Source organism: Streptomyces sp. NPDC048484 (assembly GCF_040651415.1).
Classification (GTDB): Bacteria; Actinomycetota; Actinomycetes; order Streptomycetales; family Streptomycetaceae; genus Streptomyces.
This window is the reverse complement of record NZ_JBEZJY010000013.1, coordinates 1-56,960: the sequence shown is the minus strand read 5'-3', so window position 1 is coordinate 56,960 and position 56,960 is coordinate 1. Positions and strand designations below refer to the sequence as shown.

General features: G+C 69.1%; 51 protein-coding genes and 1 pseudogene (1 of these 52 running past the window's edge). 29 read left to right on the top strand and 23 right to left on the bottom strand.

The window, feature by feature from the left end; genetic code table 11:
- Both AB0D14_RS15215 and AB0D14_RS15210 read left to right on the top strand, forming a co-directional pair.
- Positions 1-410, top strand: partial view of a response regulator transcription factor gene (locus AB0D14_RS15215; protein WP_362778679.1) — the 3' portion only. 259 nt of this gene lie to the left of the window's left edge; the window shows 410 of its 669 coding nt (coding positions 260-669); the start codon falls outside the window, past its left edge; it ends in the stop codon at positions 408-410.
- Positions 407-1,843, top strand: coding sequence for a HAMP domain-containing sensor histidine kinase (locus AB0D14_RS15210; protein WP_362778676.1), 1,437 nt, complete (start codon positions 407-409; stop codon positions 1,841-1,843). The genes AB0D14_RS15215 and AB0D14_RS15210 overlap by 4 nt, the downstream gene beginning before the upstream one ends.
- Positions 1,844-1,871: 28 nt before the next feature.
- Here AB0D14_RS15210 and AB0D14_RS15205 read toward each other — a convergent pair whose 3' ends face one another.
- The 4 genes from AB0D14_RS15205 to AB0D14_RS15190 form a co-directional block, all read right to left on the bottom strand.
- The gene (locus AB0D14_RS15205) at positions 1,872-2,348 is read right to left on the bottom strand and encodes a MarR family transcriptional regulator (protein ID WP_362778674.1); all 477 of its coding nucleotides are present in this window, start codon (positions 2,346-2,348) and stop codon (positions 1,872-1,874) included.
- Positions 2,349-2,440: 92 nt separating this feature from the next.
- Positions 2,441-3,238 carry an AIM24 family protein gene (locus AB0D14_RS15200; RefSeq protein ID WP_362778671.1) on the bottom strand — a complete coding sequence of 266 codons (798 nt, stop codon included), beginning with the start codon at positions 3,236-3,238 and terminating at the stop codon, positions 2,441-2,443.
- Positions 3,235-3,885: an AIM24 family protein gene (locus tag AB0D14_RS15195; RefSeq protein ID WP_362778669.1), complete on the bottom strand. Its 651-nt coding sequence runs from the start codon at positions 3,883-3,885 to the stop codon at positions 3,235-3,237. The genes AB0D14_RS15200 and AB0D14_RS15195 overlap by 4 nt, the downstream gene beginning before the upstream one ends.
- 1 nt (position 3,886) lies before the next feature.
- A complete protein-coding gene (locus AB0D14_RS15190) occupies positions 3,887-4,519 on the bottom strand; it encodes an AIM24 family protein (protein WP_362778964.1) in 633 nt (210 codons plus the stop codon).
- A gap of 186 nt (positions 4,520-4,705) precedes the next feature.
- On the opposite strand from AB0D14_RS15190, the gene AB0D14_RS15185 reads away from it, so the two are divergent.
- The 4 genes from AB0D14_RS15185 (at position 4,706) to AB0D14_RS15170 (ending at position 9,565) form a co-directional block, all read left to right on the top strand.
- Positions 4,706-5,050 (top strand): DUF3817 domain-containing protein, encoded by a 345-nt coding sequence (locus AB0D14_RS15185; protein ID WP_362778668.1) that lies wholly within the window; start codon positions 4,706-4,708, stop codon positions 5,048-5,050.
- On the top strand, positions 5,047-5,340 hold the full coding sequence (locus AB0D14_RS15180; protein ID WP_362778666.1) for an MTH1187 family thiamine-binding protein: 294 nt from the start codon (positions 5,047-5,049) through the stop codon (positions 5,338-5,340). Before AB0D14_RS15185 ends, AB0D14_RS15180 begins: the two co-directional genes overlap by 4 nt.
- Positions 5,341-5,806: 466 nt before the next feature.
- The gene (locus AB0D14_RS15175) at positions 5,807-7,591 is read left to right on the top strand and encodes a glycosyltransferase family 2 protein (protein ID WP_362778665.1); all 1,785 of its coding nucleotides are present in this window, start codon (positions 5,807-5,809) and stop codon (positions 7,589-7,591) included.
- A 3-nt stretch (positions 7,592-7,594) separates the two neighbouring features.
- Positions 7,595-9,565: a kelch motif-containing protein gene (locus tag AB0D14_RS15170; protein ID WP_362778664.1), complete on the top strand. Its 1,971-nt coding sequence runs from the start codon at positions 7,595-7,597 to the stop codon at positions 9,563-9,565.
- Between the two features lie 40 nt (positions 9,566-9,605).
- On the opposite strand, the gene AB0D14_RS15165 is transcribed toward AB0D14_RS15170, so the two are convergent.
- Both AB0D14_RS15165 and AB0D14_RS15160 read right to left on the bottom strand, forming a co-directional pair.
- Positions 9,606-10,646: a glycoside hydrolase family 6 protein gene (locus AB0D14_RS15165; RefSeq protein WP_362778663.1), complete on the bottom strand. Its 1,041-nt coding sequence runs from the start codon at positions 10,644-10,646 to the stop codon at positions 9,606-9,608.
- Between the two features lie 205 nt (positions 10,647-10,851).
- The gene (locus tag AB0D14_RS15160; RefSeq protein WP_362778660.1) at positions 10,852-11,835 is read right to left on the bottom strand and encodes a DUF5937 family protein; all 984 of its coding nucleotides are present in this window, start codon (positions 11,833-11,835) and stop codon (positions 10,852-10,854) included.
- A 75-nt stretch (positions 11,836-11,910) separates the two neighbouring features.
- Here AB0D14_RS15160 and AB0D14_RS15155 point away from each other — a divergent pair, with 75 nt between their 5' ends.
- From AB0D14_RS15155 to AB0D14_RS15125, 7 genes are all read left to right on the top strand, one after another.
- Complete coding sequence (locus tag AB0D14_RS15155; protein WP_362778658.1) at positions 11,911-13,350, top strand: MFS transporter; 1,440 nt, start codon at positions 11,911-11,913, stop codon at positions 13,348-13,350.
- A gap of 10 nt (positions 13,351-13,360) precedes the next feature.
- Entirely contained in the window at positions 13,361-13,870 is a 510-nt protein-coding gene (locus AB0D14_RS15150; RefSeq protein ID WP_362778656.1) for a MarR family transcriptional regulator, read from the top strand.
- 65 nt (positions 13,871-13,935) lie between these two features.
- The gene (locus AB0D14_RS15145; RefSeq protein WP_362778653.1) at positions 13,936-14,274 is read left to right on the top strand and encodes a DUF3817 domain-containing protein; all 339 of its coding nucleotides are present in this window, start codon (positions 13,936-13,938) and stop codon (positions 14,272-14,274) included.
- Positions 14,275-14,434: 160 nt separating this feature from the next.
- Entirely contained in the window at positions 14,435-16,135 is a 1,701-nt protein-coding gene (locus tag AB0D14_RS15140) for a methylmalonyl-CoA mutase family protein (RefSeq protein ID WP_362778651.1), read from the top strand.
- A gap of 64 nt (positions 16,136-16,199) precedes the next feature.
- Complete coding sequence (locus AB0D14_RS15135; protein WP_362778650.1) at positions 16,200-16,988, top strand: site-specific integrase; 789 nt, start codon at positions 16,200-16,202, stop codon at positions 16,986-16,988.
- A 300-nt stretch (positions 16,989-17,288) separates the two neighbouring features.
- Positions 17,289-18,965, top strand: a complete 1,677-nt coding sequence (locus AB0D14_RS15130; protein ID WP_362778647.1) for an Imm52 family immunity protein — start codon at positions 17,289-17,291, stop codon at positions 18,963-18,965.
- Positions 18,966-19,164: 199 nt separating this feature from the next.
- Positions 19,165-19,926: a hypothetical protein gene (locus tag AB0D14_RS15125; RefSeq protein WP_362778644.1), complete on the top strand. Its 762-nt coding sequence runs from the start codon at positions 19,165-19,167 to the stop codon at positions 19,924-19,926.
- Positions 19,927-20,087: 161 nt separating this feature from the next.
- Here AB0D14_RS15125 and AB0D14_RS15120 read toward each other — a convergent pair whose 3' ends face one another.
- The 4 genes and pseudogenes from AB0D14_RS15120 to AB0D14_RS15105 form a co-directional block, all read right to left on the bottom strand.
- Positions 20,088-20,294 (bottom strand): DUF397 domain-containing protein, encoded by a 207-nt coding sequence (locus AB0D14_RS15120; RefSeq protein ID WP_362778641.1) that lies wholly within the window; start codon positions 20,292-20,294, stop codon positions 20,088-20,090.
- An 11-nt stretch (positions 20,295-20,305) separates the two neighbouring features.
- Entirely contained in the window at positions 20,306-20,536 is a 231-nt protein-coding gene (locus tag AB0D14_RS15115) for a DUF397 domain-containing protein (protein ID WP_362778638.1), read from the bottom strand.
- 11 nt (positions 20,537-20,547) lie between these two features.
- Entirely contained in the window at positions 20,548-21,195 is a 648-nt protein-coding gene (locus AB0D14_RS15110) for a DUF5753 domain-containing protein (RefSeq protein WP_362778961.1), read from the bottom strand.
- A gap of 39 nt (positions 21,196-21,234) precedes the next feature.
- A pseudogene (locus tag AB0D14_RS15105) lies at positions 21,235-21,465 on the bottom strand (helix-turn-helix transcriptional regulator); the annotation flags it as partial.
- Between the two features lie 107 nt (positions 21,466-21,572).
- Here AB0D14_RS15105 and AB0D14_RS15100 point away from each other — a divergent pair.
- Complete coding sequence (locus AB0D14_RS15100) at positions 21,573-21,824, top strand: hypothetical protein (protein ID WP_362778635.1); 252 nt, start codon at positions 21,573-21,575, stop codon at positions 21,822-21,824.
- Positions 21,805-21,972, top strand: coding sequence for a hypothetical protein (locus AB0D14_RS15095; protein WP_362778633.1), 168 nt, complete (start codon positions 21,805-21,807; stop codon positions 21,970-21,972). The genes AB0D14_RS15100 and AB0D14_RS15095 overlap by 20 nt, the downstream gene beginning before the upstream one ends.
- Before the next feature lie 27 nt (positions 21,973-21,999).
- Here AB0D14_RS15095 and AB0D14_RS15090 read toward each other — a convergent pair whose 3' ends face one another.
- Positions 22,000-22,623: a TetR/AcrR family transcriptional regulator gene (locus AB0D14_RS15090; protein ID WP_362778630.1), complete on the bottom strand. Its 624-nt coding sequence runs from the start codon at positions 22,621-22,623 to the stop codon at positions 22,000-22,002.
- 226 nt (positions 22,624-22,849) lie between these two features.
- Here AB0D14_RS15090 and AB0D14_RS15085 point away from each other — a divergent pair, with 226 nt between their 5' ends.
- The 7 genes from AB0D14_RS15085 to AB0D14_RS15055 all read left to right on the top strand — a co-directional run bounded on the left by AB0D14_RS15085 (position 22,850) and on the right by AB0D14_RS15055 (position 29,043).
- Positions 22,850-23,833: a tetratricopeptide repeat protein gene (locus tag AB0D14_RS15085; RefSeq protein ID WP_362778628.1), complete on the top strand. Its 984-nt coding sequence runs from the start codon at positions 22,850-22,852 to the stop codon at positions 23,831-23,833.
- Between the two features lie 620 nt (positions 23,834-24,453).
- Positions 24,454-25,089 carry a DUF6230 family protein gene (locus tag AB0D14_RS15080; protein ID WP_362778625.1) on the top strand — a complete coding sequence of 212 codons (636 nt, stop codon included), beginning with the start codon at positions 24,454-24,456 and terminating at the stop codon, positions 25,087-25,089.
- A gap of 107 nt (positions 25,090-25,196) precedes the next feature.
- The gene (locus tag AB0D14_RS15075) at positions 25,197-25,748 is read left to right on the top strand and encodes a DUF6114 domain-containing protein (RefSeq protein WP_362778623.1); all 552 of its coding nucleotides are present in this window, start codon (positions 25,197-25,199) and stop codon (positions 25,746-25,748) included.
- The gene (locus tag AB0D14_RS15070; RefSeq protein ID WP_362778621.1) at positions 25,738-27,096 is read left to right on the top strand and encodes a hypothetical protein; all 1,359 of its coding nucleotides are present in this window, start codon (positions 25,738-25,740) and stop codon (positions 27,094-27,096) included. The genes AB0D14_RS15075 and AB0D14_RS15070 overlap by 11 nt, the downstream gene beginning before the upstream one ends.
- Positions 27,097-27,290: 194 nt before the next feature.
- On the top strand, positions 27,291-27,707 hold the full coding sequence (locus tag AB0D14_RS15065; RefSeq protein ID WP_362778619.1) for a hypothetical protein: 417 nt from the start codon (positions 27,291-27,293) through the stop codon (positions 27,705-27,707).
- A 234-nt stretch (positions 27,708-27,941) separates the two neighbouring features.
- Positions 27,942-28,349, top strand: a complete 408-nt coding sequence (locus AB0D14_RS15060; protein WP_362778617.1) for a hypothetical protein — start codon at positions 27,942-27,944, stop codon at positions 28,347-28,349.
- A gap of 277 nt (positions 28,350-28,626) precedes the next feature.
- Entirely contained in the window at positions 28,627-29,043 is a 417-nt protein-coding gene (locus AB0D14_RS15055; protein WP_362778616.1) for a hypothetical protein, read from the top strand.
- Positions 29,044-29,123: 80 nt separating this feature from the next.
- Here AB0D14_RS15055 and pyk read toward each other — a convergent pair whose 3' ends face one another.
- The 3 genes from pyk to pta form a co-directional block, all read right to left on the bottom strand.
- On the bottom strand, positions 29,124-30,542 hold the full coding sequence (gene pyk / locus AB0D14_RS15050) for a pyruvate kinase (RefSeq protein WP_362778613.1): 1,419 nt from the start codon (positions 30,540-30,542) through the stop codon (positions 29,124-29,126).
- Between the two features lie 256 nt (positions 30,543-30,798).
- Complete coding sequence (locus AB0D14_RS15045) at positions 30,799-32,031, bottom strand: acetate kinase (RefSeq protein WP_362778612.1); 1,233 nt, start codon at positions 32,029-32,031, stop codon at positions 30,799-30,801.
- Entirely contained in the window at positions 32,028-34,172 is a 2,145-nt protein-coding gene (gene pta / locus AB0D14_RS15040; protein WP_362778611.1) for a phosphate acetyltransferase, read from the bottom strand. Before pta ends, AB0D14_RS15045 begins: the two co-directional genes overlap by 4 nt.
- 348 nt (positions 34,173-34,520) lie before the next feature.
- Here pta and AB0D14_RS15035 point away from each other — a divergent pair, with 348 nt between their 5' ends.
- Positions 34,521-35,546: an ATP-dependent 6-phosphofructokinase gene (locus AB0D14_RS15035; protein WP_362778609.1), complete on the top strand. Its 1,026-nt coding sequence runs from the start codon at positions 34,521-34,523 to the stop codon at positions 35,544-35,546.
- Between the two features lie 44 nt (positions 35,547-35,590).
- Here AB0D14_RS15035 and AB0D14_RS15030 read toward each other — a convergent pair whose 3' ends face one another.
- A complete protein-coding gene (locus AB0D14_RS15030; RefSeq protein ID WP_362778959.1) occupies positions 35,591-36,361 on the bottom strand; it encodes a helix-turn-helix transcriptional regulator in 771 nt (256 codons plus the stop codon).
- A 672-nt stretch (positions 36,362-37,033) separates the two neighbouring features.
- On the opposite strand from AB0D14_RS15030, the gene AB0D14_RS15025 reads away from it, so the two are divergent.
- Positions 37,034-38,425 (top strand): M1 family metallopeptidase, encoded by a 1,392-nt coding sequence (locus AB0D14_RS15025; RefSeq protein ID WP_362778607.1) that lies wholly within the window; start codon positions 37,034-37,036, stop codon positions 38,423-38,425.
- 280 nt (positions 38,426-38,705) lie between these two features.
- Positions 38,706-41,060 carry a M4 family metallopeptidase gene (locus AB0D14_RS15020; RefSeq protein WP_362778957.1) on the top strand — a complete coding sequence of 785 codons (2,355 nt, stop codon included), beginning with the start codon at positions 38,706-38,708 and terminating at the stop codon, positions 41,058-41,060.
- A gap of 45 nt (positions 41,061-41,105) precedes the next feature.
- On the opposite strand, the gene AB0D14_RS15015 is transcribed toward AB0D14_RS15020, so the two are convergent.
- From AB0D14_RS15015 to AB0D14_RS14995, 5 genes are all read right to left on the bottom strand, one after another.
- Positions 41,106-41,951: a carbohydrate ABC transporter permease gene (locus AB0D14_RS15015; RefSeq protein ID WP_362778605.1), complete on the bottom strand. Its 846-nt coding sequence runs from the start codon at positions 41,949-41,951 to the stop codon at positions 41,106-41,108.
- Between the two features lies 1 nt (position 41,952).
- Entirely contained in the window at positions 41,953-42,843 is an 891-nt protein-coding gene (locus AB0D14_RS15010; RefSeq protein ID WP_362778955.1) for a sugar ABC transporter permease, read from the bottom strand.
- Positions 42,844-42,956: 113 nt separating this feature from the next.
- A complete protein-coding gene (locus AB0D14_RS15005; RefSeq protein WP_362778604.1) occupies positions 42,957-44,324 on the bottom strand; it encodes an extracellular solute-binding protein in 1,368 nt (455 codons plus the stop codon).
- Between the two features lie 303 nt (positions 44,325-44,627).
- The gene (locus tag AB0D14_RS15000; protein ID WP_362778602.1) at positions 44,628-45,320 is read right to left on the bottom strand and encodes a response regulator; all 693 of its coding nucleotides are present in this window, start codon (positions 45,318-45,320) and stop codon (positions 44,628-44,630) included.
- Positions 45,317-47,185 carry a sensor histidine kinase gene (locus tag AB0D14_RS14995; RefSeq protein WP_362778601.1) on the bottom strand — a complete coding sequence of 623 codons (1,869 nt, stop codon included), beginning with the start codon at positions 47,183-47,185 and terminating at the stop codon, positions 45,317-45,319. Before AB0D14_RS14995 ends, AB0D14_RS15000 begins: the two co-directional genes overlap by 4 nt.
- A 144-nt stretch (positions 47,186-47,329) precedes the next feature.
- On the opposite strand from AB0D14_RS14995, the gene AB0D14_RS14990 reads away from it, so the two are divergent.
- The 4 genes from AB0D14_RS14990 (at position 47,330) to AB0D14_RS14975 (ending at position 52,239) form a co-directional block, all read left to right on the top strand.
- Positions 47,330-48,730, top strand: coding sequence for a cation:dicarboxylase symporter family transporter (locus AB0D14_RS14990; protein ID WP_362778599.1), 1,401 nt, complete (start codon positions 47,330-47,332; stop codon positions 48,728-48,730).
- A 263-nt stretch (positions 48,731-48,993) separates the two neighbouring features.
- Positions 48,994-49,422 (top strand): MerR family transcriptional regulator, encoded by a 429-nt coding sequence (locus AB0D14_RS14985; protein WP_362778597.1) that lies wholly within the window; start codon positions 48,994-48,996, stop codon positions 49,420-49,422.
- On the top strand, positions 49,419-49,751 hold the full coding sequence (gene trxA / locus AB0D14_RS14980; protein ID WP_362778595.1) for a thioredoxin: 333 nt from the start codon (positions 49,419-49,421) through the stop codon (positions 49,749-49,751). Before AB0D14_RS14985 ends, trxA begins: the two co-directional genes overlap by 4 nt.
- Positions 49,752-49,980: 229 nt before the next feature.
- Complete coding sequence (locus AB0D14_RS14975; RefSeq protein WP_362778593.1) at positions 49,981-52,239, top strand: UvrD-helicase domain-containing protein; 2,259 nt, start codon at positions 49,981-49,983, stop codon at positions 52,237-52,239.
- A gap of 157 nt (positions 52,240-52,396) precedes the next feature.
- On the opposite strand, the gene glgB is transcribed toward AB0D14_RS14975, so the two are convergent.
- From glgB to AB0D14_RS14960, 3 genes are all read right to left on the bottom strand, one after another.
- A complete protein-coding gene (gene glgB / locus AB0D14_RS14970; protein WP_362778591.1) occupies positions 52,397-54,892 on the bottom strand; it encodes a 1,4-alpha-glucan branching enzyme in 2,496 nt (831 codons plus the stop codon).
- A gap of 56 nt (positions 54,893-54,948) precedes the next feature.
- Positions 54,949-56,427 carry a maltokinase gene (locus AB0D14_RS14965; protein WP_362778590.1) on the bottom strand — a complete coding sequence of 493 codons (1,479 nt, stop codon included), beginning with the start codon at positions 56,425-56,427 and terminating at the stop codon, positions 54,949-54,951.
- 95 nt (positions 56,428-56,522) lie between these two features.
- On the bottom strand, positions 56,523-56,960 hold a 438-nt coding region (locus AB0D14_RS14960; RefSeq protein ID WP_362778589.1), incomplete at its 5' end, for an alpha-glucosidase C-terminal domain-containing protein.

The following is a 56,960-nucleotide window of genomic DNA, read 5'->3' as shown; positions in this document are numbered from 1 at the left end:
AGGCCGAGGGCCTCGACACGGGCGCCGACGACTATCTGACCAAGCCGTTCTCGTACGTCGTCCTCGTCGCCCGGGTGAAGGCGCTGCTGCGGCGGCGCGGCCCGTCGGGCGGAGCCTCACCCGTGTACGAGGTCGGGAACCTGAAGGTCGACACCGCGGCCCGGCGCGTGTTCCTCGCGGACGACGAGATCACCCTGACCACCAAAGAGTTCTCCGTCCTTGAGCAGCTCGCCGTGCGGACCGGGGAGGTCGTGTCGAAGGGCGACATCCTGGAGCACGTCTGGGACTTCGCGTACGAGGGAGACCCGAACATCGTCGAGGTCTACATCAGCACCCTGCGCCGCAAGCTCGGCCCGGAGCTCATCAGGACGGTACGCGGGGCCGGATACAGACTGGAGGTACGGGCATGAGGCGGCGCATGCGATCGGTACGGGCTCGCGCCACGCTCGCCGCGACCCTCGTCGTCGCCATAGCCCTGGTCGCAGCGGGCGCCGCCGTGCTGCTCGCGCTGCGGGCCAGCCTCATCGACCAGGCGGACACCGAGGCCGACTCGGTGGCCCGCAACGCCGCCTCGGCGCTGTCGAACGGGTTCGCGTACAACGATCTCGACCTGCCGGACGGCGACGAGAACCCCGTCGAGGTCCTGGACCGGAAGGGGAAGGCCGTCGCCTTCGGCGAGGACGTCGAGGGCATGAGCGTGGCCGCCAAAGCCTCGGACCGGCTGAACTCCATCGCCAATGACGACGCCGGCGACAAGGACGAGGGGATGGTGGACGAGGAGGACGCTCTCGGCGCCGGCGACATCGCCGACGAGACCTGGTACGGCCAGGGCACCGCGACCGTCGAAGGGGAGACGAGCGACTACCGGTTCGCCGGGGTCGACGTGGTCACGAAGGGGGGTGTCCCGCTCACCGTCTACGCGGGCGCTCCGCTCTCCGCCGAACAGGGCGCCGTCAGCACGGCGTTGACGGCCATGCTGATCGGCCTGCCCCTGCTGCTGGTGACGGTCAGCGGGGTGACGTACGTCGTCACCAGGCGGGCCCTGCGCCCCGTGGAGGGGATCCGTGCCGAGATGGCCGCCATCACGGCCGCCGAGGACCTCTCGCGGCGCGTTCCCGAGCCCGGCACCCACGACGAGGTCGCCCGCCTCGCCCGTACGACGAACGAGACGCTCGCCGCCCTGGAGGCCTCCGTGGAGCGGCAGCGCGCGTTCGTCGCCGACGCCTCGCACGAGCTGCGCAGCCCCATCGCCTCACTGCGAACCCAGCTCGAAGTGGGCGCCGCGCACCCGGAGCTGCTCGATGTGGAGGGCGCCGTCGAGGACACCGTACGACTGCAGCGGCTCGCCGCCGACCTGCTGCTGCTCGCCCGGCTGGACGCGGGGGAGCGGTCGACGGACGTGCGCGTCGATCTGGCCGCACTCGTCCGTACGGAGGCCGGACAGCGAGCCGGGGACCGGGTCGAGGTGTCCGTGGACGCGGATGTGGACGGTAACGTCGTGGAAGTGAGCGGATCGCGCGGGCAGCTGGCGCGGGTGCTCGGCAATCTGCTGGACAACGCGCAGCGGCACACGAGGTCGTCGGTCACCGTGACCGTCCGGCGCGCGGGGGAGTGGGTTCTCCTGGAGGTCGCGGACGACGGCGCGGGAGTGCCCGCCGCCGAGCGCGAGCGGGTCTTCGAGCGGTTCGTACGGCTCGACGAGGCCCGTACCCGCGACGACGGCGGAGCCGGTCTGGGCCTCGCCATCGCCCGCGATGTGGCCGTGCGACACGGCGGATCACTCACCGTCCGGGAGGCGCCGGCAGGCGGAGCCCTGTTCGAACTCCGCCTGCCCGCCGCCTAGTCGGCTCAGGGAAGCGGGTGGCGGTACGTCACGGACGCCCCCGCTGCCCCCGGAGGTGCTCCGCGATCGGGGTCAGGGATTTGTGGAGTTCCTCCAGTGCCTCCGGCGAGAGGAGGTCCATGAAGTGCCGCCGCACGGACCCCACATGGTGGGGCGCGACCTTCTGCATCGTCTCCATGCCGTGGTCCGTGAGCACGGCGAACAGCCCGCGGCGGTCGGACTCGCAGTTCTCGCGCCTGACCAGGTCCGCGCTCTCCATGCGGGTGATCTGGTGCGAGAGGCGGCTCTTGGACTGGAGGGTGGCGGACGCGAGATCGCTCATCCGCATGCGTACGCCCTCCGACTCGGAGAGGTTCACCAGGATCTCGTAGTCGTTCATCGTCAACCCGAACGGCTGGAGGTCCCTCTCAAGCTGATACGTCAACAGCCTGTTGACCTCCAGGTGGGTGCGCCAGGCGCACTGCTCCGCATCGGTCAGCCAGCGGGTGGCCGTCTCGGTCTCCATAAATCAAGTCTACCTAAAATGTTGAAAGGCGAACTAGTGAGGGTGGCGTGACGGCGCGCACACGTTCGACGTCACACTCCGCAGACTACCGCTCACAGCCCGAAGCGACGCTGGAGGTCCCCCAGCTGTCCGGGAAGACGCGGTGTACCGCCTTGCTGTCCCTGGTGGCCGGGTACCCCACCGCCGCCGGGTACCCCCGGTTCGTTCGGGACCGCGCCCGTGGCCTGCTCGGCCATCAGGGCCTCGCTGGACTGCAGCAGCACGGTGCCGGCCCCCACGAACTCGAACTGGTGCTCCTCGCCGGAGGCCCCGCCGAGGCCCGTCATCGCACGTAGACCGCCCATCAGGCCCGTCATGTAACCGTGGTCGTAGTGGTGGCACGGGGAGGGGCAGTCGGCCCAGCCCACCAGGGCCTGCGGGTCGACCCGGATCGGGGGTTCCATGAACACCACGGGGCCGTTCGAGGCGGCGACGAACTTGCCCGTTCCGATCAGCGTCAGAAAGCCCGGCACGATCGACTGCTTGAGCGCGAGAGTTGGCTGAAAAGCGAGGAGGTTGCCTGAGCGAATGGTCAGGTTGCCCTCCTCCAGGTCGAACGAGTTCACGTCGAAGGCCCGGTCGGCGAGGAGCATCTTGCCCGAGCCGGAGGCCACCACCCAGTCGCTCGCGTGCAACGGCGAATGGAACGACGTGCGCACGAGACGGTCCAGGCGGCCGTGTCCGATGCCGTTGAACTCCATCGAGCCGTAGTAGGCGATCATCTTGCCCTTCTGCAGGAACCACTCGCTCCCTTTGAGCTCCACGCAGAAGGTGTACGCGTTCACGTTGTCGTCGACCGGCAGGGTCGCCGGGTCGTGGATCGCGGGGCCGCCGCCCGGGTAGGTGGTCACAGCTTCTCCTCCGACGCCTGCACGTACACCGCGCCACTGCCGCTCAGCTCCAGCTGGAAGGCCTCGCCCGAGCCGCGGCCCACCAGATCGCGCAGACCGAGCGCGCTGGACAGCTTGTTGCGTACGTCCCCGTGATGGGCGACGTACGCCTGCGGGTCCACATGCACCGGGCGCTGCGGGCTGATCGGGACCTCGATGACTCCGCCGTGCGCCATGACGGCGACGGCCCCCTGACCCTTGAGGGTCGTGGTGAACAGCCCCTGCCCCGTCACCTGGCCGCGCACCATGCCCATGACCCCGCCCTGCGAACCCATGAACATCGTGCCCTGCTGCAGCGTGCCGTCGAAGGCCAGGAGCCGGTCCGCCTCCACATACAGGGTCTCGCCTGTGAGGTTGATCACCTGGATGTGGTGGCCGCCGTGCCCGAACAGGACCGTGCCCGAGCCCTCCACGGTCATCAGCGGAGTCGCCTCGCCGGCGGCCCGGCGGCCGATCATCGACATGACCCCGCCCTGGCCGCCCTGCGTGTTGGGGGTGAAGGACACCTCGCCCTTGTAGGCGAGCATCGCGCCGCGCTGGCTGAACAGCCGTTGTCCCGGCGCCACCGTGGCCTCGACCATCTTCGAGTTGATCTCGCGGAAGGGCATGTCACACGTCTCCCGCGATCGAGTTGCGCTCACTGGGCTGCACGTAGACGACTCCGTCACCCTCGAAGCGGATCTGGAAGGCCTCGCCGCCGCCCTCACCCATGAAGGTGCGGAACGTCACGCCGGACTGGAAGGACTGCCGCAGATCGCCCTGATGGGCGATGTACGCGCCCGGGTCGACGGTGAGCGGATACTGCGAGCTGACCCGCAGGATCACCGCCGGGCCGTCCGACATGATCGCCGCCTGGCCGCGCCCCTCGACGGTCGTCGTGAAGAGCCCGTTGCCCTGCGAGGCACCCCTGAGCCCCGTGAAGGACGTGCCCGTACGCAGCCCCGAGTCGGTCGCGAGCAGATTGCTCGACTCGACGAAGAGCTTGTCGCCCTGGAGGTTCACCAGGTTGATCTCACTGGCGCGGTCGGCGAACCAGCACGTCCCCTGCCCCTTCACCTCCATGAGGGTCATCTGCTCGCCGGTGATCCGGCGCGTCACCATGCCGCGGACGCCTTCGCCGCCGCCGCTGAGTTTCTTGAAGGCCATCTGCCCGTCGTACGCGACCATGGAGCCGTTCTTCGCCTTCACGGCGTCACCGGTCATGTCGACGGCCAGCACCTTGCTGCCTTGGAGTCGGAACATCGCCACGGAGTGACGGTAGCGGGCGGAAAGTCCCACCAACAGGTCTTACGGGTGGAGAGCGACCCGGACCGCTCCCTCAGGGGGCTCAATGCCACAATGGGCAAACGTTTGTGCCCCCATTCACAAAGCGTCTGGCCGCCAGGCGTCCGCATCCGGCGTCGACGCCTCTCCCACCGAAGGTGACCCGTGGACATCAAGACCGCCTCCGCCCTCCGCCGCCTCCGCCTGGTCTCCGCCCCGGAGGCCGTCTCGTTCCTGCTGCTGCTCGTCTGCTCGGTGCTGAAGCGGACCACGGACTTCAACGCGGTGCCGGTGATGGGCATGGTCCACGGCGTCCTCTTCATCCTGTACCTGATCTTCTGGGCGGACGCCTGGAACCGTGCCAAGTGGAGCCTGAAGACCGCGGCCCTCTACTTCGTCCTCTCCGTGCTGCCGACCGGCGGTTTCTTCGCCGAGCGCAAGCTCAAGCGTGAGGCCGAGAGCGCGGTCATCGCGTCCCGCGCCCGCAACGAGGGGATCGTCAACGCATGATCGTCGCCTTCTCCGTGACGCCGCTGGGGGTCGGTGAGGACGTGGGGGAGTACGTGGCCGATGCCGTGCGTGTCGTCCGTGAGTCCGGGCTGCCGAACCGCACGGACGCGATGTTCACGTCCGTGGAGGGGGAGTGGGACGAAGTGATGGACGTCGTCCGGCGGGCCGTGGCCGCGGTCGAGGCGCGGGCGCCGCGGGTCTCTCTCGTCCTGAAGGCGGACATCCGGCCGGGGGTCACCGACGGCCTGACGTCCAAGGTGTCGACGGTGGAGCGCCACCTGTCGGGCTGACGCCCGCTCTCCCGCTCCCGTCCGTCCGGGCCCCCGCCCGTCCCCGCTCTCACCGTCCCGGCTCCCAGTCGACCCGGCTCCCGCCGTCCGTGTTCGCAGTGCGGGCCCGTGGGGGCTGGTCGCGCAGTTCCCCGCGCCCCTAAAAGACTGCGCAGTTCCCCGCGCCCCTGAAGGGCCGCGCCCCCTCCAAGACGCGCCCCGTGCGGGCGCGCCCCGTAAGGGGCGCGGGGAACGGCGCGCTCAGCCACAGACTTCCCGCACCGGACCGCTCAGGGGCGCTGGAGCTTTTCAGGGGCGCGGGGAACTGCGCGGCCAGCCCCGATGTGCCCGCACCCGGCAGGCGGGCCGCCAGACGCACTCTTCGCCAACCGCCGGAGGCACACCCGCCTGGACCCTCTCCGTTCGACACGCCGAGTAAAAGACACTTTTGTGTTGATATCGGCTTGTTCGATCACTGGAGGGCGCTGTGCGTTCGGAGGGCTACGACTACGACACCCACAGCAGGTTGGCCGGACCGCTCGCGGAGCCGTCCGGCTCGGCCTACCGGGTGCAGTACACCAAACTCCTGTCGAGCGAACCGCACCGAATACGAGCTGTCCTGCTCATGACGCTCGCCCCGCTGCTCACGGGACTTCTCCTCGTCTACCTGGTGTGGCCCAGCCACTGGGTGTCCCGCGAGGGCGGCGCCCGCTGGCTGATCGGGCTCGACATCACGATGCTCGTGGCGATAGGCCTGATCGAGCTGTTCATGGTCGTCAACGTGGCGTCCATCGCCCACGCGACGATGGTCGCCAGGGACCCGGTCCCCGTCGCCCCCGAGAAGGGAACGCGGGTCGCCTTCCTGACCACGTACGTCCCCGGCAAGGAACCTCTCTCAATGGTCCGGGCCACCCTCGAAGGCGCCGTCCGCGTCACCCACACCGGCCTGCTCGACGTATGGCTCCTCGACGAGGGCGACGACGTACAGGCCAAGGCCCTCTGCGAAGAACTCGGCGTACGCCACTTCACCCGCCACGGAGTCCCCGAGTGGAACAGGGCCAAGGGCGTCCACCGGGCCCGTACGAAGCACGGAAACTACAACGCGTGGATCGCGATGCACGGCGGCGAGTACGACTACTTCGCCTCCGTCGACACGGACCACGTCCCGCTTCCGGAGTTCCTGGAACGGATGATGGGCTACTTCCGTGACCCGGACGTCGCCTTCGTCGTCGGCCCGCAGGTCTACGGCAACTACACCACTCCCGTCACCAAGGCGGCCGAGTCCCAGCAGTTCCTCTTCCACGCCCTGATCCAGCGCGCCGGCAACCGCTACCGCGCGCCCATGTTCGTCGGCACCAACAACGTCGTACGGGTCGCGGCCGTGAAGCAGATCGGCGGCCTGTACGACTCCATCACCGAGGACATGGCGACCGGCTTCGAACTGCACCGGCACAAGAACCCGAGGACGGGCCACCACTGGCAGTCCGTCTACACCCCGGACGTACTCGCCGTCGGCGAGGGCCCCGCCTCCTGGACGGACTTCTTCACCCAGCAGCTGCGGTGGTCGCGCGGCACGTACGAGACGCTGTTCAAGCAGTACTGGAAGGCACCTTTCACGATGCCGCCCGGACGGCTCTTCTCGTACACGCTGATGCTCGTCTACTACCCGATGACGGCCGTCAACTGGCTGCTGGGCATCCTGAGCTGCGTCCTGTTCCTGTGGTTCGGCGCGTCCGGCACACAGGTCTCCGCCTCCATGTGGCTGATGCTCTACAGCGACGCCGCCGCCCTCCAGGTCGGCCTCTACCTGTGGAACCGGCGCCACAACGTCTCCCCGCACGAGCCGGAGGGCTCCGGCGGCCTGGCCGGCATGGCGATGTCGGCCCTCTCCGCGCCGATCTATCTCAAATCCCTGGGCGCGGCGCTGCTGCGCCGTCCCAGCCGCTTCGTCGTCACCCCCAAGGGCGACGACACCAGCCCCGACCGCGTGCTGACCTTCCGTATCCACCTCTCCTGGGCAGCGGTCCTGGCGTCGTCACTGGTCGCGTCGTTCGTGCTCGGCCACACCCACGCGGCCATGCGCACCTGGGCGGTCCTCGCGCTGGGCATATCCCTCGCCCCGGTGGCGGTGTGGGCCGCCACCCGGGCCCGGGCGAGCGAGGTGGAGCGCCGCGCCGCGCCGACCGTCCCCGTCCGGATCACCGAAGCCGAGCCCGCCCCGGCGCTCGCGGGTAGCGGCACGGTCTCCAGCAGTACGACAGGAGGTAGCTAGGCCATGGCCCACCGGCCCTCGAAGAGGACGCTCTCGAAGAAGACCCAGAGGCGACTGCTCGGCGTCGGCGGCGTCGTGCTGCTCGCCGGGCTCAACGCCCCGGCCGTCATCGGCTTCGCCTCGGAGCAGTACTACGAGTACAAGATCGCCCAGCCCGGTTACCAGGCGAAGTACGGCTCCTGGAAGCAGCTGGACATCCCCGAGGAGTTCCGTACCAACGCCATCCACGCGGCACTCCTGCACACCGGCAAGGTGCTGATCGTCGCGGGCTCGGGCAACGAGCAGAAGAAGTTCGACAAGGGTTCCTTCGACACCGTCCTGTGGGACCCGAGGACCGACACCTTCAAGAAGATCCCCACACCGGTCGACTTCTTCTGCGCCGGACACGCCCAACTGCCCAGCGGCCGCATGCTCGTGGCCGGCGGTACGGCCCGCTACGAACGGCTCGACGGCGAGGTCGAGCGGGCCGGTGGTGGTATGCGCGTGAAGAACGAGAACCCGGGCAGGCCGATCGTCCTCAAGAAGGGCACCCGCTTCCGCTCGCCCTCCGGTGTCGAGTACGTCAGCAGGTTCGACGTCACCGTTCCCAAGGCCAAGCGCACCCACAAGATCACCTACAACAAGGCCGGCGTCATGCAGCCCTGGAGGACGAAGGTCGAGGCGAGCGAGGCCCGGGTCTTCGTCGAGGCCATCGAGGACGGCCCGGCCCCGGTCACGGACAAGCGGGGCCAGTACGAGATCCTCGGCCTGAAGGGCAAGGACGCGGACAACACGTACGGCCTCGCCGAGAAGATCACCATGGAGAAGCAGGACTTCCAGGGGATCAGGGCCGCCTACGAGTTCGACCCGACGGCGGAGAAGTACGTGCCCGTCGAGCCGATGGACAAGGCCCGCTGGTATCCGACGCTAGTCGGGCTCCAGGACGGGCGGGTGCTCGCGGTCTCCGGACTCGACGACGTCGGTGTGGTCGACCCCGGCGACAACGAGATCTACGATCCCGGGACCAGGAAGTGGACCCCGGGCCCCAAGCGCTACTTCCCCACCTACCCGGCCCTCTTCCTCACCCAGGGCGGCAAGCTGTTCTACCCGGCCTCGAACGCCGGTTACGGTCCCGCCGAACTCGGCCGCGAAGCGGGTCTGTGGGATCTGAAGACCAACAAGTTCGAGAAGGTGCCCGGCCTGAGCGACCAGGACGAGACGGAGACCTCGGCCTCGCTCCTGCTGCCCCCGGCCCAGGACCAGAAGGTGATGATCCTCGGTGGCGGAGGCGTCGGCGAGTCCGGGAGATCGACCTCGCGCACGGCCGTCGTCGACCTCAAGAAGGACAACCCCGTCTTCGAGGACGGCCCCGATCTGCCGCAGGGCACCCGCTACCTGAACAGCGTGATCATGCCGGACGACTCGGTGTTCACGTCCAACGGCGCGAAGGACTACCGGGGGCGCGGCGCCAGCAACGTCCACAAGGCGCAGTTCTACGACCCCAGGACCAACTCCTTCCGCACGGCCGCCTCGCCGAAGGTCGGCCGCAACTACCACTCCGAGGCGCTCCTGCTGCCCGACGGCCGGATCGCCACCTTCGGTTCCGACCCGCTCTACGACGACCAGCAGAACACCAAGCTCGGCCACTTCGAGCAGCGCATGGAGATCTACACGCCGCCCGCCCTGCACAGACACGGCAAGAATCGCCCCGTACTGGGGGACGGCCCGCAGGAGGTGGACGGCGCCGGCCGTGCGACGTTCGCGACCCGGCACCCGGAACAGGTCGTGAGCGCCCGTCTGATGCGGCCCAGCGCGGTCACCCACACGACGGACGTCGAGCAGCGGTCCATCGCGCTGGGGCTCACCAGGACCAGGAACTCGGTGACCGTGGACGTACCGAAGGACCGGACGCTGGTGCCGCCCGGCTGGTACATGCTGTTCGTGACGGACGGCGACGGGACACCGTCCGAGGCGAAGTGGGTCCAGGTCAGGTGACGTGCGGCCGGGCGCGGCCTGCTTCGCCTTCCGGATGCGGCTACTTCGCCTCGGAGTTGCGGGCAAGACCCAGGGCGTAGTCCGCCCACCACTGTCCGGCCGGAGGGCCTCCGCGGCACTGTCCGTCCGACTCCCCGGGCCGCTTGATCCACAGGTACGCGTCCACGAGCGGGTCGCCGGTGTCCGTGGTGGGCGGGGCGCCGAGGGCGCGGCCCGGCGGGTTGCACCAGGCCTGGGAACGGTCGCCGCCCAGCGGGCCGTTTCCGTTGCGGCTGGTGTCCATGACGAAGTGCTTGCCGCCGAGGGCCGCGGAGAGGCGGCGGCCGTACTGCTTGGTGGTGTCGTCCGTCTGGAAGTTGGAGACGTTCAGGGCGAAGCCGTCGGCGTTCGCGACGCCGGCGCGTCCGAGAGGCTCGACGAGCCTCGCCGGTTCCTGGATCCAGGCCGGGTTGCCCGCGTCCAGGTACACCTTCGTGTTCGGCTGCCGCTTCAGCCGCACGATCGCCTCGGAGAGCAGCTGCTCGCGCTCCGCGTGATACTCGCCCGGGGTGCAGCCGTCGACGATGTGGGCGACCGCGTCGGGCTCCAGGACGACCAGCGCGCCGCTGTCACCCAGCGTCCGCGCGAACCGCTCGACCCAGTCCCGGTAGGTGTTCGCGTCGTACGCCCCGCCCGCCGAGTGCTGACCGCAGTCGCGGTGCGGGATGTCGTACGCGACGAACACGGCCGTACGCCCTGCTTCGGCCGCCGCCCCGATGGCCTGTCTGATCATCGGCTCGGGGTCCTCGTCGTCCGGCCACAGCGCCGCGGGCCGGTCCGCGATGCGCTTGAGCAACCGGGCGTCGGTCCCGCGCCCCTCCCGCTCCCACGCCCGGACCTGCCGGGCGGCGGGACTCGCCGGGTCGACCCAGAACGGCGAACCGGCGCCGGGGCTCGCCTGCGCGCGGGCCTCACGGGCGAGGGCGGTCGCGTCCTCCCCGGACGGGGACGAGCAGCCCGTCGCGAGTCCGAGCCCGAGCGCGGCGGCCGCGACGGACGCGGCAAGCACGGCGAGGGTACGGGTCTGGGTCGGCCGGAACATCCTGCCCCCTTGGGCACTCGGGCGAAGGTGACGGTCAGTGACAGATTCCAGTCAGTGACGAATCCCGGGCAGTGAAGAATCCCGGGCAGCGACAGATTCCGGCCATCGTTACATAACGCACCTATCGGTCACGGGTGCGACACCAGGCGACACCGGGCGAGGCCTGACGGCTCGGCGGGGCTTCCCCCGCTGAGCCGCCGAGCTGTCAGGTTTCGCCCGCCGCCAGCGCGATGCCGAGCGGCGTCCGCTCGTACAGCACCTGGTGCCTGTAGCGGTGTGAGACGAGCAGGCCCGCGTCGCGCAGCGCCGACAGGTGTGCGGAGACGGACGAGGGAGCGAGGTCGAGGCGGTGCGCGAGAGCCGTGGTGGCGGCCGGTTCGTCGAGCGCGGCCAGCACGGTGGCCCGGCCGCGGCCGAGGATCCGCACGAGGGCTTCGGGCGTACGGCCCGACGGCTCGGCCCACAGGCCGCCGATGCCGCGCGCGGGGTAGACCAGCGTCGGCTGCCAGGGCGGGTCGAAGCCGCTCACCACGTCCGGCCAGGTGAAGACGCTGGGCATCAGCACCAGCCCCCGGCCGCCGAGGTCGCGTACATGATCCCCCTTCCAGTCGATCGTGAGCCCGCCCGGGTCCCAGGCGACCCGCCGGTCCAGCTCGGGCAGCAGTCCGGCGAGGCCCACCGCGGCGAGGCGCCGCGAGTGGAAGGCCACGTCGGCCTCCAGGAGGGCGCGGAGCCTCGGCCAGGCGGGTTCCACGAGGGTGTGCCAGGCCGCCTCCATCGTGTCCGCGAGCTCCCGTACCGCACGTGCCGGGTCGGCGAGCAGCGCCCGGCCGAGCGGGGACTCGGCGGCACCGGGGGTGTCCGCGAGCGAGAGCGCGATCTCGGCGCGCGCGACCTCGGGACCGGTGCCGCGTACGGCGGCGATCTCCTCCTCGAACGTGGCCGCGGGCCCGATCGGGGGCGGCATCAGACAGTCCGGGCTGTTCCCGTGCTGCGGCATGAGCAGCCACAGGGGCTCCAGGTCCAGTGCCGCCGCCGCGGTGTGGATGCGGCGCAGCCACGGGGCGTGATAACCCTGCCGTTCCGAGCGCTTGAGGGTGCGGATCGCCTCGTGGGTCTCCCACAGGGGGGACACCGCGAAACGGCAGTTGAGGAAGTCGTCCTCCCGGAAGAGGAGATGGAACGGCATCGTGCCTCCCGGTGGAAGATTCGGCCTGAGCCGAAACTCTATGGCGCCCGGCGCGCACGCGTGAGGCTGCTCCCCATGCTGGAAGAACCACACACGACAACACAGACCGTGCCGACAACACAGACCGTGTCGACGGCGTCGGATACGGCGGCGTCGGAGGCGCCGGAGTCCTCCGGCGACGCGGGGCGCGGCGGCTACCGCGCCGCCTTCGCCGTCAAGGAGTTCCGCGCCGTCTTCGCCGCGCACGCCCTGTCCCTGCTGGGCGTCGTCGTCAGCGAGATCGCGCTGACCGTGCTCGTGTACCAGCTGACGGGATCGCCGCTGCTCAGCGCGCTGGTCTTCGCGCTGGGCTTCCTCCCGTACCTCGTGGGCGGAACGCTGCTGTCCGGAGTGGCCGACCGGTTTCCGGCGCGGCGGGTGCTCGTCGTGTGCGACCTCGTGTGCGCCGGATGTGCGGCGCTGATGGCCCTGCCGGCCACCCCGGTCGCCGCGCTGCTCGGGCTGCGGTGCGTCATCGCGGCCGTCTCACCGGTGTTCAGCGGCACCCGGATGGCCACGCTGACCGAGATCCTCGGAGACGGCGACCTGTTCGTACTCGGCCGTTCCCTGCTGCGGATCGTGTCGCAGAGCGCCGTGCTGGTGGGCTTCGGTCTTGGCGGCATCCTGCTGACCTTCGTGCCGCCGCGCGGGGCGCTGGTCATCACACTGGGCACCTTCCTCGCCTCCGCGCTGCTCCTGCGCCTCGGCACCCGGCGCAGGCCCGCGCGCGGCGGCGGCGGATCGCTGATGCGGTACTCGCTCGCCGGCACCCGGCAGGTCCTCGGCGACCGCCGGATCCGGGCGCTGCTGCTGCTCCTGTGGGTGCCGCCGATGTTCGTCGTCGCGCCGGAGGCCCTCGCCGCCGCGTACGCGGACGAGATCGGGGTCGGCACCGCCTGGATCGGCCTGCTGATGTGCGTGATGCCCATCGGGACGATCGCGGGGGAGCTGTACGCCGGCGCCGCCCTGTCGCCGGCGGCCCGCTCCCGGATCGTGCTGCCCCTCGCGGGCTGCGGTCTGCTGCCGCTCCTCGCCTACCCGTTCCACCCGGACCCCGGCTGGATCCTGCTCGCGCTGCTGCTCGCCGGGTCGGCGGGCGCGTACACGCTGGGGCTCGACCGCTGGTTCGTGGACGCCGTGCCCGAGGAACTGCGCGGGCGGGCCATGACCGTGCACACGGCCGGGCTGATGACCATCCAGGGTGTGGGCATGGCGCTGGCCGGAGCGGCCGCCGAGTTCTGGGCCGTCAGCACGGTCGTGGGCGGGGTCGGCGTGCTCGGGACGCTGTGCTGCCTGCTCCTGGCGGCCGAGGTACGGCGTACCGGAAAGCCCGCGGGAGGGGCTGAGGGAGAGGCTGAGGGAGGGACCGCGGAAGGGCCTGCGGGCGGGCCTGCGGGAAGCGGCGCGGGCGTGGCGGAGAAAGGGGCTCATATCGATACGCGAGACGGGGCTGACCACGATGTGACCGGCCGGTAGGGTCTTTGCCGTGCCGAAGCCGCTCAGCCTTGCCTTCGATCCCATCGCCCGAGCCGACGAACTCTGGAAGCAGCGCTGGGGATCCGTGCCGTCCATGGGCGCGATCACCTCGATCATGCGCGCGCACCAGATCCTCCTGGCCGAGGTGGACGCGGTCGTCAAACCGTACGGGCTGACGTTCGCCCGGTACGAGGCCCTGGTGCTGCTCACCTTCTCCAAGGCCGGAGAGCTGACGATGTCCAAGATCGGCGAGCGGCTGATGGTGCACCCGACGTCCGTGACGAACACCGTGGACCGGCTCGTGCGGTCGGGGCTTGTCGACAAGCGGCCCAACCCCAACGACGGACGCGGCACCCTCGCCTCGATCACCGACAGGGGACGCGAGGTCTGCGACGCGGCCACCCGCGAGCTGATGGCGATGGACTTCGGCCTCGGGGTGTACGACGCCGAGGAGTGCGAGGAGATCTTCGCGATGCTGCGGCCGCTGAGAGTGGCCGCGCACGACTTCGACGAGGAGTAGGGCCCGACCGCGCGGGCCCGGGGGCGCCCGAAGATCGTGCGAATCCGGTGGTTAGGCTCGTAGCCATGAAAAAGAGCGTGCTGACCCGCTACCGCGTCATGGCCTACGTCACCGGTGTCCTGCTGGTCCTGCTGGTCCTCGGGATGATCGGCAAGTACGTGCTCGACCTGGACGGTGCCGCGGACTTCACGCGTGTCGTCAGCGTGGCGCACGGCTGGCTGTACGTCGTCTACCTGGTCTTCGCCTTCGACCTCGGCTCCAAGGCGAAGTGGCCGGTCCCCAAGCTCCTGTGGGTCCTGCTCGCCGGCACCGTCCCCACTGCCGCCTTCTTCGTGGAGCGCAAGGTCAGCCGCGAACTGGAGCCGAAGATCACCGAGGACTCGGGCGCGGTCGCCAAGGCGTAGGGCTGCCCCTGGAGCGCCTCCTGGAGCGCCCCTGAAGCCCGGCTGGAAGCCCCTCCAGCCCCTCCAGCCGCCCCGCCGAACGAGTGCCACCACCGCCACGGAGGGATCCGTGGCGGCCCCCCATCGACATTTACTAGGACGTCCTAGTAAATTCGAGAGTATGGACGCTGACGCCATTGAAGAAGGCCGCCGACGCTGGCAGGCCCGTTACGACGCCTCACGTAAGCGTGAGGCCGACTTCACCACGCTCTCCGGGGACCCCGTGGAACCGGTCTACGGACCGCGGCCCGGGGACACGTACGACGGGTTCGAGCGGATCGGCTGGCCCGGGGAGTACCCGTACACGCGGGGTCTCCACGCGACGGGCTACCGGGGGCGGACGTGGACCATCCGGCAGTTCGCCGGGTTCGGGAACGCCGAGCAGACCAACGAGCGCTACAAGAAGATCCTCGCCAACGGCGGGGGCGGGCTCTCCGTGGCCTTCGACATGCCCACGCTCATGGGGCGCGACTCCGACGACCCCCGCGCGCTCGGCGAGGTCGGCCACTGCGGGGTCGCGATCGACTCCGCGGCCGACATGGAGATCCTGTTCAAGGGCATTCCGCTGGGTGACGTCACGACGTCGATGACGATCAGCGGGCCCGCCGTGCCGGTCTTCTGCATGTACCTGGTGGCCGCCGAGCGCCAGGGCGTGGACCCGGCGCTGCTCAACGGCACGCTCCAGACCGACATCTTCAAGGAGTACATCGCGCAGAAGGAGTGGCTCTTCCAGCCCGAGCCGCATCTGCGGCTCATCGGGGACCTGATGGAGCACTGCGCGACGAAGATCCCCGCGTACAAGCCGCTGTCGGTCTCCGGCTACCACATCCGCGAGGCGGGCTCGACGGCCGCGCAGGAGCTGGCGTACACGCTGGCGGACGGCTTCGGATACGTGGAGCTGGGGCTCAGCCGTGGGATGGACGTGGACGTTTTCGCCCCCGGCCTCTCCTTCTTCTTCGACGCGCACCTCGACTTCTTCGAGGAGATCGCCAAGTTCCGGGCGGCGCGGCGGATCTGGGCGCGGTGGATGCGGGACGTGTACGGGGCGCGGTCGGAGAAGGCGCAGTGGCTGCGGTTCCACACGCAGACGGCCGGCGTCTCGCTCACGGCCCAGCAGCCGTACAACAACGTCGTCCGTACGGCGGTCGAGGCGCTGGCCGCAGTGCTGGGCGGCACCAACTCGCTCCACACGAACGCGCTGGACGAGACACTGGCTCTCCCCTCTGAGCAGGCGGCGGAGATCGCGCTGCGCACCCAGCAGGTGCTGATGGAGGAGACCGGCGTCGCCAACGTCGCGGATCCGCTGGGCGGTTCCTGGTACGTCGAGCAGCTGACGGACCGGATCGAGGCGGACGCGGAGCGGATCTTCGAGCAGATAAAGGAGCGGGGGCTGCGGGCCCACCCCGACGCGCGGCACCCCATCGGGCCGATCACCTCCGGGATCCTGCGCGGGATCGAGGACGGCTGGTTCACCGGGGAGATCGCCGAGTCCGCCTTCCAGTACCAGCGGGCCCTGGAGAAGGGCGACAAGCGGGTCGTGGGGGTGAACGTCCACCACGGGTCCGTCACCGGCGACCTGGAGATCCTGCGGGTCAGCCATGAGGTGGAGCGCGTGCAGGTGCAGGAGCTGGGCGGGCGCCGGGCCGCCCGGGACGAGGCAGCCGTGCGATCCTCCCTGGACGCCATGCTGGCTGCCGCGCGGGACGGGTCGAACATGATCGCCCCGATGCTCGACGCGGCGCGGGCCGAGGCCACACTCGGGGAGATCTGCGATGTCCTGCGCGACGAGTGGGGGGTGTATACGGAGCCGCCGGGGTTCTGAGGAGACACTCCGCTCCGGGGCCCGGCCTCACCGTGCCAGGATGGGCCGCTGAGAAAGGGGCCTCGTGAGCTGGGATCCGTACGAACTGCTGGAGCCGTGGCTGGCGGTGACCCTGTATCCCCCGCGTACTCGCGAGAACTACCAGGCGCACACCGGCGAGTGGCTCGATCACTGCCGCGAGTCGGGGCTGGAGTGGGACAAGGTCGCCGCCCAGCACATCGCTCTGTGGGCCCATCGGCCCGGGGCGTCCCACAGTGCCACGGCGCGGCGCGTTTCCGCGGTCCGTTCCTTCTACGCGTACGCGGTTCGCCGGGACGCCGCCGTGTACAACCCCGCGGCCCGTCGTCCCCGCCTTACGAATCCGGCCCAACTGACTCCGGCGGGCCTCGACCCATGGCAGATCGCGGTGCTGCTCACCGCGTTCGACGAGCGGCGTCCCCGCGCCTCGCCCCACCCTCATCAGGACCGTGCCTGCGGTTACCTGCAGCTCGGCTTCGGGCTGCGCGCCGGAGCCCTTCTCTCCGTCAACCTCGACGACCTCAGCACCGAGCGGGACATCGGCCGCGGCGCCGATACGCTGCGCCTGCCGTACGAAGGGGGCGGATACCGGCTGGTGACCCTTCCGTCACTCGTCGGCGAGGCCGTCAACGCCTACCTTCCGCGCCGCCGCCCGCCCCGTGACAGCACGCACGGCGGGCCGCTCTTCACCAACCGCACGGGCATCAAGATGCCGCACCGCTGGCCACATGACCTGCTGCGTGCGGTGGCCGTGGCGAGTGGCTTGCTTTCAGACTCAGGAGGCGCATCGCGCCCTGGTCGATCACGTACGGGGCCGGGTCCTGGCCGACGGTGAGCCCGCCCGGCTGGTCACCGACGTACGCCGACCGCGCTTTTGCGGTGCTGGAGGACGGGATGCGGGACTATCTGCGCCCTTATGTGATGTGCGTCATGCGGCGACCCCTTGGGGCAGGATTAGTTTTTGGTCAGTTTTGTTGAAGGGTGCTTACTCCGCCCTCCTGGTCTTCACGGGGGATTACACAAGGAAAGTGCAGTTTGGGCGCACCATGGTCGCAGTCCAGGTCGTCAGATGTTCTGCGAGCGCTTTCAGGCCACACTGCTCCTGACTCGGAAGTCGAGTCTTGTTCGGAGTTGTTTGCTATGCGTAGACGCGACCGAAGCCGAGAAGGACGCATCCAGCGCCCGCAAGGCCGCCTCTGACGCCACGGCCGAGGCGGACGCGGCGGACTTCTCCGCGGACCTGGCCGAAATCGACGCGGCTGTCGCGCAAACGGCTGCCGACAACGGGCAGCAGGCCGCGAAGGACGCTCAGGCGGCGGCCACCCGCGCCGAGGAGGAAGAGTGCAAGCGCCTGGTGGAGGAGCGCCGCAAGGCGTTCGAGTCCGGCGACGCCGGTGTCACCGGGATCGGCGGTCCGCTGAGCGCGGACGACCGGGCCGTCCTGCTCGCCGCGTGCGGGCAGAGCTGCGTCGACGACTGGGATGAGGCCACGGCCGCCGCCACCGCCTCGGTGATCGACTGGGTCAGGGCGAACGGCGCCGAGGTCCTGCTGGAAGTCATCGGCGTCAACGACCTCAAGCGCTGCCTGGGCCAGGGCGACGTGGAGAGCTGCCTATTGACCGCTGTCAACGTCGCCGCCCTCGTGGTGGTCGTCGGCAAGTTCCCGGTGGTCTCCAAGGCGATCACCACCGTCGCCACGAAGATCGGGCAGTTCTTCGACAGGGCGGAGTGGGGCAAGCGGACCCTCGACCATCTCCGCAAGGTCATCGAGGCCGCGAAGAAGGAGCCGGACCGGGGATCCACCTCCAGCATTCCGTGCACCCATCCCGGCGCGGCCGGATGCAAGAACATCACCTTCCCGTTCAAGGGCAAGGGCCCCGGCAAGGACAAGCTGGGCTCCGACAACAAGTACCACCTGAAGGAAGGCGACTTGGACGAAAACGTCTTCGACTACGTCAACGACAAGACCTTCAGCAACCGGATCACGAACATCGACCTGATCAAGGGCGGCGTTCTCTGGGAGAACAAGACGGTCACGGGCCGTGTCCTCAGCCAGGCCGAGATGGAGAGGTGGGTCAGCAAGCATGTCGGCAAGAAGGTAGCGTCGTACCAGAAGGCACAAGAGTTCGTGAAGGGATATGAGGATGCCCCGATCGGAATTCGCTTCGAGGACCCCAAGAATCAACACCGTCAACCCGGGCATGAAGGCTCTCGTGGAGAAGCGTCTGGCGAAGCTCCGCGAGGAGTACCCCGGTGTCAACATCAGGTTGTGGTGGCCGTGACGACCGACGATTTCTACCTGGGCGCCTACTGGGGCGACAGGGCGGAGTCGGCGGCCGGGTGCGCCCGCCGCCTGGCGTCCTTCCTTGACCGTCTCGCAGCGCTGCACCCCGGCCTGGAGGAGTGGTACGGGCCGTTCGAGGGCGATGACGAAGAGATACCGGAGGTCCGGCGGATCCCTTCCGGAGTGGATGCCCTGGAGGCGTACATCGAGGAGAACCGCCCCTGGAGTCCCGACGCGGCCGACGAGACACTCGGCTTCGACGTATCGCTGTGGACCGAGAACCATGCCGTGCCGCTCGGCGTCCACTGCGGGATACACGCGGACACGCCGACCCTGCTGAACTGCGTCGTGCTGGATTTTCCCGAACCATCCGAGTCCTGGGCCGGGTCGTACGACCCGAAGACCGTCCGGGCGGTGCTGATGTCAGTGGTCGAGGTCTGGGAACCCGACTGGGCCACGTTCATCAATGCGTCGATGCGTGAGGCCCAGGGGGGGTCAAGCGGCGAAGCCCTTTCGTCGGTTTGCTGACGTACTTGTCCGGTTCCCCGGCATCAACCGTCGCCGATTTTCCGGAACTTGTCGTGGAAGATCTGCCGAACGGGGTTCTTCTGACCCGTCCGGGACGAGTCCTCTGATCCTCCCCTGATCCCCCCATTGTCCGGTGAGGGGTGGGCGGAGCACGCACCTCCGCCCACCCCTCACGGCTTCACCACGTTCGAAAGAAGTCATGAGAGCTACCACGAAGACCACATCGCTGCTCGTCGGTGCCGCGCTCCTGGGCAGCGCGGCATGCGGCGCGGACTCCGACAGCGGACCGAGAGAGACGAAGAAGACTCCGTCGGCCGACGCGACCGGAACTGGAACCGGAACGGGATCGGAAACCGGTCAAGGCCGAAGCGGGGGCCAGGAGTCCGAGGCCGGCGGCACGGCGAAGACGCTGACGAAGAAGCAGCTCGACAAGGCCGTCCTGCAGGGCACGGTCAAGGGCTACAAGGCGGGCGAAGTCCCCGCGATGGATGTCCCGCCCCAAGGCGGAGTGTCCGTGGACCGCGCCGAGTGCGCACCCATCGCGTACCTGATCAGCGGTCAGTTGAGCGTGCGGCCGAAGAGCGTGACATACCGGTCACTGAAGCCGGCCGACCTGAAGAACGCGACGGTGGGCAACGTATGGCTGTCCTCCTACGACGGCGACGGCGTCGAGCGGGTGATCGCAGACCTGGACAAGGCCGTCGACCAGTGCGAGAAACCCTTCAAGGTCGCCGGGTTGACATATCGCTCGGTCGAACGCGTCGGATCGGCGCGGAACGCACGGGTGGACTTCCGGGTGACCGGCGACATCAGCAAGCAGAACATCACCATGAACTACGCAATTGTCCGCTCCGGGAACGTCGTCGCAAGTTTCTATGGCGTCAACATGCTGAAACCGGAGAAGGGGCTGATCCCGAACAGCGTGGTCGAGTCGCAGGTCGGTCGCCTCTCCCACGGATAGCGCGTGGCGGGGGGACCCTCCGGGCCTCCCCGACACGTCACGCCGGCAGCCGCGCGGTACTCGCCCGTTCCGTCAACCGCGGCGGTGGCAGCGTCGCCTCGGTACGGCCGCGCCGCCATCAGCCCAGTCAGGCGGAACGGATCCGGGCAAAACCCGTCAAGTCACGAACATGCCGGGGCCGTGGCGAGCCCTCCGGATTTGACTGTCCGTATGAGGTGATTGAGGGAGGCCGGGGTGGTGGCGATGATCTCGTCGGGGGTGTCGCTCTCTCGGAGGCGGAGGACTCCGTCCGGGGTGGCGGCCAAGTAGAGGCAGTCGTTGGACTCGTCGCTGCTGTACGAGGACTTCTGCCAGGTGAGGCGGGGCACCGCGGGCTTCCTCAATCGCGGACCGAGTTGTTGTGACCTGTTGCGTGCGGTGGTCGTGGCGAGCGGCCTGCTTTCAGCGAGCGTATGAGGTGGCCCAGGCGGGCGGGGGTGGTGGCGATGATCTCGTCGGGGGTGTCGTTCTCGCGGAGGCGGAGCGTGCCGTCGGGGGTGGCGGCGAGGTAGAGGCAGCTGTTGTTCTCGTCGCCGCTGAACGAGGACTTCTGCCAGCTGAGTTGGGGCACTGCGGGCCTTTCTACAGGTCGTACAGGAGATGGTGGATCAGCATCAGGGAGCCTGGCGCCGCCGACGCCTCGGGCGCGCGTGAGGGGGTGATCGGAGGAAGGGCGGATTCTTTCAACTGGTCGAAGAGCATCCGATATTGGGACAGGTGGTCCTGTGTGTCACGGTAGATCGGCTCGTTCGGATGTTCCAGTACGACGGTGGCCAGTTCCTCGACTCGCGGTTGTGCGTACAGGAACGGGCTGGTTACGCCTGGGAAGGTGCGAGTGCGGAACGGGAAGATCTGGATCGTCACGTTCGGCAGTTTCGCCAGTTCGACCAGGTGCAGCAGCTGACCGCGAGTGACGGTGGGGCTGCTGTAGTGCATGCGCAGGGCAGCCTCGTGAATCACCGCGTGCACGGCAGGGGCGTTCTCGCCTGTGAGGAGCCTCTGGCGTGCCAGCCTGAAGGCGATGGCATCTTCGGCGGTGGCGTGTTTGGGTCGTACGTCCCCGAACAGAGCACGGATGTACTCCTCGGTCTGGAATAGGCCGGGAACGAGCAGAGGGTCGTACAGGCAGAGGCCAACTGCGCCGGCCTCCAGTTCCGCGAGGTTGAGCGCGTACTGGTGGACCCGTCCCTGGTAGGAGCTCCACCAGCCCTTGCCGCTGGACTCGGACATGGCAATCAGGGCTTCAAGGTATGGGTCAGAAATGCCCCCATAGTATCTGCACAGCTTGCGGATTCGGTCGGTGGCAATAGCCGTTCGGCCAGCTTCGATCTTGCTCAGGAAAGGGGCCCCCATGTCTGCTGTGGCGGCAGCGTCGTTCGTAGTAATGCCGCTGGCCTCGCGCATCCTGCGCAGCTCGGCAGCCACGCGCCGTTGTCGCTCGCTGATCCTGGTTCGTAGCGCCAAGGCCGCGTCCCCTTCTGGTAGTTGCACGTCACTCATTCGAGGGAGCAGGTGGAAAACCTGGCCCGCTCCATCTACCGTCAGTATCGCAACCAGCACACACCGTGTGCACCCGAGTTGCGAAACTTGCCTGGGATGGAGACCTCATGAACAACAACGAGGACGACTGGGAGTACAGCATCAACCTCCCGCACAGCCCCCTCGCTGTCGGTGTCGTGCGCGGCGCCCTGCGGCTGATGCTCCGGGCGCACGGGCTCGGTGAACTCCTTGTCACGGCCGAGCTGTTGGCCTCCGAGCTGATCACCAACGCGCATGTGCACGCCCCCGGGCCCGTCCTGCCTGCGTGTGAAGCGCTCAGGGAAATGGCTGCGACTCTCGGTGTGGGACACCAGCGGTGAGCCACCTCGGATCCGCCTGTCGGGCGCGGGCGGTGAGAGCGGGCGTGGGCTGGGGATCGTCGAGGAGCTGGCCGATCGGTGGGGCCACTACTCCATGGGGCTGTCCCGCACCGGCGGAAAGCTCGTCTGGTGCGAGCTGGGCGGTTGATGACTCGGGGAGGGGAGGGGGAAGGGGTCAGGTCGGTGAGGCTGCGGACAGCCCGCTCAGCAGGAGCCGGGTGAAGTCGCGGGCCCAGTCCGTGTCGACGGGCTTTGAGCTCACCAGGCAGCGGTGCACGACCGCGCCGGCGATCACGTCGAAGATCAGGTCCGTGCCGCGGGCGGCTGTCTCCGGGTCGTTCTCCGTCGGTAGCTCCCCCCGGGCCTGGGCGCGGGCGCGCCCCTCCGTGACGAGGTGCTTCTGGCGGTCGACGATCGACGAGCGGATGCGGTCACGCAGAGCGGCATCGCTGGTCGACTCGGCGACCACGGCCATCAGCGCGGTCTTGGCCTCCGGGCGGCTCAGGATCGCCGCGAACTGGAGCACCACGACCTCGATGTCCGCGGAGAGGCTCCCCCGGTCGGGCAGTTCCAACTCGTCGAAGAGGGCCGCCACCGCGTCGACCACCAGCTCGTTCTTGCCCGCCCAGCGCCGGTAGAGCGTCGTTTTCGCGACACCCGCGCGGGTCGCCACGTCCCCCAGTGTCAGCCCGGACCAGCCCAGTTCGACGAGAACCGCACGCGTCGCCGCCAGGATCGCCTCGTCGGCCTCGATACTGCGCGGACGCCCCGTACGAGGGGTGGAAGTGCGACTCTGCATGGCGGCGACCATAGCCGGACGTTCCGCTGAGGGGGATCCTGTGGACGGGTGAGGGAGATCACCGGGACGGCCTTCCCCCGGCCGTCCCGGGACAGTTACGCTACGACCTGTAGCGAAAGCGCGACGACCACGCGGTGCCGGGTGGGGACCCGGTGTCAGGAGACGTATCAAGCCTGGCTTTCACAACGCTTTTCACGCAGGCGCGCGGAGGGGGGAGGATAGACGCATGCAGCCACGGAACATGTCCATGAGCGGAGTCGTCGACCTCGCCGCGGTGAAAGCGGCCCAGGAGGCCAAGGCGAAGGCGGAGCAGGCGCGCGCCGAAGCGGTACGGCAGGGCGGCGGGGCCGTTCCCGCGGTGTCCGCGTCGAGTCTCGTCAGTGATGTCGACGAGGCGGGTTTTGAGCGGGACGTCCTGCAGCGCTCCAACGAGGTGCCGGTCGTCATCGACTTCTGGGCCGAGTGGTGCGAGCCGTGCAAGCAGCTCAGCCCGCTCCTGGAGCGGCTCACCGCCGAGTACAACGGCCGGTTCGTCCTCGCCAAGATCGACGTCGACGCGAATCAGATGCTGATGCAGCAGTTCGGGATCCAGGGGATCCCGGCGGTCTTCGCGGTGGTGGCCGGCCAGGCCCTGCCGCTCTTCCAGGGCGCCGCTCCCGAAGCGCAGATCCGGGGCACCCTGGACCAGCTCGTGCAGGTCGCCGAGGAGCGTTTCGGACTCACGGGCCTGACGGTGGACCAGGACGGTGTGCCGCCGGAAGAACCCGCGACGGCCCCCGAGGCCCCGGCCGGACCCTATGACGCGTTGCTTGAGGCCGCCGTGCAGGCCCTGGATGCCGGTGACCTGGGCGGTGCGGTCCAGGCGTACAAGAACGTGCTGAGTGACGACCCGGGGAACACGGAGGCCAAGCTGGGCCTCGCCCAGGCCGAGTTGCTCCAGCGTGTGGAGGGCGCCGACCAGCAGCAGGTCCGCAAGGACGCCGCGGACCGGCCCGGTGACGTACCGGCGCAGATCGCCGCGGCCGACCTGGATCTGGTGGGCGGTCATGTGGAGGACGCCCTGGGGCGGCTCGTCGACGCCGTGGCGCGTACAGCGGGTGACGACCGGGAGGCGGCGCGCGTGCGGCTCCTGGAGCTCTTCGAGGTGGTCGGCGGTGACGATCCGCGTGTGATGGCGGCGCGCCGGGCGCTGGCTCGCGCTCTCTTCTGACCAGTCGCTAAACGCCGGGGCCCGTGATGCCGGCGTGAAGGATTTGCCGACAGAGCTACATTGCGGCCGCGTTTTACCAAAACTTGGTAAACGCGGCCGTTGTTACTGGGAGTAAGACAGAGGCGCTGATCTGTCGGATTCCGTCCAAACTTCTATCTTTTTGTCACCTCCCTGGGTGACACCCTCAGTTGTCGGTCGACATCGACGGGTTGTTGTTCGGTTATCCGGCCGTTACTAGCCAGTAACGAACCCCCTTGTGCGGGCGGCGAGAATGCACCACGATCGGCCACGCTCGGTCCATTACCCTCTCCCGACAACCACTCGGGTCAGCGGGTTTCTCTGGGTCCCCACCGAGTAGGGACGGCGGCAGTGGCGCCGTCCCTCGGACAGGGGGGTCTCTGCCGTTCGGCGGAGCCTGTCCGGCAGGTTGTGCGTGAAGGGTTCAGGCGCGACCAGTGGTTGTCGCTCGGGGGTGATCGCCGGTGATCCGGGTGCGGTTGCGCGCCTCCGGGCCGGGCGCTCTCCTTCCCGAGGACGTAGCACTTCTCCCATCCCTGCCCGGCTGAGCCGCCGTCTGGAGGCTGCCAGGGCCGGAGATGTACGTCCGAGAAGGAGGAAATATGGAGTCCCAGGTGCGTGGCGGGACCAGATGGAAGCGGTTCGCCGTCGTCATGGTGCCGAGTGTGGCCGCGACTGCGTGCATAGGCATCGCCCTTGCGCAGGGCGCTCTCGCCGCGTCGTTCAGTGTGTCGGGTCAGTCGTTCAAGGTGACGGCGGACAAGCTTGTCGGTACCGGCTTCTCGCAGTACGGAGCCATCGACCAGGGGTACACGCTCAAGGGCGCCAAGACGGCCCACCCGGTCGCGGTGTCGGCGTTCAAGACCGCCAAGATCACGAACATGTGCCAGTCCGTGGTCACCCCGGACATCCCGTTGATCGGTTCTGTCACCCTGACGCTGAATGCGGGCGGCAAGGGTCATGACCCGGTCAAGGCCAAGCAGCTCTACATCGACGTCGAGGAGCTTGAGGCCGACGCGACCTTCAGCAACATCGACATCGGTGTTGCGGCCAAGGACGCCAACAAGGGTCCGGGAATCGGCAAGGGTGACCAGGCGAACCCCTTCGGCTTCGCCCAGCAGGCCGACAAGGCCGTGCTGACGGGTGTGAAGCAGACGGCGTGGGCGACCACGGCCGGCACCTTCAAGCTCAGCGGCCTGAAGATGTCGTTTTCCAAGGGTGTCAACGAGTGCTACTAAGCACTCCCCGGGCGGGTGAGGGAGCCTGCGCTGCCTCGCCCGCCCGTCCCCCTACTTCGTAGTACGTGTATCTCTCACAGCAACGCCGTTCCAGGGAGCTGTTTTCCATGAGCGCCGAGACTCCTGCCGAGGCTTCAGCCGTGCGCGGTCAATTCACCGACTGGCGGCTGCGGTTCCGTGCCTGGCGGGGTGGCCGTCCGTTCTGGGCCGGCCTGTTCATCCTGCTCGCGGGAGGCCCGATCGCGTACTTCCCGTATGCGAACCTTCAGATCGGGCATCTCACGCTGGCCATGGCGACGACCGCGGGTGCCGGTTCGCTCATCATCGGGGTACTCCTGGGCGTTCTCGGAATCAGTCTCTGGTACCAGAAGCACGTGCGGGTCTTCGCCGGTGTGGCGGCGATCCTGCTCGGGCTGGTCTCCATCCCCGTGGCGAACATCGGCGGCTTCCTGGTCGGCTTCCTGCTCGCCCTGGTGGGCGGCGGGATGGCCGTCGCCTGGGTGCCGGGCGAGGAACCGACCGAACGCCGGACCGAGACGGACCGTACGGACAAGGGAGGCGCTCCCGAGGCCGCGCAGGCCGACGGGGCGAGCGAGCCGAACGATCTGTCAGGAACGATCCCGATCAACGGGGCGAACGGGAGGCACAGTGCCGGCTGACGAGGTCCAATACGCGGACTCCGCGGGCGAGTCCCGTGAGAGAACCGGGCCGCGGCACGCAGCCCCCAGGAAACCGCTGATCACCAGGCTGCATGTGCCCGCGGGCAAGGCGATAGCCATCGCTTCGATGCCGACCGCGCTCCTCATGGGCATGGGGTTCACGCCGACCCTCGCCCAGGCCGACGACAAGCCGTCGGCGAAGAACCTCACGATCGACGAGTACAAGGACTGCGTCGAGGCGCTGGACGAGAGCGGCAAGGCCGACAAGGACAAGGCCGACAAGGACAAGGCCGACAAGGCAGACGAGGCCGGTAAGGACGAGTCGGCGACCCCGTCGCCCTCCGCCTCGACGAGCGCTCCCGCCTCGGACGACGAGGATCAGGACTCGTCCGACGGCGACTCGGCGGGCAACGGCCCGGCGGGCGACGGCTCTTCCTCGGATTCAGGTTCCGAGGACAAGCCCGAGCCCACCCCGTCCCCCTCGACGAGCGCGCCGGCCAAGTCCGGGAGTGATGCGTCCACGCCGACGCCCACCCCCTCCCAGAGCAGCGGCAACGTCCTGGACGACATCGGCAACGCGCTTGAGGACGTCTTCACGCCCGGCGACAAGGAGTCCGTGTCCCCCAGCGCGGAGCCGTCCGCCACCCCCAGCGCCTCGGCCACGAAGAGCGCCTCCGAGGCGGCCGAGGACGCGAAGGACACGGTCAAGGACACGACCGAGAAGGCCAAGGACACGGTCAAGGACGTGACCGACGCGGCGTCCGAGGCGGCGAAGGACACCACGGAGAAGGCGAAGGAAGCGGCCGGCGAGGCCACTGCCTCCCCCTCTCCCAGCCCGTCCGAGAGCTCCACCACGGACCCGGACGACTGCCCGGCCGCGACGGACGACGAGGGCGGCGTCGAGCAGGGCATCCCGGCCCTGGCCGACGACCCCTGGAAGCTGGAGGCCAGCTCCCTGCTGCTCAAGGGCGCCGACTACCAGGGCGTCGTCAAGGTGAAGACCGCCAACGGCACGGTCAAGGAGGTCCTGAAGTACGTGATCTCCGACGGCACCGACATCGGTGACCTGCACCAGACCGTGGACGACAAGGACGCCGGGGTGAAGTACCACGTCCAGGCGGGCAAGGGCACGACGTCCACCATCACGGACGGCAAGACGGTCATGTACACGGAGAGTATTTCCGGCAACCTGCTCGGGCTGATCCCGATCACGTTCGACCCGAAGCACCCGCCGCCGCTCAACATCCCACTGATCTACTTCACAAAAGTGACGGTCGTGCAGGCCGCCCAGTTCGGCGGAACGCTGACGGTCCCCGGGATGCGGCAGTACAACACGCCGCTCGGATAGTCCCCCAAGGGCCCGGTTCGGGACCACACAGGGCCGTACCCCGGTTCTCCCACTGACGCGGGAGCCCGGGGCGCGGCCCTGCCCAGTACTCGCCCGAGTCCCCCCGGTCACTGCAGGCGCTTCCCCACGCGCCGTTGACGTCCTCCACGCAAGCTCACAAGATCGGTGCCGGAGTACGAGGAGGGACTGCAGGCATGGCAGATTTCATCCGCGGGGGACGGTTGTTCCGGGTCGTGGGATTCAACCCCTCGCACCGGCAGCTGTTCCTCACCAGCGAGTCGCTTGCCGTCAACCGGACCACGTCGCAGGTGGAGGTGTACATCGGGCATGTCCGTCTGATGCTCCTCAAGCCGTACTACCGGGAGGGCGTTCACATTCGGCGGGCCTCGCCCGACGAGTTCGCCGTCCTGCGGGATCGGCACAAGCTCGAACCGGGTGATGCCGAGTACACGTGGATGCTGGAGCCCGACGGCGGTGACAGCTTCGTCATCGGCGGTAAACCGAGCTGGCGTGAGGCCGAGTACGAGCTGATGGGCGACCGTGAGGCCCTGTATGACACCTCCAAGCCCTGGCCTCCGGACTTTCCCGTGGAGTCGGGTCAGGCCGACTGATGCCCTGACACACTGAGGGGTGATTTCCGGTTGAGAAGTCTCCCCGGCGATCTGGACCGGCTCGACCTGGACGGACATGTGCGGCGCTGGCCTGCACGGCCGACCGTTGGTCGCCGGTGCCTGGTAGGAGGCGGTCAAGTCGGCAATGGCACCGTGTGGGAGTCGCGACCCTACGACTCAAGATGTTCGTAGGGCGGCGGCTGCGGAGTGGGCGGGACGAGGAGAGCGCCAGCGATGTCAGAGTTCGTGCGTGAGGGGCGGCTGTTCCGGGTGGTGAGCTTCGCCCCGTCGCACCGTCAGCTCATCCTGCGCAGCGACGCCACGCTGATCGACGGGACGGACACCCGCGTCGAGGTGTTCTTCGGGCATGTGGACCTGATGTTCCTCAAGCCCATCTACCGGAAGGGACTGCGTGTACGCCGGGCCTCCGAAACGGAGTTCGCCACGCTGCGGGGATGTCACGGTCTCGCAGCGGACGACGCGTCATCGACCTGGATGATCGACCCGGACGGCGGCAGCTTCGTCCTCTCAGGTGATCCGGCGTGGCGGGAAGGCACCTGTCGCTTCGAGGACCCGTCCTTGTTCGACTTCTCCCGGCCCTGGCCCTCGGACTTCCCTGTGGAGTCGGGCACTGTCGGCTGAGGTCCCGACGCGCTGAGGGCGTCCTTTGTGGAGCAGGGGGCGCCCTCAGTGGCGTACGGGCCGGTGTGCGGGAGCGGTTCAGCCGCCCAAGCGGTGTACGCGGACCATGTCCGTCGTGCCGGGGACGTCGGGGGGGTGAGCCGGCGGTCGGCAACACCACCGTCGACGCCGTGCTCGGCACCCGCGTCGCGGTCGCCGCGCCCGCTGACACGGCGGGGAACGGCCGATCTGGACGGTCGGTGTCGAGCGGGCAGTGAAGAAGGGGTGGATTGCAGGCATGGCAGATTTTATCCGCGGGGGACGGTTGTTCCGGGTCGTGGGCTTCAACCCCTCGCACAGGCAGCTCTACCTGGGCAGTGACGCGTTGCCAGAGGAAAGGACGACGACGCGCATCGAGGTCTACATCGGCCACGTGGAGCTCATGCTCCTCAAGCCGTATTACCAGGAGGGCGTTCACATTCGGCGGGCCTCGCCCGACGAGTTCGCCGTCCTGCGGGATCGGCACAAGCTCGAACCGGGTGATGCCGAGTACACGTGGATGCTGGAGCCCGACGGCGGTGACAGCTTCGTCATCGGCGGTAAACCGAGCTGGCGTGAGGCCGAGTACGAGCTGATGGGCGACCGTGAGGCCCTGTACGACGCCTCCCAGCCCTGGCCTCCGGACTTCCCCGCAGAGTCGGGCCAGGTCGGCTGAGACCCCGACACGCGCTGAGGGCGCCCCCTGTGCGGCAGGGGGCGCCCTCAGTGGCGTACGGGCCGGTGTGCGGGAGCGGTTCAGCCGCCCAGGTGGTGTACGCGGACCATGTTGGTGGTGCCGGGGACGCCGGGGGGTGAGCCGGCGGTCATGACGACGATGTCGCCCTCGCTGAAGCGGTTGAGCTTGCGCAGCTCCTCGTCGACCAGTTCGATCATCTCGTCGGTGCTGTGCACGAACGGCACGACGTGGGACTCGACGCCCCAGCTCAGCGACAGCTGGTTGCGGGTGCCCTCGTCCGTGGTGAACGCCTGGATCGGCTGGGAGGCGCGGTAGCGGGACAGGCGGCGGGCCGTGTCACCGGACTTGGTGAAGGCCACCAGGCCCTTGCCGCCCAGGAAGTCCGCGATCTCGCACGCGGCACGGGCCACCGAACCACCCTGCGTGCGCGGCTTCTTGCCCGGCACGAGCGGCTGCAGGCCCTTGGAGAGCAGCTCCTCCTCGGCCGCGACGACGATCTTCGACATCGTCTTCACGGTCTCGATCGGGTACGCGCCCACGCTCGACTCGGCGGACAGCATGACCGCGTCCGCCCCGTCCAGGATCGCGTTGGCCACGTCGGACGCCTCGGCGCGCGTGGGGCGGGAGTTGGTGATCATCGACTCCATCATCTGGGTCGCGACGATCACCGGCTTGGCGTTGCGCCGGCACAGCTCCACGAGGCGCTTCTGCACCATCGGGACCCGCTCCAGGGGGTACTCGACGGCCAGGTCACCACGGGCGACCATGACGCCGTCGAAGGCCGCGATGATGGCCTCCATGTTGTCCACCGCCTGCGGCTTCTCCACCTTGGCGATGACGGGGACCCGGCGGCCCTCCTCGTCCATGATCTTGTGTACGTCGTTCACGTCGTGGGCGTCGCGCACGAAGGAGAGCGCCACCAGGTCGCAGCCCATCTGCAGGGCGAAGCGCAGGTCGTCGACGTCCTTCTCGGACAGCGCCGGCACGTTCACGGCCGTACCGGGCAGGTTGATGCCCTTGTGGTCCGAGATGACGCCGCCCTCGATGACGATCGTCTTGACGTTCGGGCCGTCGACCTCGACGACCCGCAGTTCGACGTTGCCGTCGTTGATCAGGACCTGGTCGCCCTTGGAGACGTCGCCCGGCAGGCCCTTGTACGTGGTGCCGCAGATCGACTTGTCGCCCGGGACGTCCTCGGTCGTGATCGTGAACTCGTCACCGCGCTCCAGCTCCACGGGGCCCTCGGCGAAGGTCTCCAGCCGGATCTTCGGGCCTTGCAGGTCGGCCAGGACGCCGATGGCGCGGCCCGTCTCCCTGGCGGCGGAGCGGACCCGCTCGTAACGGCCCTGGTGCTCGGCGTGGGAGCCGTGGCTGAAGTTGAAACGGGCCACGTTCATGCCGGCCTCGATCAGCGAGACGAGCTGCTCGTGGGAGTCGACGGCGGGGCCAAGTGTGCAGACGATTTTGGAACGGCGCATGGGGGCGATCCTATCGGTTTGTTTCGCTTCGGAATATTCCGACTGGCGGAAGATACAAATGGGCGGGTGCGCGCTCAGGCGTGAGCCTGGCGGGCTCTGGCGGGCTTTGGGGCGGGATTGGGGCGGCACTTTTCTCGACGTTCTCCGGGCTGTCCTGGCGCGGCCTCTCCGGCTGTCTCTCCGGCCGCTTTCCCCGTTGTTTCCCTGTTGCTCTCCGGCGGCTCGGCGGTGCCTTCCGGTGTCCTCCATCGCCTTCTCAGGCGTTCGCGTCTCCCACGAGCGCGTACGTCTGGTCGGCGATCTCCAGTTCCTCGTCGGTCGGTACGACCGCCACCGCGACCCTCGCGCCCTCGGGCGAGATCAGCCGCGGCTCGCCGGACCGCACGGCGTTCAGCTCCGCGTCGACGGCCAGGCCCAGCGACTCCAGGCCCGCGATCGCGGCCTCCCGTACCGGGACGGCGTTCTCCCCGACCCCGGCCGTGAAGACGACCGCGTCGACCCGGCCCAGTACCGCGTAGTACGCGCCGATGTACTTCTTCAGCCGGTGTATGTAGATGTCGAAGGCGAGCTGCGCCTGTGCGGCGTCCTCGGTACCTTCGGCGCCTTCGTCGATTCTGCGGCGGATCTCCCGCATGTCGTTGTCACCGCACAGACCGACCAGACCGCTCTTCTTGTTGAGCAGAGTGTCGATCTCGTCCGTGGACATCCCGCCAACGCGCGTCAAATGGAAGATGACCGCGGGATCCACGTCTCCGGAGCGCGTACCCATCACGAGCCCCTCCAAAGGCGTCAGTCCCATGGAGGTGTCCACGCACCGGCCCTTCTCGACCGCCGACGCCGAGGCGCCGTTGCCCAGATGCAGCACGATGACGTTCACGTCCCCAGGGTCCCGGCCGAGAAGGCGGGCGGTCTCGCGGGACACGTACGCGTGCGAGGTGCCGTGGAAGCCGTACCGGCGGATGCGGTGCCGGTCGGCGGTCTCCACGTCGATGGCGTAGCGGGCCGCGGCCTCCGGCATCGTCGTGTGGAACGCGGTGTCGAAGACGGCGACCTGGGGGAGGTCCGGGCGCAGTGCCCGGGCGGTGCGGATGCCGGTGAGGTTGGCCGGGTTGTGCAGCGGTGCCACCGGGATGAGTCGCTCGATCTCGTCGAGGACCGAGTCGTCGACGACGGTCGGCTGCGTGAACCGCTGCCCGCCGTGGACGACCCGGTGGCCGATCGCGGCCAGCTCGGGGGAGTCCAGGCCGAGCCCGTCCCTGGACAGTTCCTCCGCGACGGCCTTCAGCGCGGCCTCGTGGTCGGCGATCGGCCCGGTCGTCTCGCGGGAGTCGCCGCCCGCGGCCAGCGGGGAGTGCTTGAGGCGGGAGGTCTCCTCGCCGATCCGCTCGACGAGGCCCACGGCCAGCCGGCTGCCGTCTCTCATGTCGAGCAGCTGGTACTTCACCGACGAGGAACCGGAGTTGAGGACGAGGACGCGGGTGGCACTCACTGGGCGGAAACCTTCGGAGTCGGGGGTGGAGGCGGGGTCGGAGTCGGAGTCGGAGTGAGGGGCGGGGCCGAGGGCTGGGCCTGGGCCTGGATCGCGGTGATGGCGACGGTGTTCACGATGTCCCCGACGAGCGCGCCCCGGGACAGGTCGTTGACCGGCTTGCGCAGGCCCTGCAGGACCGGCCCGATGGCGATGGCGCCGGCCGAGCGCTGCACGGCCTTGTACGTGTTGTTGCCGGTGTTGAGGTCCGGGAAGATCAGCACGGACGCCTGCCCGGCGACCTTCGACTCCGGCAGCTTGGTCGCCGCGACGGACGGCTCGACGGCCGCGTCGTACTGGATCGGCCCGTCGATGCTCAGATCGGCGCGCCGTGAGCGGACCAGCTCGGTGGCCGTGCGCACCTTGTCGACGTCCGCGCCCGAACCGGAGGTGCCGGTCGAGTACGAGAGCATCGCGATCCGCGGCTCGACCCCGAACTGCTCGGCGGTGGCGGCCGACTGGATGGCGATGTCCGCCAACTGCTCGGCGTTCGGGTCGGGGTTGACCGCGCAGTCGCCGTACACGAGGACCTTGTCGGCGAGGCACATGAAGAAGACCGAGGAGACGATGGAGGCGTCCGGCTTCGTCTTGATGATCTCGAAGGCGGGGCGGATGGTGGCCGCCGTGGAGTGCACCGACCCGGAGACCATGCCGTCGGCGAGGCCCTCCTGGACCATCAGTGTGCCGAAGTAGTTCACATCCGAGACGACGTCGTACGCGAGTTCGACGGACACGCCCCGGTGGGCCCGGAGCTCGGCGTACCGCTCCGCGAACCGGTCGCGCAGTTCGGAGGTCTGCGGGTCGATCAGCTGGGCGGCGCCGAGGTCGATGCCGAGGTCGGCGGCCTTCTTGCGGATCTGGTCGACCGGGCCAAGGAGGGTGAGATCGCAGACCCTGCGGCGCAGCAGCACCTCGGCGGCGTGCAGGACACGCGCCTCGGTGCCCTCGGGCAGTACGACGCGCCGCTTGTCGGAGCGGGCCTGCTCCAGGAGCTTGTGCTCGAACATCATCGGTGTGACACGGCTGCCGCTGGGTGCCGAGACGAGCTTCTGCAGGTCGCTGGTGTCCACGTACCGCTCGAAGAGGCCGAGGGCGGTCTCCGCCTTTCGGGGGGTGGCCGCGTTCAACTTGCCTTCCATGGCGAAGAGTTCGGTTGCCGTGAGGAAGGAGTCGGTCTCGACCGCGATCACCGGGGTGCCGGGGGCGAGGCGGGCGGCCAGGGTGAGGACGAGATCGCTGGGGTGTTCGTTCAGGGTGAGCACCACACCCGCGATGGGCGGGGTGCCGGCGCTGTGCGCGGCGAGGGCGCCCACCACCAGGTCGGCGCGGTCGCCGGGCGTGACGACCATGCAGCCCGGGGTCAGCGCGCCCAGGAAGTTGGGCAGCATGGCGCCGCCGAAGACGAAGTTCAGCGCGTCGCGCGCGAGCCCCGCGTCGTCGCCGAGCAGTACCTTGCCGCCGAGGGCGTGGGTGATCTGGGCGACCGTCGGCGCGGCGAGCGCGGGCTCGTCGGGCAGCACGTAACAGGGCACGGGGAGGCGGTTGTCGAGCAGCTCGTGCAGGTCCGCGCGGTCGGCGGCGGCGACCCGGTTCACCACCATGGCGAGGACGTCGCAGCCGAGTCCGTCATAGGCACGGAACGCGTTGCGGGTCTCCGTAAGGACCGATTCCACGGTCTGCTTGCGGCCGCCCACGACGGGGATCACGGAGGCGCCGAACTCGTTCGCCAGACGGGCGTTGAGAGCCAGCTCGTCCGGGAACTGGGTGTCCGCGTAGTCCGTACCGAGGACGAGGACGACGTCGTAGTCGCGGGCCACCCGGTGGAAGCGGTCGACGAGCTGCGAGAGCAGTTCGTCGGTGCCCTGCTCGGCCTGGAGCGCGGACGCCTCGTGGTAGTCCATGCCGTAGACCGTCGCCGGGTCCTGTGCCAGGCGGTAGCGGGCGCGCAGCAGCTCGAAGAGACGGTCGGGCCCGTCGTGGACGAGAGGTCGGAACACCCCCACCCGGTCGACCTGGCGGGTCAGGAGCTCCATGACTCCCAGCTCGATGACCTGTCGGCCGTCTCCTCGGTCGATCCCGGTCACGTACACGCTGCGCGTCACGCGTGCTCTCCGTTTCCTCCGACATCAGTAAAAACGCAGCCGGTAGCGTCGGCTGGGCCCTCTTGACAATACCTCCGGGCGTGGATAAGGCGCCCGTCAAGCCGGGGGTGGGCGGCCTCTCCGGTGCCTCTCCAGGGTCTTTCCGGGACCCTTCCGGGGCCTCTCCATGGCTTCTCCTCCCCCTCTCCAGGGGCTCCCCGGAGAGGGGGAGGGGGTGCTCGGGGTGCGTCGGCGGCTGGAGGGGCGCGAAAGGCGCGTACAGCGGCCCCTTGCCGCCCATGAAACAATCGGACTGGTCTCAGGCACCACAGGAGACACAGTCCAACAGCGAGCAGGAGACACAGCACGATGCGTATCGGAGTTCTCACCGCAGGCGGCGACTGTCCGGGCCTGAACGCCGTGATCCGGTCGGTCGTGCACCGAGCCGTCACCAACTACGACGCCGAGGTCATCGGCTTCGAGGACGGCTACGCGGGACTGCTCGAAGGCCGCTACCGCTCCCTCGACCTGGACGCCGTCAGCGGCATCCTCGCCCGTGGCGGCACCATCCTCGGCTCCTCCCGCCTCCAGCGCGACCGCCTGCGCGAGGCCTGCGAGAACGCGCAGGACATGGCGCGCGAGTTCGGTATCGACGTACTCATCCCGATCGGCGGCGAGGGCACGCTGACGGCGGCGCGGATGCTGTCGGACGCGGGTCTGCCGGTGGTCGGCGTGCCCAAGACGATCGACAACGACATCTCGTCGACGGACCGCACGTTCGGCTTCGACACCGCCGTCGGGGTCGCCACGGAGGCGATGGACCGCCTGAAGACAACGGCCGAGTCCCACCAGCGGGTGATGGTCGTCGAGGTCATGGGCCGCCACGCCGGCTGGATCGCCCTGGAGTCCGGCATGGCCGCCGGCGCCCACGGCATCTGCCTGCCCGAGCGGGCCTTCGACCCGGCCGACCTGGTCAAGATGGTCGAGGAGCGCTTCGCACGCGGGAAGAAGTTCGCGGTCATCTGTGTGGCCGAGGGCGCGCACCCCGCCACGGGCAGCATGGACTACGGCCACGGCGCCATCGACCAGTTCGGCCACGAGCGCTTCCAGGGCATCGGAACAGCGCTGGCGTACGAGCTGGAGCGGCGCCTCGGCAAGGAGGCCAAGCCGGTCATTCTCGGCCACATCCAGCGGGGCGGCACGCCGACCGCGTACGACCGGGTGCTGGCGACGCGCTTCGGCTGGCACGCGGTGGAGGCGGCGCACCGGGGTGAGTTCGGCCGGATGACGGCACTGCGCGGCACGGACGTGGTGATGGTGCCGCTGGCCGAGGCGGTCACCGAACTGAAGACGGTCCCGAAGGACCGCATGGACGAGGCGGAGTCGGTCTTCTAGGGAGTTCCGGGGGCTGCCCGGAACGGCGGCGGGTCAGGCCTCACTCAGCGGGCGCCGTCGCCACCTCCACCGCCGTCGCCGCCCCTGCCGTCACGCAGGATCGTCGACCAGAAGCGGTCGACGATCCGGTCCAGGAAGTCCCGGCCCGCGTCGTCGGCGTCGGCTGCGGCCGCGCTGCGGCCCCAGCTCAGCGTCGCCGCCATCTGCCCCTGGTACTCGGTCATCTGCCCCTGGTATTCGGTGTGCATCGCCCGCAGCGCGTGTCCCACGATCCGCCGCTCCATGGTCAGCAGCTTGCCCACTGGGCGGACGTACGCCTGCCAGCGTGTCAGCACCGCGCCGCGCAGCATCTCCGCCAGTTTCGGCTCGCGCCCGGTGACCGTGACGAGGTCCGCCGGTGAGAGTTCGAGTACCGCGGCGAGCGCCGGTGACTGCCGCTCGCTGCCGCGCCACACGCCGGCCTCCTCCATCCGTACGTACGCGAGGAGTTCGAGCCCGACGGCGCGCGCGACGTCCTCGGCCGCGAGACCCCGGGCGAGGCGGTGGTCGCGCAACGTTCTCGGGGCGCCGATGAGTTCACCCGGCGAGCACCACAACACGCCTGCCAGTGCGATGAGTTCACTGTTGCTCGGAGCAGCCAGGTCCCGCTCCCATGCTACGACGAGGTCGGATGTCACATGGGGCAGTCCGAACGAGGTCCGCATCCCGTACGCGACATGCTCGGGCCCCATGCCGAGGGCGCTGCGCAGCTTTCGGGCAGCCGGGGCGTCGAAGGGTGGGGTGGGCTGAGGGGCCGACTGTTGGTGCACGCGCACAACGTATGGGCCCGGGGCTGCGGTGACTACGGTCTGTTCGGCCACGAACACAGATTGTATGAACCTACTATTTCGGACAGCTGTCCAGTGAACTCGTGCATCGGCTGACGTACACGTATCGCAGTGCGGCGCGGGATGGCGGCCGCTGCTCACGTGCCTCGAAACGTTCCCGGCAAGCGTCATGAGCAGCGTCGACGGGCATATGCGCGCGCCTTCGCCTGGGGTGGAGCGCGGGTCTCCGGCGAGTGGGGTGCCGAGCGAGGGCTGACGGGTGCCGTCCCTTGGGGCGCCTCCTGGCGGGCGTGGCGTCGGTGCGGGTGACGAAAACGCGCGGCGTGATCCGGACGGTGCGTTGCGTCGGCGCGATGCCTGCGGGAGAAGGGAGAAGGGAGGAGGGGGGAGGGGGAAGGGGGTCGGCTTTGCCGCCTCGATGTCGTGGATGAGGGTGCGGAGAGGTTCGCGGGAGTCGGTGAGGTGTGCGTCCTCTTGGTGCCGGAAGGGGAGCTTCGGGTTCGGCATTCCCCAGGGGAGAGGGCGTCGGGGGCCGGCTCGGTAATGGTCCATCCGGCAGCGGCTCGTGTTTTGGCAAAGTCATGTACATGTCGGCATGGATGGGCACAGAGTCGGCATGACCGTTTCGTCTGATCGACACACGATCGAAGGGGACGACACATGGCACTCTCCCGTTCAGCACGTGCAGTCGCCACCGCCACCGCGGTGGCCTCCTTCTTTGTCATCGCCGCCGCTCCCGCCCCCACCCCCGGCGCCCCCGGTATCGGCGACCCCTACTTCCCGCTTCTCGGCAACGGCGGCTTCGACGCCCGTCACTACGCCCTGGACATCGCCTACAACCCCGACACCGACCGCCTGGACGGCCGCACCACCCTCACCGCGCGCACCACCAGAAGCCTGTCCTCCTTCAACCTCGATCTGCAGAGACTGGAGGTCACGAAGGTCGAGGTGAACGGCAGACGCGCCGCGTTCACGCGCGACGGCGACGAACTGCACATCACCCCGCGGGGCGCGCTCGCCAAGAACCGCGACTTCGAGGTCGCCGTCACCTACGGCGGTGTCCCCGAACCCCTCACCGGCCCGATCGTGTTCGGCTCGGACTACGGCTGGATGAAGACCGGCGACGGTGTCTTCGTCGCCTGTGAACCCAACGCCGCCTCCACCTGGTTCCCGTCCAGCGACCACCCGTCCGACAAGGCGACCTACGACATCCGTATCAAGGCTCCCAAGGGCCTCACCGGTGTCTCCAACGGCCGACTCGTCTCGACGTACGACAAGGGCGACTCGACGTACAGCCACTGGCGCGAGTCCAAGCCCATGGCGACCTATCTCGCCACCGCCACCATCGGGAAGTTCGATGTCCGGACCGGGAAGACCCCGGGCGGCACACCCATCTACGTCGCCATCGACCCGACGCTGGAGAACAGCAACGCCGTCGACGTGTACGCCGTCACGGCCGCGGCGACCGACTACTGGTCGCAGGTGTTCGGGCCGTACCCGTTCGAGGAGACCGGCGCGATCGTCGACGACATGCCGGCTGCCGGGTTCTCGCTGGAGGTGCAGAGCAAGCCCGTCTACTCGGCCGTACGCAGTGAGACGACCATCGTGCACGAGCTGGCTCACCAGTGGTTCGGCGACTCGGTGTCGGTGGAGCGCTGGCAGAACATCTGGCTCAACGAGGGCTTCGCCACCTACTCCCAGTGGCTGTGGGCCGAGCACCAGGGCACCCGCTCGGCGCACGACTCCTTCCTCGCCGCCTATGACGCCCGCCCCGCCGCCAACCCCTTCTGGCAGGTCGAGGTCGCCGACCCGCAGCGCGACACCATGTTCGCCTCGGCGGTCTACCAGCGCGGCGCGATGACACTCCAGGTGCTGCGCGAACGCATCGGGGACACCGCCTTCTTCAAGCTCCTGCCCACCTGGACGAAACTGCACCGCTACGGCAACGCGGACACCGCCGACTTCATCCGCCTCGCCGAGAAGGTCTCCGGACAGCAGCTCGACGACCTGTTCCAGACGTGGCTGTTCACGACGGGCAAGCCGGCTCTGTAACCGGCGTAGAGGGATAACCCTCGTTCGCCCCTCGTTCATCTCTGAAGTCAATGACATGTACAGGCCAAAGGTGCGACCCTTCCCTCAGTCACGGGACGGGTCCCCCCACAGCCCGCCCCATGTCGTCGGGCCCGCACCCCCGCACCCCCGCTCAGCCTGCTCAGCTCGTCCCGGACAGCACATCCCGTCTGCCCGGGCTGTCACCGGCCGCCGACCCGCGGCCGTCGCAGTAGGAGTACGAGTGAGACGAATCCCCCGCCAGGCGGCCGCAGCCGGAGCCATGGTGGCCACCGCCGCCCTCCTGGCCCTCGGTATACAGACAGTCCCCGCGGCCGCCGAACCAGTCGCCGCACCCCACCCCAGCCCCCTGCGCACCGGGGGCCTGGCGGCCAAGCTCACCCCGGCCCAGCACGCCACGCTCGTCAGGAGCGCGACGAAGAAGACCGGCGCGACCGCCGGCTCCCTGGGCCTGGGCGCCAAGGAGAAGCTGATCGTCAAGGGCGTGGCCAAGGACAACGACGGCACGCTCCACACCCGTTACGAGCGCACCTACGACGGGCTCCCGGTCCTCGGCGGCGACCTGGTCGTGCACACCCCGCCCGCCTCCGTGGCCAAGGGCACGGTGAGCACCACGTTCGCCGGCAAGCGGACCGTCAAGGTCTCCTCCACCACCGCGACCTCCACCAAGTCGGCCGCCGCGACCAAGGCACTCAAGGCCGCCAAGGCGCTCGACGCGCAGAACCCCACCGCTGACAGCGCCCGCAAGGTGATCTGGGCCGGCGCAGGCACCCCGAAGCTCGCCTGGGAGACGGTGGTGGGCGGTCTCCAGGACGACGGCACGCCCAGCCGGCTGCACGTCATCACCGACGCGAGCACGGGGGCGAAGCTCCACGAGTTCCAGGACGTCAAGACCGGCACCGGCAACACCCAGTACAGCGGCACGGTCACGCTGAACACCACGCTGTCCGGTTCGACGTACCAGCTGTATGACACCACCCGCGGCGGTCACAAGACGTACTCGCTCAACAACGGCACCTCGGGCACCGGCACCCTGATGACCGACGCCGACGACGTGTGGGGCACCGGAGCAGGCTCCAACACCCAGACCGCCGGCGCGGACGCCGCCTACGGCGCGCAGACGACCTGGGACTTCTACAAGAACACCTTCGGCCGCAGCGGCATCAAGAACGACGGCGTCGCCGCCTACTCCCGCGTCCACTACAGCACGGCGTACGTCAACGCCTTCTGGGACGACGACTGCTTCTGCATGACGTACGGCGACGGCACCAGCAGCACCCACGCGCTCACCTCGCTCGACGTGGCCGGTCACGAGATGAGCCACGGCGTCACCTCCAACACCGCGAACCTCAACTACACCGGTGAGTCGGGCGGCCTCAACGAGGCGACCTCCGACATCTTCGGCACAGGTGTGGAGTTCTACGCGAACAACTCCTCCGACGTCGGCGACTACCTCGTCGGCGAGAAGATCAACATCAACGGCAACGGCACCCCGCTGCGCTACATGGACGAGCCCGACAAGGACGGCGGCTCCGCCGACAGCTGGTACTCCGGCGTCGGCAACCTGGACGTCCACTACTCCTCGGGTCCGGCGAACCACATGTTCTACCTGCTCTCCGAGGGCAGCGGCAGCAAGGTGATCAACGGCGTCACGTACAACAGCCCGACCTCCGACGGTGTCGCCGTAGCGGGCATCGGCCGGGCCGCGGCGCTGCAGATCTGGTACAAGGCGCTGACGACGTACATGACGTCGACGACGAACTACGCGGGCGCCCGCACCGCCGCCCTGAACGCCGCGACGTCCCTGTACGGCGCCAACTCGACCCAGTACGCGGGCGTCGCGAACGCCTTCGCCGGCATCAACGTGGGCAGCCACGTCACCCCGCCGACGGGCGGCGTCACGGTCACCAACCCGGGCAGCCAGTCCTCCACCGTCGGCACCGCGGTGAGCCTGCAGGTCTCGGCCAGCAGCACCAACAGCGGTTCACTCACCTACGCCGCCACCGGGCTGCCCACCGGCCTGTCGATCAGCGGCTCCGGGGCGATCACCGGAACCCCGACCGCCGCCGGGACCTACAGCACCACCGTCACCGTCACCGACAGCACCGGGGCGAAAGGCACCGCCAGCTTCACCTGGACCGTCAGCTCCACCGGCGGCGGCACCTGCACCTCGGCGCAGCTGCTCGGCAACGCCGGGTTCGAGTCCGGCAACACCACCTGGACCGCGTCCAGCGGCGTCATCACCAACGACACCGACCAGGCCGCCCACGGCGGTTCGTACAAGGCCTGGCTGGACGGTTACGGCAGCACCCACACCGACACGCTCTCCCAGTCGGTGACCATTCCCAGCGGCTGCAAGGCCAGCTTCACCTTCTGGTTGCACATCGACAGCTCGGAGACCACCACCAGCACCGCCTACGACAAGCTCACCGTCACCGCGGGCTCCACCACCCTCGCGACCTACTCGAACCTCAACAAGGCCACGGGGTACGTCCAGAAGACCTTCAGCCTGTCCTCGTTCGCCGGCTCCACCGTCGCCCTCAAGTTCAGCGGCGTGGAGGACTCCTCCCTGCAGACCAGCTTCGTCGTCGACGACACGGCCGTGACGACCAGCTGACCCTCGTAACTCGTAAGTCGTAAGCCGTAAGTTCTGGGCGGGGCGTCAGCCCTTGACCGCCCCGCCCAGCGCGAACCCCCCGCCCAGCTTCCGCGCCACCAGCACGTACAGCAGGATCACCGGTGTCGAGTAGATGATCGAGAACGCGGCCAGTTGTCCGTAGACCACCGTCCCGCGGTTGCCGAAGAAGTCGTTGATGCTCACCGACGCCGGCATCTGGTCCGGGGAGAGCAGCAGCATGAACGGGACGAAGAAGTTGCCCCACATCATCACGAACGAGAACACGGTCACCACCGCGACGCCCGGCCCCATCAGTGGCAGCACGATACGCAGCAGGGACTGGAAGCTGGACGCGCCGTCCGTCCAGGCCGCCTCCTCCAGTTCCTTCGGCACGCCGTCCATGAAGTTCTTCATCAGCCAGATGGCGAAGGGCAGCTGCGACGCGGCGAAGAAGAAGATCGTGCCCTCCATCGTGTCGATCAGGTTCACCTGAACGAACAACGCGTACACGGGAACCATGATCGCCGTGATCGGCAGGCTCGTCGCGAAGATGATCGTGAGGAGGAAGGGGCGGTTCAGACGGGACCTGAAGCGGGAGAGCGGGTACGCGGCAAGGGCCGCGCAGACCACCGTCAGCAGGGTCCCGCCACCGCACAGGATCAGGCTGTTGAGCAGGGGCGTGAAGGTGATGTCCGGCTTCAGGACCGCGTCGAAGTTGTCGAGCGTGACGCCGTCGGGCACCTTCACCTTCAGTCCGGCGTGCGGGTCCAGGGAGGACAGGATCACCCAGGCCAGCGGGAGGACGAAGGCCGCCGCGACGAAGAGCAGACCGAGGTCGGCGGCGTAACGGCGGTTGGCGCGGCGGGAGTTGAGCGTCGTACGTGTTGCCATCTCAGACCTCCGTCCGCAGCAGGCGCATATAGACCAGCGAGAAGAGCGAGCCGACCACCAGCAGGAGGAGGGCGACGGCGGTGCCGTAGCCGATCATGCTCTTCTGGAAGGCCTGCTCGTACATGAACAGGGGGAGGGTCTGGCTGCGGTTTCCCGGGCCGCCTCTCGTCATCACCCAGATCAGACCGAAGACGGACAGGGTCTGGAGAGTGTTCAGCATCAGGTTCGTACCGATGGAGCGGCGGATCATCGGCAGCGTGATGTGCCACATGCGGCGCCAGCCGCCCGCGCCGTCCACCTCCGCCGCCTCGGTGATCTCCTTCGGGATCTCGTTCAGCGCGGCCGAGTAGACCAGCATCGAGAAGGCCGTCCCGCGCCACACGTTCGCGAACGACACCGCCAGGATCGGCAGCGTGTACAGCCAGTTCTGGGACGGGAGATGCAGCCAGTCGAGGACCGCGTTCAGGGTGCCCTCGCGGCGGAAGAAGGCGTAGAGGAGGAAGCCCGCCACGACCTCCGGGAGCACCCAGGCCGTGACGACGATCCCGCCGGTGAGCGTACGGACCGGCTTGGACGCGCGCTGCATCAGCGCGGCCAGGGCCAGGCCCAGCGTGTTCTGGCCGATGAGGGAGCTGAGGACCGTGAAGACGAGCGTGAGCCATACGGCGTTGAGGAACGCCTCGTCCTTGAAGGCGGTACGGAAGTTGTCGAAACCGGTGAAGGACGACTCGGCCTGGCCGGTGAGCTGCAGGTCGGTGAACGCGAGGTAGACGCAGTACGCGATCGGGCCGGCCAGGAAGAGGGTCAGGAGGACGAGGGCGGGGGAGACGGGCAGGGCCCGGGTGAGGGTGCGGAGGAAGGGGGAGCGGTTGCCGCCCGCCCCGACCTTCACTCCGCGCGCACCGGGGCCGGCCTTCCGCTGGGTGACGCTCACTCAGCGCTCACTTCTTTCCGTGCTCACTTCTTGTCACCCGGTTCTTGTCTTCCAGTCTTGTCTTCCAGCGCTTACTTCTTGATGACCTGGTTGTCCGTGACGGACTTCAGCTCCTCGTCGTAGCCGCTCGCCGCCTCGTTCACCGAACTGTCGCCCGTCGTCACGCCCTCCATGGCCTCCTGGATGGCCGTGGAGACCTTCGGATACGCGGGATACGCCGGGCGGTAGTGCGTGGTCTCCACCAGGTCCGTGAAGAACTTGATGCCGGGCTGCGCCTTCACATACGCCGGGTCGTCGGCCACGTCGGTGCGCACCGAGATACCGGAGTTGGCGACGTACCACTTCTGCGCGTTCGCTTTCGTCTGCATCGTCTTGATGAACTCGAAGGCCAGGTCGGGGTTGCCCGCCTTGCTCGGAATCGACCAGGTCCAGCCGCCCGACATGCTCACCTTCTCGGGTGACTGGCCGTGCTGCGTCGGCATGTACGCGAGGCCCAGCTTCTCGGACCACTCGGGCCACTCGTGGCCGCTGCCCTTCTGCCAGTCCTGCGGGAGCCAGGAGCCGTCGAGGTTGATGCCGAGCTTGCCCTCGGGGAGGAACTCGCCGCGGACCCTGGTCGCGATGTTGGGATCGAGGGCGTCCGAGACGTCCGGGCCGAGCTTCTCCTTGAAGACCGTCTCGACGAACCGCAGCGAGTCCTTGAACCCCTGGCTTCCCGTGATCCACTTCTCGGAGACCGTGTCGTACATCGGGCTCTCGGTGGCGCCGGTGGCCGTCCCGTACAGGAGCATCTCGAAGCCCTGCATGGCGGCCGCCTCACCCGCGGGCTTCCCCGTGTACACGTTCAGGGGGGTGACGCCGGGGACCTTCTCCTTGATCGTGCGGGCCGCTTCGAGAAGGTCGTCCCAGGTCTTCGGCTGCCAGTTGGCGGGCAGGCCGGCCTGCTTGAAGATGCCCTTGTCGAACCAGAGGCCCCGGGTGTCCGTGCCGTCCGGGACGCCGTACGTCTTCCCGTCCTGCGCCTTCGCCGCCGACTTCGCCGTGTCGATGAACTGCTGCCAGTCGTCCCACTTGTCGAGATACGGGTCCAGGGGCTTGAGGTAGCCGCTCGTGATGTCGGAGTTGATGAGGAACGTGTCCTCGTAGACCAGGTCGGGCGCCGTCTTGGGGGAGCGGAGCATCTGCTGGAGCTTCGTGTAGTACTCCGAGTCAGGGGCCTTGATCGGGACCAGCTCGACCTTCTTGTCCGGGTTGGCCTTCTCGAACTGCTCCTTGATGTCGGCGAGGTACGTGTCCATGACACGTACGGAGTTGTCCGTCGACTGTTTGTAGGAGATCTCCACGGTGTCCGGATCGCTGCCGGAGTCGCTGCCGCAGGCGCTGAGCCCGGCGGCGGCGAGCAGGGTCGCGAGAAGTAGGGGGGCGACGGTGGGACGCACGGGTACGACCTCCTGCTGGCCGACATCTTTGTGGCCATGTTCGATTGCCCGAACGTATGAGGAGTGGTCCGGCCAGGTCAATGACCTTGCACGGGCTACCTAACACAACCGTACCGAGTCGTTACCCGTTGTGACCCGTCGTGCCCCGGGCTGTCCCGTGGTGTCCCGTCGCACCGGATCCTTCGAAGCCCCCAAGCCGGCCGCGACCGCCTGCCCCGACCACCGCCGACCAACGCCCCGGCCACCTGCCCCGACCACCGTCGACCAACGCCCCGGCCACCTGTGCCCGACCGCCTGCCCCGACTACCCCTTCACCCACCGGTACTGCAGTTCCGGGCGTCCCACCTGTCCGTACTGAGGGCTCCGACCCGCCCGGCCGGCGTCCACCAGATGTTCCAGATACCGCCGGGCCGTGATCCGCGAGATGCCGACGGCCTCCGCCACCCCCGTCGCGGTCAGCCCCTCCTCGGAGCCGCGCAGCGCCCGGGTGACCTTCTCCAGTGTCGGCGCGCTCAGCCCTTTCGGCAGTTCGGCCGGACCGGGCGTCCGGAGCGTGGCGAGGGCACGGTCGACCTCGTCCTGGCCGCTCGCCTCGCCGGCCGCGGCGTGGAACTCGGCGTAGCGGATGAGCCGGTCCCGGAGAGTGGCGAAGGTGAAGGGCTTGAGCACGTACTGCACGACCCCCAGCGACACCCCCTCCCGCACGACCGTGAGGTCACGCGCGGAGGTCACCGCGATGACGTCCGCGTGATAGCCGGCGGCCCGCAGCGAGCGGGCCAGCTGCAGGCCGTGGACGTCCGGCAGATGGAGGTCGAGGAGGAGAAGGTCCACGGGCGTGCGGTCCAGCGCGCGTCTGGCCTCCGCGCCCGTGTGCGCCTTGCCGACCGCGGTGAACCCGGGCACCCGTCCCACGTACAGGACGTGCGCGTCCGCCGCGACGGGGTCGTCCTCGACGACCAGGACGCGGATGTCCTGGCGTGGTGAAGGCGTGCTCATACGGTGCCTCCGTGCGGCGTCTGCTCGGACTCGTGCCCTGGCCCTGACCCGGGGCTGGGGCTGGGCTCGGGCCTGGGCTCGGGCCTGGGCTCGGCCCCTGGTGCGGAACCGGTCTCGGGTCCTGACCCGGGTCCGGCTGCGGTTTCGGCTGCGGTTTCGGGTGCGGAACCGGTTTCGGGCCCGGCGTGGACCTTAGTCCGTTCCCCTGCCCGTTCCCCTGCCTGTTCCCCTGCCCGTTCCCGGGTCGGTTGCTGGGTCCGTTCCCGTGCCGCAGGCGGCAGTGGGAGCCGCACCTCGAAGGACGCCCCGCCACCGGGGGCCGTCGTCACGGTCAGTGTGCCGTCATGCCGGGCCACCGCTTGCCGTACGAGGGCCAGGCCGAGCCCGCGCCCGCCGGGCCCCGCCGGCTTCGTGGACCAGCCCCGCTGGAAGACCTCCTCCGCGTGGGCCGGGTCCACCCCCGCCCCGGTGTCGGTGACGCGCAGGACAAGGCCCTTCGCGTCCGCGAGCGCCGTGACGGTGACCCGGGCACCCACCGAGCCCTGAGCCGCGTCCACGGCGTTGTCGATCAGGTTGCCCAGGACCGTCACCAGATCACGGGCGGTGAGGGACTCCGGGAGCAGGCCGTCGTCGATGCTGCTGTCCTCGGAGACCATCAGTTCGACACCGCGCTCGTTCGCCTGCGCCGTCTTGCCCAGGAGCAGGGCGGCGAGGACGGGCTCGCTGACCGCCGCGACGACCTGGTCGGTCAGGGCCTGGGCCAGCTCCAGCTCGGCGGTGGCGAAGTCGATGGCCTCCTCGGACCGGCCCAGCTCGATCAGGGAGACGACCGTGTGGAGACGGTTCGCGGCCTCGTGGGCCTGCGAGTGCAGCGCCGTGGTGAAACCGCGCTCGGAATCCAGCTCGCCCATCACGGCCTGGAGCTCGGTGACATCGCGCAGGGTTACGACCATGCCCCGGCGCTCGCCGCCCGACACCGGAGAGGTGTTCACGACGAGCACCCGCGACTCGGTGAGATACACCTCGTCCACCCGCGGCTCCCCGGACAGCAGTGCCCCCGTCAGCGGAGTGGGCAGTTCGAGCTCCGCCACCGAGCGGCCCACCACATCGCCGCTCACCCCGAGCAGTTCGCGTCCGCCGTCGTTGATGAGCGCCACGCGGTACTGCCCGTCCAGCATCAGCAGCCCCTCGCGCACCGCGTGCAGCGCGGCCTCGTGGTAGTCGTGCATCCGGCTGAGCTCGGCCGCGTTCATCCCGTGGGTGGAGCGGCGCAGCCGGGCGTTGATGACGTACGTGCCGACGGCGCCCAGGGCCAGGGCAGCGGCGGCCACCCCGAACAGCGCCTTGACCTGGCCCTCGACCCGCTGGCTGATCTCGTCGACCTTGATGCCCGCACTGACCAGGCCGACGATCCGGTCGCCGTCGCGGATCGGTGTGACCGCGCGCACGGACGCGCCGAGGCTCCCGGTGTACGTCTCGGTGAAGGACTCGCCGAGGAGCGCCCGATCCGTGTGCCCGAGGAAGTGCTTGCCGATGAGCTTCTCGTTGGGGTGGGTCCAGCGGATGCCCTCCGGGTCCATGATCGTGACGAAATCGACCTGCGCGCCGCGCTGCACCGCCAGCGCGTACGGCTGCAGCGACCTCGTCGGGTCCGGGGTGCGGATGGCCTCCCGTACGGAAGGGGAGTCCGCGACCGAGCGGGCCACCCCCGTGGCCTGGCGGCCCGCCGCGTCCTCGGCCTGGCTGCGGTCGCTGATGTAGGTGAAGAGTGCGCAGCCCGCGACCACGACCGCGACGAGCACGGCCTGCATGGCGAAGAGCTGGCCGGCCAGGCTGCGAGGTCGTGGGGCACGGGGGAGGCGCATGCCACCAGTCTGCCTGGCCGGAAATGTGTGAACGTAATGAACGGAAGGGTGACCGCCCTCACACGCTGGGAGATAGTCACCGACAACCCCCGGACGTGAGCCGCACGCCGGATGATGCCGACGACGTCGTCAAGGAGGGCAGCCGTGACCAGCACACCCGATACGGCACCTGCCGCTCCCGCAGCCAAGCGGGACCGCACGCACTATCTGTACATCGCGGTGATCATCGCCGTGGCCGCCGGTATCGCCGTGGGTCTGATCGCCCCCGACTTCGCCGTTGAGCTGAAGCCGATCGGTACCGGCTTCGTGAACCTGATCAAGATGATGATCTCGCCGATCATCTTCTGCACGATCGTCCTGGGCATCGGCTCGGTACGGAAGGCCGCGAAGGTCGGCGCGGTGGGCGGCATCGCGCTCGGCTACTTCGTGGTCATGTCGTTCGTCGCGCTGGCCATCGGCCTGGTCGTCGGCAACATCCTGGAGCCCGGTACGGGCCTCGCGGTGACCGACGCGATCAAGGACGCCGGCCAGGGGCAGGTCGTCGAGGCGAAGAACACCGAGGAGTTCCTGCTCGGGATCATCCCCACGACGATCGTCTCCGCGTTCACCGGCGGCGAGGTCCTGCAGACCCTGCTCGTCGCGCTGCTCGCCGGCTTCGCGCTCCAGGCCATGGGTTCGGCCGGCACGCCGGTCCTGCGCGGTATCGAGCACATCCAGCGCCTCGTCTTCCGCATCCTCGCCATGGTGATGTGGGCGGCGCCCATCGGTGCGTTCGGCGCGATCGCGGCGGTCACCGGCTCGGCGGGTGTGGACGCCCTCAAGAGCCTCGCCGTTCTGATGCTCGGCTTCTACGTCACCTGTTTCCTCTTCGTCTTCATCGTGCTCGGCGCGCTGCTGCGGATCGTCGCGGGCCTGAACATCTTCCTGCTGCTCAAGTACCTGGGCCGTGAGTTCCTGCTGATCCTTTCCACCTCCTCCTCCGAGTCCGCGCTGCCGCGGCTCATCGCGAAGATGGAGCACCTGGGTGTCAGCAAGCCGGTGGTCGGCATCACCGTCCCGACCGGCTACTCGTTCAACCTCGACGGCACCATGATCTACATGACCATGGCCTCGCTGTTCATCTCCGACGCCATGGGTACGCCGATGTCGATCGGCGAGCAGATTCCGCTGCTCCTCTTCCTGCTGGTCGCCTCCAAGGGCGCGGCGGGTGTCACCGGTGCGGGTCTGGCCACCCTGGCGGGCGGTCTCCAGTCCCACAAGCCCGCGCTGGTGGACGGCATCGGTCTGATCGTCGGCATCGACCGCTTCATGAGCGAGGCGCGCGCCCTGACGAACTTCGCGGGCAACGCCGTGGCCACGGTCCTGATCGGTACGTGGACCAAGGAGATCGACCGGCCGCGCGTCGACGAGGTGCTCGCGGGGCGGCTGCCGTTCGACGAGACGACGCTGCTCGACGACGGTCACGGCAGCCGTTACGACGACGAGCCCGCCGGCTCGTCCGATGTGCCGGAGCAGCCCGGCGACAAGGCGCTGACGAAGGCGTAGCCGCCTGACCCGACGGGCCCCGGGCACCCCCGCCCCCGGAGCCCGTCCTCCCCGCACCGGGCGGCTGGGCCCCTCTTCCCCCCGTCGCTCAGCCGCCCGGCCCGCGCCCTGCCCTTCCCCCTCCGACCGCCGGCGGTCGGCCAGCCCCCCACCTGGCCGACCGTCGGCGGTTTTCGCGGTTCCGGGGTCCTCTGGGGGCCTCCCGCACCCAGTGGCGCGACACCGTTTGCCTTGACGTGGGCGTCAAGGATTACCGTCACGGCATGCGAATCGGCGAGCTTGCGGAGCGGGCCGGGACCACCACGCGGACGCTCAGGTACTACGAGTCGCGGGGGCTGCTGCCCTCGCGACGGGGGAGCAACGGGTACCGGACGTACGACGAGGACGATCTGAAGCTGCTGCGGCAGATCAGGACGCTGCAGGACTTCGGGTTCGACCTGGAGGAGACGCGGCCCTTCGTGGAGTGTCTGCGGGCCGGGCATCCGGAGGGTGACGCCTGCCCGGCCTCGCTCGCCGTGTACCGGCGCAAGCTGGACGAGCTCGACGCGCTGATCGGCGAGTTGCGGTCCGTACGCGAACAGGTCGGCGGGCAGTTGGCGCGGGCCGAGCGGGCGATGGGCGAGCTGGCGTCCGAGGCGGAGATTCCGGGCGGTCCGGAACCCGTATGTGAGCTGGGAGGGCAGAAGCGGTGATCAAGGCGGCAGGTGTGGCCGAGGTGACGGACGCGAACTTCGAGGCGGAGGTGATCGGGGCGGAGCTACCCGTGCTGGTGGAGTTCACCGCGGACTGGTGTCCGCCGTGCCGGCAGATCGCGCCGGTGCTGAGCGCCATCGCCTCCGAGGAGGGCGACCGGCTCAAGGTGGTACAGCTGGACGTGGACACGAACCCGGAGACCACGAACGCGTACGGGGTGCTGTCGATGCCCACGCTCATGGTGTTCCGCGACGGACAGCCGGTGAAGTCGATGGTGGGCGCACGGCCCAAGCGCAGGCTCCTTGAGGAGCTGGCGGACGTTCTCTGACCGACTCCGGCCGAACAAGGAAATCCCCCGCAGGAATTGCCTGCGGGGGATTTCTTTAGGTATATTCAATGGTTCGCGACTTGCATAAAGAAGTCACGGAGAAGTTCACTGCGCACAGTATATCCGGCTGGGAGCCGAATTGTCAAACAGGGCCTCAAACACAGACGTAAACACAGCCACACACGCAAACGCAGAAGCAGACTCGTCCCCTGGATTTCCGGACGATGAATTGTGCGGTGAGCAGGAATTCATCGACGGCCTGTACGCGCGCGTCGACGCGCTGCGCGGCGGCACCGAAGCCTCGGTGACGGACGCTCTCGCGCAGGGCAGCACGCCCATGCAGGCCCGTCTCGAACGGGACGTCCTGGTCGCCGAACGCTCCGGTCTGCTCGCCGCGCTGAACGCGGTGGACGGCTCGCTCTGCTTCGGCCGGATCGATCTCTCCGCCGAGTCCGCCCCTTCCGTGGCCCCCTCGGGCCTCACCCACCACATCGGCCGCATCGGTATCCGCGCCGACGACGCCGAACGCACCCCGATCCTGATCGACTGGCGCGCCCCGGTGGCCCGCCCCTTCTACCTCGCCACCGGCCACACCCCCATGGGCCTGCGCCGACGCCGGCACATCACCACCGAGGGCCGTGCCGTGACCGCCCTGCACGACGAGATCCTCGACCTGGGGGACCAGCGGCGCACCGGGCACGAGGACCCGACCGGAGACGCCGTGCTGCTCTCCGCCCTCACCTCCGCGCGCACCGGCCGGATGAGCGACATCGTGCAGACCATCCAGGCCGAGCAGGACCGCATCATCCGCGCTCCGCACCGCGGGGTCCTGGTGGTGGAGGGCGGCCCCGGCACGGGCAAGACGGCGGTGGCGCTGCACCGGGCGGCCTACCTCCTCTACGAGCACCGGGAACTGCTCGCCAAGCGTGCCGTCCTGATCGTCGGCCCGAACCCCGCCTTCCTCGGCTACATCGGTGAGGTCCTGCCCTCCCTCGGCGAGACGGGCGTCCTGCTCGCGACCGTCGGTGAGCTGTACCCGGGGGTGCGGGCGAGCGCTTCCGACACTCCCGAGGCCGCCGCGGTGAAGGGGCGCGCCGACATGGCCGACGTCCTCGCCGCCGTCGTACGCGACCGCCAGGCCCTGCCCGACCCGGTGATCGCCATCGAGCACGACCGGGACATCCTGATGCTCGACGCCGGTCTCGTACGCGTCGCCCGCGACCGCACCCGCGAGCTGAGGCTGCCGCACAACGTGGCCCGTGAACACTTCGAGGGCCATGTCTTCAACACCCTCACCGACATGCTCGCCGAGCGGATCGGCACGGACCCGTTCGACGGCACGAACCTGCTCGACCCCAGCGACATCACCCAGATCCGCGACGACCTCGCCGAGAACCCCGAGGTCTGGGCCGCCATCGACCAGTTGTGGCCGCGCGTCACCCCGCGGCGCCTCGTCGCGGACTTCCTCGCCGAGCCCGACGGCCGCGTCTCCGCGGCGGACGCGGACGCCGTGCGTCGCACCGTGACCCGGGCCTGGACGACCGCCGACGTCCCCCTCCTCGACGAGGCCGCCGAACTCCTCGGCGAGGACGACCGGATGACGAAGGCCGCCGCCGAGCAGGAGCGCGACCGGCAGGTCGCCTACGCACAGGGTGTGCTCGACGTCTCCTACGCGTCCAGGACGTACGAGTTCGAGGACATCGACGTGGAGGACGCGGAGGTCCTGTCGGCGCACGACATCATCGACGCCGAGCGGATGGCCGAGCGCCACGAGGAGGACGACCACCGCAGCGCCGCCGAGCGGGCCGCCGCCGACCGTACCTGGGCGTTCGGGCACATCATCGTCGACGAGGCGCAGGAACTGTCGCCGATGGCCTGGCGGATGCTGATGCGCCGCAGCCCCACGCGGTCGATGACGCTCGTCGGCGACCCGGCCCAGACGGCGGAGGCGGCGGGGATCGGTTCCTGGTCGGACATCCTCCACCCCTACGTCGAGGACCGCTGGGAGCACACCCGCCTCGCGGTCAACTACCGCACACCGTCCGAGATCATGGACGTGGCGGCGGCCGTCCCGCGCGCCGAGCACGCGGACTTCGAACCGCCGAGTTCGGTGCGTTCCACGGGCGTACGCCCCTGGGTGCGCGAGAGTCCCGACCTGCCCGGCGCCGTGCAGAAGGCCGTCGCGGAACTGGCGCCCGTCGAGGGGCGGCTCGCGGTGATCGCGCCGCGCGATCTGCACGAGGCGCTGGCCGAGCGGCTCGACGGTGTCACGGCGGGGGAGGAGCCCGACCTGTCCCGCACGGTCGTGCTCCTTGACCCGCGTCAGGCGAAGGGACTGGAATTCGACGCGGTGCTGGTCGTCGAGCCGGCCCGCTTCGGGACGAGCGATCTGTATGTGGCCCTGACCCGGGCCACGCAGTCGCTGGGCATCGTGCACGCCGCCCCGTTGCCGGAGCCGTTGGCAGCGGCGCTGCGGGAGGCCGCCTGATCCTTTTCGCCCCCGCCGCCCCTTCCCGTCCCGTTCCTGGGGGCTGCCGCCCCCAGACCCCCGCAATCGCGCTGAACGCGCTCGTCCTCAAACGCCGGACGGGCTGGAATTCCAGCCCGTCCGGCGTTCGAGGACCGGGGGTTCGGGGGCGAGGAAGCTACGTCGGGCGGAGCCACACCGTGGACAGGGGTGGCAGCGTGAGGCGGATGCTGGCCGGGCGACCGTGCCAGGCCAGGTCGTCCGGCTTGACCGGGTCGACGTTCCCGACGTCACCTCCGCCGTACCGCCCCGCATCCGTGTTCAGCACCTCGTGCCACGCGGTCACGTCATCCGGCACCCCGAGCCGGTACTCGTGCCGCACCACCGGCGAGAAGTTGGACACGGCGAGCAGCGGCGCCCCGTCGGAGGCATGCCGGAGGAACGCGAGGACGTTGTCCTCGGAGGCGTCCCCGGCGACCCAGCCGAACCCGTCGGGATCGGTGTCGAGCTCCCAGAGGGCCGGGGCGTGCCGGTAGACGGCGTTGAGGTCCCGGACGAGATCGCGGACACCCCGGTGGTCGGCCGCGGCCCCGTACGACGGGTCGAGGAGCCACCAGTCGGGACCGTGCACCTCCGACCACTCGGCGCCCTGCGCGAACTCCTGCCCCATGAAGAGGAGCTGTTTGCCCGGGTGGGCCCACATGAAGCCCAGGTACGCCCGCTGGGTGGCCCGTTGCTGCCACCAGTCGCCCGGCATCTTCGACACCAGCGACCGTTTCCCGTGCACCACTTCGTCGTGCGAGATCGGCAGCACGTAGTTCTCGCTGTACGCGTACACCATCGAGAACGTCATCTCGTTGTGGTGGTACTTGCGGTGGACCGGCTCGTGGGAGACGTAGTCCAGGGAGTCGTGCATCCAGCCCATGTTCCACTTCAGGCCGAAGCCAAGGCCGCCGAAGCCGCCCGGTCCGATGTGGTGGGTCGCCCGGGTGACGCCGTCCCACGCGGTCGACTCCTCGGCGATCGTGACGACACCGGGCTCGCGCCGGTAGACGGTGGCGTTCATCTCCTGGAGGAAGGCGACCGCGTCGAGGTTCTCCCGTCCGCCGTGGACGTTGGGTGTCCACTGGCCGGCCTCGCGCGAGTAGTCGAGGTACAGCATCGAGGCGACGGCGTCGACGCGCAGCCCGTCGATGTGGAACTCCTCGCACCAGTACACGGCGTTGGCGACGAGGAAATTGCGCACCTCCCGCCGCCCGTAGTCGAACTCCAGGGTTCCCCAGTCGGGGTGCGCCGCCCGCAGCGGGTCCTCGTGCTCGTACAGCGGGCGCCCGTCGAACTCGGCCAGCGCCCACTCGTCCCGGGGGAAGTGCGCCGGCACCCAGTCCATGATCACGCCGATACCGGCCCGGTGCAGCGCGTCGACGAGGTACTTGAAGTCGTCGGGAGTGCCCAGTCGTGCGGTCGGTGCGTAGAAGCCGGTGACCTGGTAGCCCCAGGAACCGCCGAAGGGATGCTCGGCGACCGGCATCAGCTCGACATGGGTGAAGCCGAGATCGGCGACGTAGACGGGCAGTTGCTCAGCGAGCTGACGGTAGGTCAGTCCTGGTCGCCAGGACGCCAGATGGAGCTCGTACACGGAGAACGGGGCCTTGTGCGCGGGACGGTCGGCCCGGCGCGCCATCCACTCCTGGTCCCGCCACTCGTGACGCGAGGCGTGGATCACGGAGGACGTGGCGGGCGGCAGCTCCGTACGCCGGGCCATCGGGTCGGCGCGCATCGTCTTCGTCCCGTCGGGCCGGGTGATCTCGAACTTGTAGAGCTCTCCCTCGCCGACGCCGGGGGCGAACAGCTCCCACACCCCGGAGGAGCCGAGCGACCGCATCGGGAACGCGGTCGCGTCCCAGAAGTTGAAGGTTCCGGCGACCCGGACACCGCGGGCGTTCGGCGCCCAGACCGAGAAGCGCGTGCCGGCCACGCCCTGGTGCTCCATCGGCTCCGCGCCGAGGATCGTCCACAGCTGCTCGTGCCGCCCCTCCCCGAACAGGTGCAGATCGAGATCGCCGAGCGTGGGCAGGAACCGGTACGCGTCCTCGGTGTCCTGCACCACTCCCTCGTACTCCACCGCCAGCCGGTACTCCGGAACCTCCCGCAGCGGCAGCACGGCGGAGAAGAACCCCTCCCCGTCGTCGTGCAGTTCGGCCCGCAACTCCTCGGTGACGACGGCGACGGAGAGCGCGTACGGCCGCAGCGCCCGGAAGACCACACCGTCGGGCACGGGGTGGGCCCCCAGCACGGAGTGCGGATCATGGTGCACGCCCCCGAGCAGCCGTTCCCGGTCGGTACGGTCCAGCACGGCGAGGGACCGCACCTCCTGGACGGGGTCCTCCGTCACCTGAACAGGGTCCTCCGTCACCTGAACAGGGTCCTCCGACACCTGGACGGGCTCCGGCGCGGGGGCGGGCGTCGACAGCGGGGCGGGCTCCGGAGGCGGTACGGGCACGGGCTCCGCGACCTCGGCCCGTACGTCCTCGTCCGCGGGGTTGGCCTTCGCCCTGTCAGCAGCGTTGTCAACAGCGCTGTCAGCAGCCTTTTCGGCGGCCTTGGCGGCGGCTTTGGCCTTGGCCTTCGAGCTCTTCGGCTTCTTGGCGGGCGGGTTCGGGCGGGGCGTCACGGGCGGAGCCTCCTCGGCGGGGTGGGAGCGGCGCAGTGCAAGGCGGGCGGGGCGGGTCAGGGCCTCTCGGGAAGAGCCAGCCGGCGGACGGCCGCCATCGGCACGGGCAGCCAGTCCGGCCGGTGCCGCGCCTCATAGACGACTTCGTAGATCGCCTTGTCGGTCTCGTACGCGCGGAGCAGCACCGGATCCGTCCGCGGATCACGTCCACTGGCCTCGGCGTAGCCGGAGCAGTACGCCGCCCGGCAGGCGTCGGCCCAGCCGGGCACGACGGACAGGTCTGAGGTGGCATCTCCTGTCCGGGTTGAGCCGGGAACCCGGGGGCGCGAGTGCGCGGCGTAGTCGAAGGAGCGGAGCATGCCGGCCACGTCCCGCGCGGTCGGCTGGGGCAGGCGCCGCTCGGCGAGTGACTTGGCGGGCTCGCCCTCGAAGTCGATCAGCGACCACAGGCCCCCACCGCTGGACGCGTGGGAGGTGCCCCCGGACGGCGACCGCAGACACTGCCCGAGGTGCAGGTCCCCGTGGATCCGCTGGGCCGTCCACGTCTCGCCCTCGCTCGCCAGATCGGCGAGCGCGTCGAACGCGGAACGCAGCCCCGGCGCGTACGGCCGCAGTGCGGGTACCGACTGGACGGCCGTTTCCAGCCGCTCGGTCATACCGTCCGTGAGCAGTTCCATCTGCGCGCGCCCCATGGTCACCGCGGGCAGCGCCCGGGCCAGCGCCATGTGCACCTCGGCCGTGGCCCGGCCGAGCGCCCGCGCCTCACCGCTGAAGTCCTCGCCCTTGGCGAGTGCGCGCAGCGCGAGGTCCCAGCCGTCCGAGGCGCCCTGGAGGAAGGGCTGCAGGACACCCAGTACGTAGGTGTCGCCGGCCAGGTCGGCGAGCATCCAGCCGGCGGGCGCCGGAACCCGTGGGCAGCCCTCGCGGGCCAGCGCCAGCGGCAGCTCCAGATCGGGGTTGACCCCCGGCACGATCCGGCGCAGCAGCTTCAGGATGAACGTATCTCCATAGACGAGCGAGGAGTTGGACTGCTCGGCCGTCATCAGGCGCGGCACCAGATTTCCCCGGATCTCCTGCCGTGTGTCCCGCTCGAAACGCAGCTCACCGATGCGCGCCCGTTCCCGCAGGGCCTCCAGGAGGACGTCGGCGGGCCGTGCGTCGTGCAGCGCTTCGTACACGGTCCGCCCGGCCAGCGGCCCCTGCGCCGGCCGGCCGATCAGCGCCGGCGCCAGCCGTGGTGGCAGCGCCTCGCGCACGCCGAGCAGCAGTTGGTAGCAGTCGGCCGGATGCGAGGGGGCGCTCTGCGTGGGGACGAGCGGCTGGTGCGCGCGTACGAGCAGATGGAGCAACCCCAGCTTGGAGTTCAACGGCAGTACTTCTGTCGCCGACACCAGGGAGAACCCGGTGACGGGACGGCCCTTGCCCGCGAACCACCGCTGCCGTGGAAGCCACTCGCGAAGCAGCGGGTCGAGGGACGCAAGGAGGCCGGGGCTTGTCGAAGCGGAGTGCACTGAGCGGGTGACGGCTTCCGACATGGCGTCGCGTCCTTTCCCCGGAGTCGGGGTGTTACTACTGCGTGCCCAGGGCGGGACGGAGGAAACCGTCCCCGGAGCGCCAGTCCGCCAGTCCGCTAGACCGCGTCCTTGCGGAGGCGGAACCAGTAGAAGCCGTGGCCGGCGAGGGTGAGGAGGTAGGGGAGTTCGCCGATGGCGGGGAAGCGGACGCCGCCGATGAGTTCGACGGGGTGGCGTCCGTTGAAGGTCTGGAGGTCGAGTTCGGTGGGCTGGGCGAAGCGGGAGAAGTTGTGGACGCACAGGACGAGGTCGTCTTTGTACTCACGAAGGAAGGCGATGACGGCGGGGTTGGAGGAGGGGAGTTCGGTGTAGGAGCCGAGGCCGAAGGCGGGGTTCTGTTTGCGGATTTCGATCATGCGGCGGGTCCAGTGGAGCAGTGAGGAGGGTGAGGACATCGATGCTTCGACGTTGGTGACCTGGTAGCCGTGGACGGGGTCCATGATCGTGGGGAGGTAGAGGCGTCCGGGGTCGCAGGAGGAGAAGCCGGCGTTGCG

Excerpts from the sequence above, each read along its gene's own strand:
- AB0D14_RS14965 (WP_362778590.1), bottom strand. The coding sequence starts at position 56,427 with ATGTCGGAAGCCGTCACCCGCTCAGTGCACTCCGCTTCGACAAGCCCC.
- AB0D14_RS15075 (WP_362778623.1), top strand. The coding sequence starts at position 25,197 with ATGAGCGCCGAGACTCCTGCCGAGGCTTCAGCCGTGCGCGGTCAATTC.
- AB0D14_RS15000 (WP_362778602.1), bottom strand. The coding sequence starts at position 45,320 with ATGAGCACGCCTTCACCACGCCAGGACATCCGCGTCCTGGTCGTCGAG.
- AB0D14_RS15180 (WP_362778666.1), top strand. The coding sequence starts at position 5,047 with ATGATCGTCGCCTTCTCCGTGACGCCGCTGGGGGTCGGTGAGGACGTG.
- AB0D14_RS15160 (WP_362778660.1), bottom strand. The coding sequence starts at position 11,835 with ATGCCGTTCCATCTCCTCTTCCGGGAGGACGACTTCCTCAACTGCCGT.
- AB0D14_RS15110 (WP_362778961.1), bottom strand. The coding sequence starts at position 21,195 with ATGTCCGAGTCCAGCGGCAAGGGCTGGTGGAGCTCCTACCAGGGACGG.
- AB0D14_RS15140 (WP_362778651.1), top strand. The coding sequence starts at position 14,435 with ATGGACGCTGACGCCATTGAAGAAGGCCGCCGACGCTGGCAGGCCCGT.
- AB0D14_RS14985 (WP_362778597.1), top strand. The coding sequence starts at position 48,994 with ATGCGAATCGGCGAGCTTGCGGAGCGGGCCGGGACCACCACGCGGACG.
- AB0D14_RS15035 (WP_362778609.1), top strand. The coding sequence starts at position 34,521 with ATGCGTATCGGAGTTCTCACCGCAGGCGGCGACTGTCCGGGCCTGAAC.
- AB0D14_RS15080 (WP_362778625.1), top strand. The coding sequence starts at position 24,454 with ATGGAGTCCCAGGTGCGTGGCGGGACCAGATGGAAGCGGTTCGCCGTC.
- AB0D14_RS14995 (WP_362778601.1), bottom strand. The coding sequence starts at position 47,185 with ATGCGCCTCCCCCGTGCCCCACGACCTCGCAGCCTGGCCGGCCAGCTC.
- AB0D14_RS15205 (WP_362778674.1), bottom strand. The coding sequence starts at position 2,348 with ATGGAGACCGAGACGGCCACCCGCTGGCTGACCGATGCGGAGCAGTGC.
- AB0D14_RS15195 (WP_362778669.1), bottom strand. The coding sequence starts at position 3,885 with ATGCCCTTCCGCGAGATCAACTCGAAGATGGTCGAGGCCACGGTGGCG.
- AB0D14_RS15145 (WP_362778653.1), top strand. The coding sequence starts at position 13,936 with ATGAAAAAGAGCGTGCTGACCCGCTACCGCGTCATGGCCTACGTCACC.
- AB0D14_RS15060 (WP_362778617.1), top strand. The coding sequence starts at position 27,942 with ATGTCAGAGTTCGTGCGTGAGGGGCGGCTGTTCCGGGTGGTGAGCTTC.
- AB0D14_RS15090 (WP_362778630.1), bottom strand. The coding sequence starts at position 22,623 with ATGCAGAGTCGCACTTCCACCCCTCGTACGGGGCGTCCGCGCAGTATC.
- AB0D14_RS15165 (WP_362778663.1), bottom strand. The coding sequence starts at position 10,646 with ATGTTCCGGCCGACCCAGACCCGTACCCTCGCCGTGCTTGCCGCGTCC.
- AB0D14_RS15100 (WP_362778635.1), top strand. The coding sequence starts at position 21,573 with ATGAACAACAACGAGGACGACTGGGAGTACAGCATCAACCTCCCGCAC.
- AB0D14_RS15020 (WP_362778957.1), top strand. The coding sequence starts at position 38,706 with ATGGTGGCCACCGCCGCCCTCCTGGCCCTCGGTATACAGACAGTCCCC.
- AB0D14_RS15210 (WP_362778676.1), top strand. The coding sequence starts at position 407 with ATGAGGCGGCGCATGCGATCGGTACGGGCTCGCGCCACGCTCGCCGCG.
- AB0D14_RS15065 (WP_362778619.1), top strand. The coding sequence starts at position 27,291 with ATGGCAGATTTCATCCGCGGGGGACGGTTGTTCCGGGTCGTGGGATTC.
- AB0D14_RS15015 (WP_362778605.1), bottom strand. The coding sequence starts at position 41,951 with ATGGCAACACGTACGACGCTCAACTCCCGCCGCGCCAACCGCCGTTAC.
- AB0D14_RS15055 (WP_362778616.1), top strand. The coding sequence starts at position 28,627 with ATGGCAGATTTTATCCGCGGGGGACGGTTGTTCCGGGTCGTGGGCTTC.
- AB0D14_RS15125 (WP_362778644.1), top strand. The coding sequence starts at position 19,165 with ATGAGAGCTACCACGAAGACCACATCGCTGCTCGTCGGTGCCGCGCTC.
- pyk (WP_362778613.1), bottom strand. The coding sequence starts at position 30,542 with ATGCGCCGTTCCAAAATCGTCTGCACACTTGGCCCCGCCGTCGACTCC.
- AB0D14_RS15085 (WP_362778628.1), top strand. The coding sequence starts at position 22,850 with ATGCAGCCACGGAACATGTCCATGAGCGGAGTCGTCGACCTCGCCGCG.
- AB0D14_RS15170 (WP_362778664.1), top strand. The coding sequence starts at position 7,595 with ATGGCCCACCGGCCCTCGAAGAGGACGCTCTCGAAGAAGACCCAGAGG.
- AB0D14_RS15025 (WP_362778607.1), top strand. The coding sequence starts at position 37,034 with ATGGCACTCTCCCGTTCAGCACGTGCAGTCGCCACCGCCACCGCGGTG.
- AB0D14_RS15190 (WP_362778964.1), bottom strand. The coding sequence starts at position 4,519 with ATGTTCCGACTCCAAGGCAGCAAGGTGCTGGCCGTCGACATGACCGGT.
- AB0D14_RS15155 (WP_362778658.1), top strand. The coding sequence starts at position 11,911 with ATGCTGGAAGAACCACACACGACAACACAGACCGTGCCGACAACACAG.